Below are 55,241 nucleotides of genomic sequence, written 5' to 3'. Positions count from 1 at the left end.
TGCGGGCGCGCACGCCATTGATGTTCCAGGTGACGATTTTCATGACGGTCTCATTGTTCCTGCGACGGAAGGCGTTCGACGAGTCCGATCGTATTGCCTGCCGGGTCCTTTATAAAGGCCATCCATTCGCTTTCCCCCGCCGGACCGAACTGCCCCTCGGTGTCGCGATGGACCAGCATCGGGGGCGCGGTGAAGGGAATACCGGCTGCCCTTGCCTCGGCGTGGAAGGCTTCGAGGTCAACACTATCGAGATAGATGGTGCCGGCCGGGATGCCATCGGTGAACAACAGCCTGACATCGCCGGCCATGATGAAGGCGATGCCAGGCGGATCGTAGCGGGCATGAACGCTCATGCCGAGGACATCGCGCCAAAAGGCCAACGTCGCGTCGAGGTCGCGACCGGCGGAGAGCGCAACCTGACGAACCGCGCCGGTTGCGGGCATCTCGGTCCTAGATGGAGAAGCTGGTGCCGCAGCCGCAGGAGGCGACCGCATTCGGGTTCCTGATCTGGAACGACTGGCCCATCAAATCGTCGACGAAGTCGATGACCGAACCGCCCATATAGACCAGGGACAGATCGTCGATCAGCACCGTGGCACCGTCCTTTTCGATAGCGACGTCGTCGTCGTTGCGGGTGTCGACCAGGTCGAACTTGTAGGAAAAGCCGGAGCAGCCGCCGCCTTCGACCGAAACGCGCAGCGCTGTCTTGCCGGCTTCGGCCGAAACAATCCTGGCGATCCGCTTGGCGGCAGCCTCGGTCATCTCGACTTTCATGGCGGTCTTGGCATCCGCGCCCATAGGCGTCACCTTGCTTTCGGTTTCACATGATAGGTATGAAGCGCGACGGGGCAAGTCAACTGCGGCAGCATCAGCCATGACAAATGAGCTTGGCGACATCGGATTCGGCTATCGGCCACGCGCGGCCTATGCCACGGATCCGGCCCGCTCGCGCGGCCGGCTGTTCGATGAGGTGGAAAGTCCGACCCGCACGCCGTTCCAGCGCGACCGCGACCGGATCATCCATTCGACGGCGTTTCGGCGGCTCAAACACAAGACGCAGGTCTTCATCGCCCATGAAGGCGACCACTACCGCACAAGGCTGACCCATTCGATCGAAGTGGCGCAGATCGCGCGTGCGCTGGCGCGGGCGCTGCGCGGCGACGAGGATCTCGCCGAGGCGGTGGCGCTGGTGCATGATTTCGGCCACACGCCCTTTGGCCACACAGGCGAGGACGCGCTGAACGAAAAGATGGCGGCTTGGGGCGGCTTCGACCACAACGCACAATCGCTGCGCATCGTGACCAGGCTGGAGGCTCGCTACGCCGAATTCGATGGGCTCAATCTGAGCTGGGAAACGCTGGAAGGCCTGGTCAAGCACAATGGTCCGCTCACCGACAGCAGCGGCCAGGGCCTGAAAGGGCCGGTACCGCAGGCGATCCGCGACTACTCGCAATTGCAGGATCTCGAACTTGACCGGTTCGCCGGCATCGAAGCGCAGTGCGCGGCGATTGCCGACGACATCGCCTACAACACGCATGATATCGACGATGGGCTGCGGTCAGGGCTTTTGACGCTGGACATGCTGAAGGCCGTTTCGCTGCCCGGAACGATCCTGAAGAGTGTGCGTGAGCGCTATCCCAGGCTTGATGACGTGCGCACCGGCCACGAATTGATGCGGCGGCAGATCACGGCCATGGTCGAGGATGTGATCAAGTCGACGACCGCCAATCTGGAGCGGATCAGGCCGCCGAGTGCCGACGCGGTAAGGGCGGCGGGCGAGACGATGGTGACCTTTTCGGCCGAGATGGCGGAAGCCGAGAAGGAACTGAAGGCCTTCCTCTACAAGCACCTCTACCGGCACGAGGAGGTCATGCGGGTGCGCGCGGACGCCGAGCAGATCGTCAGGGACCTGTTCGATGTCTATTTTGCCGATCCGCGCGCCATGCCGGACGGCTGGCGCGAAGGGCTGGACCGCGCGCAGGATCGCATCAAGGCGCGCAGCGTCGCCGATTTCCTGGCCGGCATGACCGACACCTACGCGCTCAAGGAACACAGGCGTTTGTTTGACCGCACCCCGGATTTGAGCTAGGGCGGGCTCGATTTGCCGGCCAACGGGCCGGATTCGTCACAAAGCCGCCAGAGCATACACCATGAACATCTTCGCCGATTTCACCGCGCGAGTCGTAAAAGCTGTCGAAGCGCTTGACCTGAAAGACAAGGACGGCGTTTCGCCTGATCTGTCGCGTATCGCCGTCGAGCCGCCGCGCGACGCCACACACGGCGATCTCGCGACCAACGCGGCAATGGTGCTGGCCAAGCCGACCGGACAAAACCCGCGCGCGCTGGCCGAGAAACTGGCGGAAGCGCTACGGGCCGACAGGGACGTCGCCGCCGCCGAGGTCGCCGGTCCGGGTTTCGTTAATCTGCGGCTCAAGGACGGTTTCTGGCAGGCGCATCTGTCGGCGCTTCTGGGCGAAGGGCGCAATTATGGCCGTTCGACGATCGGCGCCGGCCACAAAACCAACGTCGAATATGTCTCGGCCAACCCGACCGGGCCGATGCATGTCGGCCATTGCCGGGGTGCCGTCGTCGGTGATGCGCTCGCCAACCTGATGGCGTTCGCCGGCTACGACGTGACCAAGGAATATGTCATCAACGACGCCGGTGGGCAGATCGACGTGCTCGGCCGCTCGGTCATACTGCGCTACCGCGAGGCGCTCGGTGACGACATCGGCGAGATGCCACCAGGGCTTTATCCGGGCGACTATCTCGTCCCTCTTGGCCAGGCGCTAGCCAAGGAATTTGGCCGGGGCCTGCTGCAGATGCCGGACGAGGAGGCGCTGGCTATCGTCAAGGATCGCGCCATCGATGCGATGATGGCGATGATCCGCGAGGACTTGGCGCTACTCAACGTCCACCACGACGTGTTTTTCTCCGAACGCACGCTGCATGCAGACAATGCCCGGAAGATCCGCTCTGCGATCAACGACCTGACGCTGAAGGGCCATATCTACAAGGGCAAGCTGCCGCCGCCCAAGGGCGAGAAGCCGGACGACTGGGAAGACCGCGAACAGACGCTGTTCCGCTCGACCGCCGTCGGCGACGACATGGACCGGGCGCTGGTCAAGTCCGATGGCTCGTTCACCTATTTCGCCGCCGATGTGGCGTATCTGAAGGACAAGGTCGATCGCGGCTTCGTCGACCTGATCTATGTTCTCGGTGCCGACCATGGCGGCTACGTCAAGCGCCTGGAAGCCTTGGCGCGGGCGATTGCCGGCGACGACGTCAAGCTCACCGTCCTCTTGTGCAACCTGGTCAAGCTGTTTCGCGATGGCGAGCCGGTGCGTATGTCGAAGCGGTCCGGCGACTTCGTGACGCTGCGCGAGGTGGTGGAGGAAGTCGGACGCGATCCGATCCGCTTCATGATGCTCTATCGCAAGAACGATGCGCCGCTCGATTTCGACTTCGCCAAGGTGACCGAGCAGTCCAAGGACAATCCGGTGTTCTACGTGCAGTATGCCTCGGCGCGCTGCCATTCGGTGTTCCGGCAAGCGAGCGAACAGTTGGGGGAGGCGAATTTCGATCGCAACGGCCTGGCGGCCGCGGTAACGTCGCTGACCGACGAAGGTGAAATCGGCCTGATCCGAAAACTCGCTGAATATCCGCGTCTGATCGAGTCCGCCTCTCTTGCGCTCGAGCCGCATCGGCTGGCATTTTATCTCTATGATCTGGCTTCCAGTTTCCATGGACACTGGAACCGTGGCACGGATAATCCGGACTTACGTTTTGTTAAGGTTAACAACCGACAATTGACGCATGCCAGACTAGGGCTGGTGCAGGCTGTTTCGGATGTTCTGACGTCCGGCCTGACGTTGATCGGAGCCGCCGCGCCCACCGAAATGCGTTAGGTTTGACTAAAAAACCTGTCACCTTTTGCCCACATTGCGCTGGTAAGGGCCAACCCTGCGCGACGTCCAAGGCGTCCGAATGAGTGCGAGTTCGGGAACAATAATGGCAGACAGAACCCAGCTGAGAGTAGCCGACAACAACGATATCGGCGAGGATGATCCGTTCGCGGAACTGACCAGGATCATGGGATTTGACCCACGCCAGCCGGTCAAGCCGGCCGAGCCGAAAGCCGCTGTCGCCGATGGGGCTGCGCGAGAGAGCGATTTCGACATCGATCTCGAGAAGGAACTGATGGGCGAGTTCGACGCTGTCGATAGCGTTGCTGCTCCAGTTGTCGAAGCTCGTGAGCCGGCATTCGAGCCGATGGCCGTCGATGTGGCGGACGACGATCTTGCGCTGTCGCTCGATGACGATTTCCACCTGGACATGGCTGAAGTCGATGACCAGACGGTCGCCGCCAGCCATGCGAACCCTGGCGCCTCGGAAGCCGTGCTGTCCGTCGAGCCTGCCTTGGACGCCGCTTTCGACAGTGCCGTCGCCAGTTCTCTCGAAGACGTTTCGTCCTTCGACGACGATCTGCCAATAGAGGACGAGCTTGCCGCCTCGCTCGACCAGGATTTCCATATCGAGGACGAGGCAGCCGAGACCCGGTATGCCGTTGAATCGCCGGTTGCCGAAGTGCCGGTGGCCGTCGAGCCGGCCTCCAATCATGAAGTCGACGATGCGGTCGCCATCTCGCTCGAAGACGAGCTGATGCTCGACGACCATCAGCGCCAAGAGGCTGCTGTCGAATATCCAGAACCTGTACTGGCCGCCGCGAGTGAGACCCAGGCGATCTCCGAAGAGGATTTCGTGGGTCACTTCGAAGACGCCATGGCAGATGTCGACGTGGATGTTCAGGCGGATGAGCCAGAGGCTTTTGACGACACGCAAGCGCACCAGTTGCTTGCCGATGCCGTCGACACGACGGACGAGATTCCAGGTGTTGAAGCCATTTCGGACCACTCTTTCGACCTGAATTTGGACGAGGCGTTTGCCCTACCTGGCGAAGAGCCCGTCGCTGAAATCGCCGCGGCTCCGGCGCAGTCGGCAGCGCCCGTGGCAACCATTGTGCCGCCAGTGCAAGCCCCCATCGCGGACGAACGAAGCCTCGAAGACGAGTTGAACGCGCTTCTTGGCGCCATGACCGCGCGCACGCCGCCATCGGCCAAGGAGCCGGTCATGGCTCAGCCTGTCGTGAACCAGCCGGCCGCGGTACCCGTTCAGCCGCCTCTCGGCGCGACAGCAAAGGTCGCGGAGGAACCCGCCGATCTTGTTGGTGATCTCGACTGGGATCTCGATGAAGCAGTATCCGAGGATGTGCATCACGCCGGATCCGCCCAGGCCGCCGGCGCCAACGTCGACGACCTGTTGCTCGATGAACTTCAGGACCAGGATTTCGGTTCGGATGGCGCTGAACTGGGCGATGTCGATCTCGACAATGATGCCTTGGATGCCGCCCTGGCCAAAAGCATCGATTCGCATGACGAAACAGCGTCCCGGCGGGATCAGGCCGATTCGCTTGATTGGCTGGCGGATCGCTCCGCACAGTCGGAGCCTGCCCGTTCTTGGAGCCGCGTGACACCGGTCCCCCAACAGCCGGCATTTGCCGCGCAGCCTGTCGCCTCGACGGCGGCCAGGACGGCAGCGCCGGAAGTGGCCACGGTGCCTTCCTACCGTTCGGCCGAGCCGGCTGCAGCTGCTCCCTATATGGCTCCGGGGTCGGCACCGCAGGCGCCGCAGTCCTCAAGCTATGAAGAGATGCCCGATGTCGAGACGGTCGATGTGCCGGAGCGTGTCGTGGCGCTGGCTGACGATCTAGACATTCCAGAGTTGCATTTCGAGGAAGATCAGCCGGCAGCGTCCGGTTATGACGATCTCGACGCCGAATTCGCCAGTCTTCTGACTGAGATGAATTCCGTGGAGGTCGCGCCTGCCGACGCCAGCGCCGCCGCTTATGCCGACGAATCCTACAATGCCGGGTACAATCCGGGATATGACGGCGTCAATCTGGGATATGACAGGGTCAATCCGGGCTATGACAGGGTCAATCCGGGCTATGACAGCGTCAATCCCAGATATGGCGCGGCCAATCCGGGATATGGCGCGGCCAATCCGGGATATGGCGCAGCCAATCCGGGATCCGAAGAGCCCAGGCAAGCCTATCAGCCGGAGGCGCGGACCTATGCGGCACGGCCGGCGGAAATGGCTGCCCGCGCGTCGGCGGCTTCGGCCTATGCCGATGCTGCCGAAGGCTTCGATCTCGACAATCTGCCCGGCAGCCAGCCGGTCTCGCAGGCGGACGATTTTACCGTCGATGAACTCGACTACGATCCCGAACTGGACGAAGCGATGTCGGTTCCGGGCCTCGGCGAGCGGGAAGCCGCCGGGTCGTCGGGCCGGCGCGGCCTGTTCATTGCCGCGATTGTCGGTGCCGTGGCGGTCGCTGGCGGTCTTGGCGCCTTCGCGCTGTCTTTTGGCGGCAAGGGCGGCAGCGAAGCTCCGGTGATCGTCAAGGCCGACAATTCGCCGATCAAGATCAAGCCGGAAAATCCGGGCGGCACCGTGGTGCCGAACCAGGACAACAAGGTCTATGACGCGGTGGTCAAGGGTGCGAAGCCCGCCGAGCCGGTCCAGCAGAAGCTTGTCACCAACGTCGAGGAACCGGTGAACGTGCAGGCGAAGGACGCGGCCCGCGCCGTCGATCTTTCCCCCGACCAGAACGCCGCCGCCGGCACGGATAGTGGTGGCGATGTTTCGACCGCCGGCGCGGCCTCGGCCGACAATGCGACGCCCTCGCCGAAGTCGGAGGATCGCATCGCCCAGGTCCTGCAGGACGCCGACAAGGGCACCAACAATAATGTCGTTGCCGTTGCGCCGCGCAAGGTCAGGACTATGGTGGTCAAATCCGACGGCTCACTGGTGGCGCGCGAAGACCCGGCACCGGCGGCACCTCAGGTGGCCGCGGCGGAGCCGACCGATCCGGCGCCACAGCATGTGGCGCCTGCCGGTCAGGCCGAGGCCGACCAGACTGGCACTGACCAGACTGGCACTAGCCAGACTGGCACCGACCAGACCGGCACCGTGGCGCCCGCCGCCGCGCGGGCCGACGACGAGCCGGCTCTGAAGCCCGCCGCCAAGCCTGCCAAGGCTGAGGCCAAGACGCAGTCGGCCAATACGCCAGCCAAGGTTGCGATCGCGCCGCAGCGTCCGTCCGACCAGCCGGTCGACGTGGTCGGCGAGGTCAAGCCCGATCAGGTCGCTTCCATCGATCCGGCCTCGACCGCGACCGGCAGCGGTTCGTGGTCGATACAGATCGCTTCGCAGCCGACGGTGGACAGCGCCCAATCGACCTACCAGGATCTGCAGCGCCGCTATGGCAGCGTGCTTTCCGGCCGCACGGCCAACATCGTCAAGGCCGAGATTGCCGGCAAGGGCACGTTCTACCGCGTCCGCGTTCCGGCCCAGTCGCGCAACGATGCCATCAATTTGTGCACCAGCTACAAGGCTGCGGGCGGCAACTGCTTCGTCTCGCGCTAGACCTCGATCCATCTCCCAAAGCCGGCGCGGCCCAAGGCCACGCCGGCTTTTTCATATGGCGACCTTCATATGCCTGACTTTTTCATGTGGAAGCATGTCTTGCAGTCCGCCGCATGCGGTCAGGCATGATTCCCTTTGATCGCGCGAAGCCCTAGACTTCTGAAATGACCGAATCAAAATCCATGATCCTCGGCTGTGCCGGGAAATCGCTCACCCGCGAAGAAATCAATTTCTATCGCAACGAATGCCCGTGGGCCTTCATCCTGTTTGCCCGCAATATCGGCGAGGCCGAGCAGATCCGCGATCTGGTCGCCGAAATGCGCGACTGTATCGGACGCCCCGACGCGCTGGTGTTCATCGACCAGGAAGGCGGCAGGGTACAACGCCTGCGGCCGCCGCTGGCGCCGAACTATCCGGCCGGTGGCGCGCTTGGGGCGCTGTGGCGCGATGACCACGACGCCGGTGCCCGCGCCGCCTGGCTGATGGCGCGACTGCATGCCTTCGACCTGCTGCGCTACGGCATATCGGCGGATTGCCTGCCGGTGCTCGACGTGCCGATCGAAGGAGCCAGCGATGTCATCGGCGCGCGCGCCTATGGCAAGGATCCGCGTCCGGTCATCGAACTCGGCCGCGCCGCGGCCGAGGGCCTGATGTCGGGTGGCGTGCTGCCCGTGATGAAGCATATTCCGGGGCACGGCCGGGCCTTTGCCGACACGCATTTCGAACTGCCTGTCGTCGACGCCTCGCTCAGCGATCTGCAGCGGCACGACTTTGCTCCGTTCCGCGAGCTCAACCATCTGCCGATGGCAATGACCGCGCATGTCGTCTACAGCGCGATCGACCCCAAGAACCCGGCGACGACTTCCGGCAAGGTCATCGACGAGATCATTCGACGCGAGATCGGCTTCGATGGACTGCTGATGAGCGACGACACATCGATGAAGGCACTTTCTGGGGATTTCCCGACAAAGGCGGCCTCGATCCTTGCGGCGGGCTGCGATCTGGTCCTTCACTGCAACGGTGTTTTTGAGGAGATGGCTGGCATCGCATCGCGCACCACGGGGCTTGAAGGCAAGTCGCTGGAGCGCGCCAAGCGGGCGATGACTTATATAAGCAAGCGCGACGCGGCCGAAGAAACCGAGATCCGTGCCGAATTCGCCACCTATTTCGACGCGGTGGCCTAGCAAGAGGACGTGACAGGCAGTGGCGGAAGCATTGGAGAGCAAGGCCGCGAAGGCTGCACCGATGGACCGTCTGTGGGCCGAGAACGATGAGTCACGGTTGACGGGCGACCCGGCGCTGGTCGTCGACGTGGCCGGCTTCGAAGGCCCGCTGGATCTTCTCTTGCATCTTGCCCGCACCCAGAAGGTCGACCTGGCGCGCATTTCGATCCTGGCGCTGGTCGAGCAATATTTGACCTTTGTCGAGACAGCGAGGGCGCTGCGGCTCGAACTTGCCGCCGATTATCTGGTGATGGCGGCGTGGCTGGCGTTTCTCAAATCGAAGCTCCTGATCCCCAAGCAGCCGGGCGAAGAGGGCGAAAGCGGCGAGGAACTGGCGGCGGTGCTGCAATTCCGGTTGAAGCGGCTCGAAGCTATGCGCGACGCGTCGGCGCGGCTGGTCAACCGCAACCGGCTCGGCCGCGACGTGTTCGCGCGCGGCATGCCGGAAATGGTCATCATCGAGAAGCGCAACACTTATTCGGCTTCGCTCTACGATCTCTTGACCGCCTATGCCCAGCAGCGGCAGAAGCAGGCGATCACCAATGTGACGATCGCCAGGCGCGGCGTCTGGTCACTCAAGGATGCTCGCGACATCCTGACCCGGCTGATCGGCTCGTTGCGCGACTGGACGACGCTCGACAGCTTCCTCATCCAATATCTGACCAGCCCGCAAGAGCGGCGCACCGCGATCGCCAGTTCGTTCGCGGCCACACTGGAACTGGTGCGCGAGCGCAAGATGGATATGCGGCAGGACGAGGTGTTCGCACCGATCTATCTGCGCGACCACCGCGCACAGACAATCAAGGCAGTCGAGGTGGCATCATGAGCGAACGCGCCAACGCTTCGGTCATTCCTTTCAAGATGGACGATGAGCCGGAAGTGGGTGAGATCGACCAGGCTTCGGTACAGAATCCGGCCGAGCGGCTGCATATGGCGGAAGCCGTGCGCATGGCCGAGGCGATCGTGTTCGCCAGCGCCGAGCCCGTCAGCGAAAAGCAGCTCGCCGCGCGGCTTCCCGATGGCATCAACGTCGCCCTCGCCATGACAGAGCTGCAGCAGATCTACGCCCGGCGCGGCGTCAATCTGGTGCGGGTCGGCGACGCCTGGGCGTTCCGCACCGCCGGTGACCTGGCCTTCCTGATGAGCCGCGATACGGTGCAGCAGCGAAAACTGTCGCGGGCGGCGCTCGAGGTGCTGGCGATCATTGCCTATCACCAGCCGGTGACGCGCGCCGAGATCGAGGACATCAGAGGCGTCGAGACCTCGAAGGGGACGCTGGATACGCTGCTCGAGACGGAATGGGTGCGCATGCGCGGCCGGCGCAAAACGCCCGGCCGTCCCGTCACCTATGGCACCACCGAAACCTTCCTCGACCATTTCGCGCTCGAGGAGATCCGTGATCTTCCGGGTATGGAGGAACTGAAGGGCGCTGGTTTGCTCTCAGGCCGCATGCCATCGAACTTCTCCATACCGCAGCCGCCCGCCGATCCCGACGTGCTGACGGAGGACGAGGATCCGTTGACCGACATCGATCTCGAGGAGCTCGGTCTGCTGACGCCGCGCGTCACGGAAGATTGACCACGAGCGCCTATCAAAAGCCGCTTTACGCCTTTACATGCGCCGTTTGGTAGCGGGCCGCTTCGCTGAAAATGCGTGACATCCGACACCCTTTCATAAACTCTGTCGCGGTTGTGTTTGAATCCCAACGCGAAAACGCATAGATCATCGCCAGGGAAACTATTCGAGAGAGATTTGCTATGGGTTCATTTTCGATTTGGCACTGGATGATCGTGCTGGTCATCGTGCTTCTGGTGTTCGGCCGCGGCAAGATCCCAGAGCTGATGGGCGACATGGCCAAGGGCATCAAGAGCTTCAAGAAGGGCATGGCCGACGACGACGTCGCCGACGACAAGCGCACCGTCGAACACCGTGCCGATGAGACCGTTTCGGCCGCGAAGGAAAAGGCCAGCAAGAGCTGAGCCAAAGAGTTCTAGTCGGAACAGATTGCCATGTTTGAAGTCGGCTGGACCGAAATGCTGGTGATCGCGATCGTCATGATCGTGGTCGTCGGGCCAAAGGATTTGCCCAACATGCTGCGCACCTTTGGCCGCACGGCGGCGAAGCTGCGCGCCATGGCGGGCGACTTCCAGAAGCAGTTCAACGAGGCGTTGAAGGAAGCCGAGCTCGACGACGTCAAGAAGTCGGTCGACGAGCTCAGGGGCCTGAGCCCGGTTGCCGAGATCAAGAAGCAGCTTAATCCGTTCGAGCAGGCTGCGGCCGATGTGCGCGCCGGCGTCGACGCCGTGATGAAGCCGAAACCAGCGGCCGATCCGTCGGCCCCCGCCGCTTCGACGCCACAGGCGGCTGAGCCGTTGAAGAACGGTGCAACGACCATGCCTGGCGTCAACGGGCCTGAAGCCACGACACCAGCCCCGATTTTGCCGGTGATGACCGATGAATCGGTGGTGGCGGCATCCACGGAATCTGCCGTTGCGCCGAAGGCAGCTAAGAAAACCGCGAAGACGGCACCGGCTGCGAAGGCGCCGTCCAAGGCCTCGATGTCCGTGAAGGCCGTGACGGCAAAAGCCGCACCCGCGCCGACGGCAAAAGCCGTACCCCCACCCAAGGCGCCGACGAAGGCCACGACAGCGGCAACGCCTGCAGCCGCGGCCGTGACGAAGCCTGCCGCCAAGTCGACCGCCGCCAAGGCTGGGACGAAAGCCGAACCGAAGCCTGCTCCGGCGAAGAAGCAGGCGACCAAAAAGACGGCTGGAGCCGCCAAGTGAGCGTTTCGGACAAGGAAAAGGACGAGATCGAAAAATCGTCGGCGCCGCTGATGGAGCACCTGATCGAGTTGCGCAGGCGGTTGATCTGGTCGCTCGGTGGCTTCTTCGTAGCCTTCCTGGTCTGCTTCTTCTTCGCCAAGAGGCTGTTCAACATTTTGGTCGTCCCCTTCAAATGGGCGACGAAATGGGCGGGGCTCGACCCGCACAAGGTCGAGTTGATCTACACCGCGCCGCAAGAGTTCTTCTTCACCCAGGTCAAGCTCGCCATGTTCGGCGGCATGGTCATCGCCTTTCCGTTGATCGCCACGCAGATCTACAAATTCATCGCGCCCGGCCTCTACAAGAACGAGCGCAATGCCTTCCTGCCGTTCCTCATCGCATCGCCCATCCTGTTCCTGATGGGCGCCTCGCTGGTCTATTTCTTCTTCACGCCGATGGTGATGTGGTTCTTCCTCGCCATGCAGCAGGTCGGCACGGACGACCAGGTACAGATTTCCCTGCTGCCGAAAGTGTCGGAATATCTCAGCCTCATCATGACGCTGATCTTCTCCTTCGGTCTGGTGTTCCAGCTGCCGGTGGTGACCAGCTTGATGACGCGTGTCGGCATGCTGTCGTCCAAAGCGCTGGCGGAAAAGCGCAAATGGGCGATCGTCATCGCCTTCATCGTGGCCGCGGTGCTGACACCTCCAGATCCGATGAGCCAGATCGGTCTGGCCATTCCGACCATCCTTCTCTACGAGGTCTCCATCTGGGCCGCGCGATGGATCGAGCGGGATCAGGAAAAACAGCGGCTTGCCCGCGAGAAGCAGGAAGCCGACGAGACCGTGGCGGACAAGGCGCCGGACGAGCCGCCAGCGCCAGCTGCTTCGTAGGACAACAGGGGCTGCGACAGCAGCGGAAAACAGCAATCAGCCCATCTTGCATCGGTCAAGGATGCGGTTTACGCCCCTCAAGCCTAGTTTGAGGACGGATAGACCATGCTTGACATAAAATGGATTCGCGACAACCCGAAGGCCCTTGTCGAGGCGCTGGTCAAGCGCTCGTGGTCGCCCGAGGAGGCGCAGTCCACGGTCGACGAGCTAATCGCCAAGGACGAGGCGCGGCGGGAGCACGTCACTGAACTGCAGACCAAGCAGGAGCGCCGCAACGCCGCCTCGAAGGAGATCGGCAACGCCATGCGTTCGGGCGATGCCGCACTTGCTGAAAAACTCAAGGCCGAAGTCGGCGAGATCAAGACCTTCATCCAGAACGGCGAGGCGCGCGAGCGCGAGCTCGACAAGGCGCTGAACGACGCGCTGGCGGTGCTGCCCAATGTGCCGTTCGACGATGTGCCGGTCGGCAAGGACGAGCATGACAATGTCGTCAGGCATGTCGTTGGCAAGGCGCCGACGCGGCCCAACTGGGTGAAGGAGCATTTCGAGATCGGCGAAGCGCTCGGCATGATGGATTTCGAGCGCGCGGCAAAGCTGTCGGGCTCGCGCTTCACCGTGCTCAAGAGCGGCCTGGCGCGGATGGAACGCGCGATCGGCCAATTCATGCTCGACCTGCACACGACCGAGCACGGCTATGAGGAGATCATCCCGCCGCTGATGGTGAAGGACGACGTTCTGTTCGGCACCAACCAGTTGCCAAAATTCGAGGAGGATCTGTTCTTCACGCCGCACGGGGAGGGCAGGCTTGGCCTGATCCCAACCGCCGAAGTGCCGCTCACCAACCTCGTGCGCGAGGAGATCACCGCGCATGAGAAACTGCCGCTGCGCTACACCGCGCTTACGCCCTGCTTCCGTTCGGAGGCAGGCTCGGCCGGCCGCGACACGCGGGGCATGCTGCGTCAGCATCAGTTCTACAAGGTCGAGCTGGTGTCGATCACCGACCAGGAATCCTCGCTGGCCGAGCACGAGCGGATGACGCAATGCGCCGAGGAGGTCTTGAAGCGGCTCGGCCTGCCGTTCCGCACCATGGTGCTGTGCACCGGCGACATGGGCTTTGGCGCGCGCAAGACCTATGACATCGAGGTCTGGCTGCCCGGCCAGAACGCCTATCGCGAAATCTCGTCCTGTTCGGTCTGCGGCGATTTCCAGGCGCGCCGCATGGACGCCCGCTACAAGGACAAGGACGGCAAGGGCAACCGCTTCGTCCATACGCTCAACGGTTCGGGCACCGCTGTCGGCCGCGCGCTTATTGCTGTCATCGAAAACTACCAGAATGAGGATGGCAGCGTAACCATTCCTGAAGTGCTGCGGCCTTACATGGGCGGTCTGGAAAAGATCGAATCGAAATAATGCGCATTCTTCTGACCAACGACGACGGCATTCATGCCGAGGGCCTGGCGTCGCTCGAGCGCGTCGCCCGCACACTGTCCGACGATGTCTGGGTGGTGGCGCCGGAGCAGGACCAGTCGGGTTATGCCCATTCGCTGTCGATCTCGGAGCCGCTGCGGTTGCGAAAAATCGGCGAGAAGCATTTTGCCGTGCGCGGCACGCCGACCGATTGCGTCATCATGGGCGTCAGGAAGATCCTGCCCGATGCCCCCGACCTGATCCTGTCCGGCATCAATTCGGGCGCCAACATCGCCGATGACGTGACCTATTCGGGCACCGTCGCCGGTGCCATGGAAGGCGCGCTGCTCGGCATCAGGTCGATCGCTCTCAGCCAGGGCTACAGCTATGTCGGCGAGGACCGTGTCGTCCCTTACGAGACGACCGAAGCGCTGGCGCCGGCGCTGCTGAAGAAGCTCGTCGCGGCGCCGCTGCCCGACGGCGTCCTGCTCAACGTCAATTTCCCCAACTGCCTTCCCGAGGAGGTGGCCGGCACTGTGGTCACCACGCAGGGCAAGCTGGTGCACAGCCTGTGGGTCGACGAGCGCCGCGACGGCCGTGGCCTGCCTTATTACTGGCTGCGCTTCGGCCGCGAGCCGGTCGAAGGCAAGCAGGGAACCGATCTCTTTGCCCTGCGCAACCGGCTGGTGTCGGTGACGCCGTTGCAGCTTGACCTTACCGCGCATGAGACCCGTGACCAATTGAGCAAGGCGCTTGCATGAACCAAGGCTTTCCAATCGACGATCGCGAAGGATTTGCCGCTTTCTTGCTGCGCCTGCGCGGCAGGGGAACGGTGCCGAAGGCGCTGGTCGCGGCTTTCGAGGCGACACCGCGGCGCGGCTTCCTGGCGGCGCAGTTCCACCCGATCGCCTGGTCGGATCGCATGCTGCCGATCGAATGCGGCGAAGCGATCGAAGGGGCTGACATGCAGGCGGCGGTGATCGCCGCACTCGCCATCGAAGCGGGAAACCGCGTGCTCGAAATCGGCACCGGCTCAGGTTACACGGCGGCTGTCATGTCGCGGCTGGCGGCGCGCGTCGTGACCGTCGATCGCTACAAGACGCTGGTCGAGCAAGCCCGGCAGCGTTTCGAGGCGCTCGGCATCGGCAATGCCATCGTGCGCCAGGCCGATGGTTCCAACGGATTGCCCAATGAGGGGCCGTTTGACCGCATCGTGGCCTGGGCGGCGTTCGACAGCCTGCCGCGCTTCCTGCTCGACCAGTTGTCGAGCGGCGGCATCGTCATCGCGCCGATCGGGCCGGAGGAGGGCGAGCAGGTGCTGGCCAAGCTCACCAAGGTCGGCAGCCGTTTCGAACGCGAGGATATCGGTATGGTGCGGCTGCAACCAATTCTGCGCAGCCTGGCAGCGGTTATCTAGTTTCAGGCCGGCTGCCAGATCCCTTTCGGGCCCGGCTATCGGCATCGCTGACCATCCTCAAATGTTTTAAGAAAATTTTCGTCGGATTCTAATGGGTTAACCGGCCAGTAACATTAACGCGCTTTAATCCTGTCCAGTTGGTGCAGCGTTTGTGCGGGTTAGTGCGATGCAACTCAGTGTTTTGAAGGCAAATAGTCGCAATCTGGCGCGGGGCTGCGCTGTTCTGATGATTGCGGGCGCGGCGGCCGGGTGCAGTTCCCAGGCTTCGCGGTTCAACAGTGTCGATGACGTCTTCACCTCCTCGACAAACAATCAGCGCGCCATCATCAACAAGCAGGATGCGGTGCAGCCCTATCCGGGCGATGTCTCGGCAGCTCCGCTCGACGGCAGCCATACGCAGTCGGTCAGTCGCTCCAGTCTCGAACCGGTTTCCAGCCGGCCATTGCCGCCGCCGGCTTCCGCGCAGGCGCAGCCGGCTCCAGCGCTCGCGCCCGCCGCCAATCCGGTGCGCGTCGCATCGGCGCCGGCCCTGGTTCGGCCCGCTCCTCATGTCGACAGGACGACGACCGGTGCTGTCGCGCCGGCCGCCAAGCCTTTCAAGAATGCCCAGCCCGACGAGCCGAGAATGGCCCAGGCAGGCACACCGCACGCGACAGAAATCGTCGTCAGGGACGGCGAGACCATTTCCGGCCTGGCTGCGCATTACAAGGTGCCGGCCGATGTCATCATGAAGGTGAACGGCCTGAGCCCAACCAAGGGGCTGAAGACCGGCCAGAAGATCGTCATCCCGGCCTATGGCTATTCAAGCAAAGGCGAGCCGAAGGTTGCCGACGCAAAGCCGGCGAAAGACGGCAAGCACGATCTGCCGGCCACCGCGCCGGACAAGGTCGCCGTGCTGCCGCAGCAGCCTAAGCTCAAGGAGGGTAAGTCCGCGGCTCAGGTCGACGCGTCGGCCGCCGCGAGCCAGCCCAAGGAGCCCAAGCCGGCGCAGCTGGCCAAGGCAACCGGCTCCGCGGGCACCTATACGGTCCAGTCGGGAGACACGATGTCCTCGATTGCCAGGAAGACCGGCGTCGGCGTCGTCGCGCTGAAGCAGGCCAATGGCATGAAGGATGGCTTGCTCAAAATCGGCCAGACCCTGAAGGTGCCGGCGGGCGGAACAGCGACAGTAGCCAGCGCCAAGCCGGCCAAGGTTGATCCGGTGACCACGGCAACCACGCAAGCTCCGGCAAAGACCACGCCGTCGGAAACGCTGGCATCCTACACGCCGCCGAAGAAGGACGCGAAGGTCATCCAGCAGGCCGAGGACGACGACGCGGTGGCGCCGGGTGCCACTGGGATCGGCAAGATGCGCTGGCCGGTTCGCGGCCGGGTGATTTCCGGTTTCGGATCCGGCAAGGACGGCGTCGACATCGCCGTGCCAGCAGGAACGCCGGTCAAGGCGGCCGAGAACGGCGTCGTCATCTATGCCGGCGACGGGCTGAAGGAATTCGGCAACACGGTGCTGGTGCGTCACGAGAATGGTCTGGTCACCGTCTATGGGCATGCCAGCTCGATCGAGGTGCAGCGCGGCCAGAAGGTCAAGCGCGGCCAGGAAATCGCACTCTCGGGTATGAGCGGCACGACGGATTCGCCGAAGCTGCACTTCGAAGTGCGCAAGAACTCGGCTCCGGTCGATCCGTCAGGCTATCTCGAATAGAATAAAAAAAGCGATTTGCGGGCCGTCTGACCTCCAGTCCGGCCCGCCGGCTCAGGCCCGCCCCGAAAGGAGCGGGCTTTTTCAGTTTTGTCGGATGCCTTCTTCTCAAGGCTCAAAGATGATCGCGTAGCGTGTCGGCGATCATAACCTCAAGGCTGCTGGCCTTGATACCGAGAAGCATCTCGGCGTCGGAAGAATCGACCAGCAAGGGGTTCTCGAAAAGATAGCTCATCTCGATGAGTTCATGCATGCCCGATGCCTCCATCTCGGCAGTGGAATAGGATCGGATTTCTGAAACCTCTCGTCGAAGCATCGCAGCGGTTTTCTGGATGAGCTGCCTGGGTGAGGCGTATTGCGAGGGGACGTGAAACGCGCGCCCCCATTCGCCCGCGTAACGGGAGGCCGCGACAAGCGTCCTGGCGACGTCCTTGGTGAAGGTCCACGCATGCGTCGCATCGAGGTCTCCGATGAAAGCGGTGGGCTTTCCCTCGATGATGGAGGGCAGAGCGACCAGCGAGAAGTAGCTGATGGCGCCATGCCCGAGATAGTCGCTCGACCGCACTTCGATCGCCGGTACGTCGGCACGGACCGCCCGCTGCCACATGATTGTCCTCGCGGTTCCTTTCTTTGAAGTCGGGTCCAGAGGAAGGTCGGAGCGAAGCGGGCTGTCGGCATTTTCCCCATAGCCATACAGGTTTCCCAGCACGATGAGCTTCGCGCCGACCGCTTCCGCCGCGCGCACGGTGCCGTCGATGATGGGGAAAAAATCGGTCGGCCACCTGTGATAGGCGGCCATGGCGCACATGAAGATGGCATCGGCGCCTTGGCAGACACGCGCGAGTTCCGACGCATCGGTGGCGTCGGCCTGTACGACCCGTACATTCCGCAATGCGTTCGAACCGACACTCCGGCTGGTGAGGACGACATCATCTCTTTCCTCGCCAAGAAGGCGAGCGGTTTCGCGACCGACCGGGCCGGCTCCGACAACAACATAGAAACTCATGGCATAACCTCTCGTCCAAGTTTGATGGAGAGGCGTGAGTACAGGTCCAAGGCATTGAAAATCGCGCGGGAATTGCCAAATCTTGAACAGGTTTTGCCATGAATCGAGAGAGCATGCGTTCGCAATACGCTCCGGCCCAAGTCGCGTCCGACGTAACAATAGCCTCCCGGCATATCGAAGCCGGCGTCCACCGCCTGTCCCGGGCGCCACACCATCGCATCATGGTGCATGCCAGCGCTGCGACGCGCTCCTACTGCAATCAGGTCGGACGATATTTCGTCAGGCGCGCCGGCGATATTGATCTGGTGCCGGCCGGTCAGGAGGGCGGCTTCGAGGCCGAAACCTCGTTCGACACGATCGAGATCGCGTTGCAGCCAGCCTTGATGGAAAGGGTGGCGGCGGAGCTTGGCGGCAAGGCGCAAGCATTGCGGCTCGACACGCGTCACCTGCTTCGTGACCAGCGCATCGAACATCTCGCTCGAGCGCTCGAGAGTGAGCTGAACGCAAATTCGCCGAGCGATCCTTTGTTTGCCGACAGTATTGGCGCCGCACTGGCGGTGAGGCTGCTTGGTCTTGGTGAACCTGATATCGATCGAACGAACCGATTGTCGAATGCCCAGCTCCAGCGCGTGCTGGAACACATCGAGGCGGCTCTCCACGAGCCGCTTTCGATCCATCAACTAAGCCGTGTTGCCGGCGCGAGCAGCTCGCATTTGCGGATATGGTTCAAGGTGGCGACGGGCGTCACCCTGCACCGCTATGTGTTGCGACGTCGCGTCGAACGCGCACGTGTTCTGCTGCAGCGAGGCGATCTCAGCACAAGCGAAGTGGCTGAAATGACGGGCTTCGCGCACCAGTCACATCTGGCGCACTGGATGCGCCGCGAGATCGGCCAAACACCGCGCGACCTGCGACGGGCGCAGCCGCCCAAATGACATTGGCGTTTGATCGCGTTGGCGACGCGATCAAACGCCTCAATCCTTCAATGGCTTGCCAAGCCGGCCGGCCAGGTCCTGCGTGAACTGCCAGGCGACGCGGCCGGAGCGGCTGCCGCGCGTCGTTGCCCATTCCAGCGCCTCTGCCCGTAGCTGCTCGGGATCGATGTCGAGGCCGTGGTGGCTGGCATAGCCATTGATCATGTCGAGATATTCGTCCTGCGAACATTTGTGGAAGCCGAGCCACAGGCCGAAACGATCGGACAGCGAGACCTTTTCCTCGACCGCTTCGGACGGGTTGATGGCGGTCGAGCGCTCATTGTCGATCATGTCGCGCGGCAACAGGTGGCGGCGGTTCGAGGTGGCGTAGAAGATGACGTTGGCCGGGCGGCCCTCGACGCCGCCTTCGAGCGCTGCCTTCAGCGACTTGTAGGACGTGTCGTCATGATCGAAGGAGAGGTCGTCGCAAAACAGGATGACACGGAAGGGAGCCGTCTTCAGAAGGCTCATCAGCTTGGGCAGCGTATCGATATCCTCGCGGTGGATTTCGATCAGCTTCAGCGGCAGGCCGGAGTGGGTCTTGGCATTGATTTGCGCATGCACGGCCTTGACCAGCGACGATTTGCCCATGCCGCGCGCGCCCCACAACAGGACGTTGTTGGCAGCGAAGCCTGCGGCGAAGCGCTCGGTATTGTCGACGAGGATGTCGCGGACGCGGTCGACGCCGCGGATCAGGCCAATGTCGACGCGGTTTACCTTGCCCACCGGCTCCAGATAACCGGGATCCGCCTGCCAGACGAAGCAATCGGCTACGTTGAGGTCGGTTTCAGGCACCGGCGGCGGAGCGAGGCGGCTGACGGCCTCGATCAGGCGGTCCAGTTTCTGGTTCAGGGCGTCGATGCTGGTATCGGTCATATCAGGTCTTTTTGCTTTGGTTCTTGGGATGGCAGGCGGACCCGGTTCGATTCCGGCGGTTTCGAAACCGGTTGCAACCATTTGTTCGAACGTGATCTTTTCCGAAAACCGGGTGTCGGTTTTCGTGATCCTCCTCTAACACGGCTAAACAGGCCGGAAAAGCAGCGGATTTGCCCGGCCGCGCAGTTGCATTGGCAACTTTACCGACTATATTCCGGCCAAATTTCGCGGGGCCGCCAAATCTCGCTTAACTGTTTGGCGGCTGCTTTTCAAAATTCAGGAGTACCTCGATGTTCGTGACACCGGCATACGCCCAAGGCATCGGCGGCGCCTCTCCCGATATGTTCATCAGCATTTTGCCGTTTGTCCTGATTTTCGTGATCATGTATTTTCTGATCATCCGCCCGCAGCGCACGCAGCTGAAGAAGCGCGGCGAGATGCTGGCGGCGGTTCGTCGCGGCGACACCGTCGTCACCGGCGGCGGTTTCGTCGGCAAGGTAACGAAGGTGATCGACGACAACGAGCTCGAGATCGATCTTGGCGGCGGCACCAAGGTGACGGCGCTGCGCTCGACGATCGCCGACGTGCGCGTCAAGGGCGAACCGGTCGCTAACCAGAACGCCAAGAAATAACCAAATTCCAGGCGGAGCGATCCGCGGACACGCTCTGACGGACGACGCCATATGCTTTATTTTTCGCGCTTCAAGATGATCCTGATCTGGCTGGCCGTGGCCGCCACAGTGATCCTCGCCGCGCCCAATCTGTTCCCCGCCAGCACGCTGGCCCAGCTCCCCAGTTGGGTGCCGAAGCGGCAGATGACGCTTGGCCTCGATCTGCAGGGCGGTTCGCACATCCTGCTGGAGATGAATCAGAACGATCTGATCAAGGATCGGCTCGAGACGACGCGCGATGAAATCCGTACACTGCTACGCGATGCCAAGATCGGCTATACCGGCTTGGGCGGCACGGGACGCACCTTGCAGGTCCGCATCTCCGATCCTGCTCAGCTCGATGCCGCCAAGAAGGCGTTGAAGACCCTGACCGATCCTGTGGCTGCCGGCCTGTTCACCGGCGGTTCCATCCAAGAAATGTCGCTCGACGATTCCGAGCCGGGCCTGCTCAAGTTCACCGTCACCGATGCCGGCATTAAATACCGCACTTCGACCGCATTGGCGCAGTCGATCGAAGTGGTCGAGCGCCGCGTCAACGAACTCGGCACGACCGAGCCTATCGTGCAGCGGCAAGGCGACGACCGCATCCTCGTCCAGGTGCCTGGCTTGCAGGATCCGCAGCGGCTGAAGGAAATCCTCGGCCAGACCGCGAAGCTGACCTTCCAGATGGTCGACCAGTCGATGCCGGTGCAGGACGCGCTCAAGGGGCGCCCGCCGGCCGGCTCTTCGGTGCTCTATTCGCAGGACGATCCGCCGGTTCCCTACCTGATCGAGAACCGCGTCATCGTATCGGGTGAAAACCTCGTCGACGCACAGGCGACATACAATTCGCAGAACAACGAGCCGGTGGTTTCGTTCCGCTTCGATTCGAAGGGCGCCGCACGCTTCGGCCAGGCCACCGCGCAGAACGTCGGCAAGCTGTTTGCCATCATCCTCGACAACCAGGTGATCTCGGCGCCCCAGATCCGCGAGCCGATCCTCGGCGGCACGGGTCAGATCTCCGGCAATTTCACCGCCCAGAGCGCCAATGATCTGGCCGTGCTTTTGCGCGCCGGTGCGCTGCCGGCGACGCTGACCGTCATCGAGGAACGCACCGTGGGTCCGGGCCTTGGCCAGGATTCGATCCATGCAGGCAAGGTCGCCGGCATCATCGGTTCGATCCTCGTCGTGGCGTTCATGTTCGTCGCCTACGGTTTCCTCGGCTTCCTCGCCAACATCGCCCTGGCGGTGCACGTGGCGATGATCGTCGGGCTGCTGTCGCTGCTTGGCGCGACACTGACCTTGCCGGGTATTGCCGGTATCGTGCTGACCATCGGTATGGCGGTCGATTCCAACGTGCTGATCTACGAGCGTATCCGCGAGGAGCGACGCGCCGGTCGCTCGGTAATCCAGGCGATCGATACCGGCTTCTCGAAGGCGCTGGCGACCATCGTCGATTCCAACGTCACGTCGCTGATTGCGACCGTGGTGCTGTTCTATCTCGGAACCGGACCGGTGAAGGGCTTTGCCATCACCTATGCCATCGGCATCCTGACCACGGTCTTCACCGCTTTCACCTTCACCCGCCTGCTGGTCTCGATCTGGCTGCGGCGTGCCCGTCCGAAGGAATTGCCGAAAGCACCGGTGACCTTCGTTCCACCGGGCACGAAAATTCCGTTCATGGGTATCCGCCGGTGGACGTTCGGGCTGTCGAGCACATTGTCGATACTGTCCGTGGTGCTGTTCATGAGTGTCGGCATCAATTACGGCATCGATTTCAAGGGCGGCTCGCTGATCGAGGTACAATCCAAGTCGGGCACTGCCGATCTCGCCGACATCCGCGGCAGATTGACGGAACTGAACATCGGCGAAGTGCAGGTGCAGCAGTTCGGTGCACCCAACGACGTGTTGATCCGCGTCGGCACGCAAGACGCGGGTGAAAATGCCGAGCAGACCGTGATCGACAAGGTGCGCGGCGAGTTGCAGGACCAGTATAATTTCCGCCGCGTCGAAGTGGTTGGCCCGACGGTTTCGGGCGAACTGGCCAAGCAAGGAACGATAGCCATGATCGTCGCGCTGGTCGGCATCCTGGTCTATGTCTGGTTCCGGTTCGAATGGCAGTTCGCGGTCGGCGCCATTGTCGCGACGGTGCACGATGTGGTCATGACGCTCGGGTTCTTCGTCATCAGCGGGCTCGAATTCAACCAGTCGTCCCTTGCGGCGATCCTGACCATCATCGGGTATTCGCTGAACGACACGATCGTCGTCTATGACCGCGTCCGCGAGGATCTGCGAAAATACAAGCGAATGCCGTTGCCGCAACTGTTGAACAACGCCATCAACGAGACGTTGTCGAGAACGACGCTGACGTCCGTGACGACCAGCTTGGCGCTGCTGGCGCTGGTGCTGTTCGGCGGCGAAGTGATCCGCTCCTTCACGCTTGCGATGCTGTTCGGCGTCGTGTTCGGCACGTATTCGTCGATCTTCATCGCGGCGCCGCTGCTGATCCTGTTCAAGCTGCGGCCGCAGGCTTCAGCCGATGAGGAAAAGCCGGTCAACGGTGGCAAGGCGGTCGCGACCTGACGCGCGGGCCCGAAGGGGTGACAGAGTGGTGACCGGCAAAGGCATCGTCATCCGCGAGGCGCATTTCCCTGGCCGCGCCCCAATCGAGGCTTATGGGAATGGCGGCTTCCGCTTTGCCGACATGTCGCATCGCGGCTCGCTCATGTGCCTGCCGTCCGGCATCCACGGCTGGGAGCCGGCAAACCCCCTGGCGCTGACGGTTGCGGATTTCGACCGGCTTCTGGCCGAGGCCGGCAAGGTCGAGATCCTGCTGGTGGGCATGGGCAGGGATCTGCGGCCGTTGCCGGCGGCACTGCGGGGGGCATTGAAGGATGCAGGCATAGCCTTCGACCCGATGTCGACCGGGGCAGCAGTGCGGACCTACAACGTCCTTCTGGCGGAAAACCGCGCCGTGGCTGCCGCGCTCATCGCCGTCGACTGATATGTCGCAGAATGCCAAAATCGTCATGGAGGCGGTGCGCGCCGCCGACCATGACCGGTATCTCACCGGCCTCTACGCGCCTGCCGACAAGCGCGACGCGCTGTTTTCGCTTTACGCTTTCAATGCCGAGATCGCCGGCATCCGTGACCGCATCCATGAGGCGTTGCCCGGCGAGGTGCGGCTGCAGTGGTGGCGCGATGTCATTGACGCCGGCGGCGAGGCGGGCGCTGGTCATCCGGTTGCCGAAGCCTTGAACGCCACCATTGCAGCATTCAAGCTGCCGAAACTGGCCTTCGAGAACATGCTCGAGGCACGTATCTTCGATCTCTATGATGACCCGATGCCATCGCGCACCGATCTGGAGGGCTATTGCGGCGAGACGGCGGCCGCGCTCATTCAACTCGCGGCGATGGTGCTCGATTCCGCCGAGGCGCCAGGATTTGCCGAACTGGCGGGCAGGGCGGGCTGCGCCCAGACAATGACGGGGCTGTTGCTTCTGCTGCCGCTGCACCGCAGGCGCGGGCAGTGTTTTATCCCGGCTGACATCCTGGCGGCGGCGGGCTCGTCGCCGGAAGAATTTGTTGCCGGTGACGGCGGGTCTGGCGCCCAGCGTGCGGTGGCCGCGATGATCGCGCTGGCGCGCGAACATCTTTCGGCCTTCGAGCGGGGTGCCGCCGCGCTGCCGGGGTCATTGCGTCCGGCATTCCTGCCGCTGGCGCTGTCACGCGCTTATCTCGACAAGATGGAAGGCCCGCGCCACGCACCGCTCGGCGGCGTGGCACGGCTGTCGGCATTGCGCCGGCATTGGTTGCTGCTGCGTCGTGCAGGCAAGGGCTGGCCGAAACTTTGACGTAAATCGTGTTAAGGAGTCGGCCTGCCGAGAACTGTTGCCGAAGACGACAGGCTGGCCAGGAGGAAATCCATGAGCTTGCCGTGCTGGTCGCGATCGTCGTGCTAGGCATTGCGCTGTCGGTTGCCGCCGTGCATTTCACCGGCGGCAGCAAGGAAGCAACGCTGGCTGGCGCGGACCAGGTGTTGGGCCGTTTCGCGGAAGATTTTCCGGACGAGATGGCCGTCACAGTCTGCCTAACGACAGATGCCAAGACGGCGTTTCTGGATATGGGGCGAGGGCGCATCGGTATCGTTCATGGCATCGGCGACTGTTTCTTGACGCGTATCGTCACTGCTGCGGACGCCGCGGTGTCCGAACCTGACGAGACGAACACAATTCTGATGCGGCTGACGGACTTCACCTGGAAGGGCGGCCGCTTCCGCTTCGCCAATACCGCCGACGCGCGGGCCTTGCTGAACGCCCTCGATCCGCGAGACACGAGTTCCGCCAGGGAGGCCGCGTGATCGACAGCTACGATTTTCCGCAGGTCACCCAACTGGCTATTCCGTTTTTCGTCGCCGCGATCCTGATCGAGCTATGGCTGGTGCGCACAGGTCGCGCGAAGGGCTCGTTCGAGACGCGCGACACGTTGACCAGCCTGATGATGGGCACCGGCAATGTCGTTGCCGGGCTGCTGCTTGGCGTCGTCTCCTACTGGGCGCTGCTCTGGCTCTGGCAGTTCCGTATCTTCAATCTCGGCCTATCGGTCTGGGTATTCTTGGCCTCCTTCCTGCTCGATGACCTGCGCTACTACGTCTATCACCGTATTGCGCACCGGGTGCGCTGGGTGTGGGCGGAGCACGTCAATCACCATTCCAGCCAGCACTACAATTTGTCGACGGCGCTCAGGCAGAGTTGGACCGGGCTGTTCACCTTCATGTTCGTGCTGCAGGCGCCGCTGGTGCTGCTCGGCTTTCACCCGGCGGTGATTGCCTTCACCTTCGGCTTCAACCTGGTCTGGCAGTTCTGGATCCACACCGAGACGATCGACAAGATGTGGGGCTGGTTTGAATTCGTCTTCAACACGCCCTCGCACCACCGCGTCCATCACGCCACCAATCCGCGCTATCTCGACGCCAACTATGCCGGCACGCTGATCATCTGGGACCGCATGTTCGGCACCTTCGTCGAGGAATTGGAGAAAGACCGGCCGCGCTACGGGATCGTCAAGAACCTGGGCACTTTCAATCCGCTGAAAGTTGCATTTCACGAATGGATCGGCATGTTCAGGGACGCCTTCGCACCGGATCTGACGCCGGGCGAGCGCCTGAACTACCTTATCAAGCCGCCAGGCTGGAGCCATGACGGCTCGCGCGATACGTCGGAAATGCTGAAGGCGGCATATGTCAGGAGAAATCCGGGCGAGGCGGGCAAGCCGGGACTGCCGCCGGCGGGTGTCGAGCCGGCGGAATAGTCTTGCTACGATGGCTCACTCCACCCGCCCTCACGCATCAGCGTTTCATAGTCGCGGCCGCCGTAGAAAATGTTGACGATGCGCACGAGATCATTGTCGACGACGTAAGCGATAATGGCGGAGTGTTCGAATGCAACGGTTCGCAAGCCCGGCACGATATCATCACGGGACCGACCACCGCGAGCCGCATCGCCGATGCTCCGGCATCGGGCTTCGATCCGAAGAACGAATTTCAGTGCGACGTCAGGATTTCCACTGGCCTCGGCGATGTGCTTGAAAATGTCAGCAAGGTCATTCCTTGCGTCCTCGCGATAGTCGACCTCAAGTGGCCGAATCATCGGTACGGCTCGAATATTGGGCGAAAAGCCGATTCAGGTGAGTGCGGACGTCGTCTCCTGAATGGCTTGGCCTCGTGTCTTCGATCGAAGCTTTTACGCGCGCCCGGATCGAGGCCACACGTTCGGCATGTTCTTCTTCTTCGCGCTGAAAGGCGCGAAGAGCGGCGCGAATGACCTCGCTCGCTGAGCCGAAAGAGCCATCCTCGACTTTTTCCCGGATCATACGCGCCATGGCTGGCGTGACGGTGATGGATAATTTCTCGGCGGATTCCATGGAGCGGTTCCTGAGACGCAAAGTAGGATACTATACTACTTTGCACCCCGATCCAAACAGATCCGGCAATCCGTTATTCCGCGGCCTCAGCCGTTTAGTCCAGGCAATCCCAGCCATTGCCGGCAATCGGCCCGCGCACGCGACGTGATGGCATGCCTCTTGGCTACGGTCTTGTCCTTGCCGCGTAGGCGCTTGCCTTCGACTTTCTGCGCTTCAACTGGCGAGAACAGGCCGAAATTGACGTTCATCGGCTGGAACGAGCGTTTGCCGGGCTCGTCGTCGGAGACGATATGGCCGCCGGTGATGTGGTTGAGCAGCGCACCGAAGGCGGTGGTGAGCGGCGGCAGCGATGGCGCATGGCCAAGTCGCTCGGCGGCGGCGAAGCGGCCGGCGAGCAGGCCGATCGCGGCACTTTCGACATAACCTTCGCAGCCGGTGATCTGGCCGGCAAAGCGCAGGCCGGGACGCGATTTCAGCTGCAGCGAGCCGTCGAGCAAGATCGGAGAATTGATGTAGGTGTTGCGGTGCAGGCCGCCCAGGCGGGCGAAGTCGGCGTTTTCCAGGCCCGGAATGGTGCGGAACACGCGCACCTGCTCGGCGTGCTTCAATTTGGTCTGGAAACCGACCATGTTGTAGAGCGTGCCCAGCGCGTTGTCCTGGCGCAGCTGGACGACCGCATAGGCCTTCACCGTCGGGTTGTGCGCGTTGGTCAGGCCCATCGGCTTCATCGGTCCGTAGCGCAGCGTCTCCACGCCGCGTTCGGCCATGATCTCGATCGGCAGGCAACCGTCGAAATAGGGCGTGCCTTCCCATTGCTTGAATTCGGTCTTCTGGCCGTCGACCAGCGCCTGGACGAAGGCGAGATACTGCTCCTTGTCCATCGGACAGTTGATGTAGTCCTTGCCGGTGCCGCCCGGGCCGACCTTGTCGTAGCGCGACTGGAACCAGCAGGTATCCATGTCGATCGTGTCGAAATGGACGATCGGCGCGATGGCGTCGAAGAAGGCGAGCGCATCGGCGCCGGTCGCCTCCGCGATCGACTGGGCCAGCGATGGGGCGGTGAGCGGTCCCGTGGCGATGATCGCCTGATCCCAGTCCGCCGGCGGCAGGCCGGGAACTTCCTCGCGCTGGATGGTGATTAGCGGGTGCGCCTCGAGTTTTTTCGTCACGGCCTCGGAGAAGCCGTCGCGATCGACGGCCAGTGCGCCGCCGGCCGGCACCTGGTTGGCGTCGCCGGCGCTCATGATCAGCGAGCCGGCCAGTCGCATCTCGGCGTGCAGCAGGCCGACCGCGTTGTTCTCGGCGTCGTCGGAGCGGAAGGAATTGGAACAGACGAGTTCGGCCAGGCCATCGGTCTTGTGCGCGTCCGTGCCGCGAACCGGGCGCATCTCATGCAGCACGACGGGAACACCGGCCTGCGCGGCCTGCCATGCGGCTTCGGAACCGGCGAGACCGCCGCCGATTATGTGTATGGGATTTTTGCTCATGAGCGCCGGAATAATCGCTTGGGGCGGCGATTGCAATTGCCGTGCTTGGTGCGGGCAAACCGCAGATGGTGAACCGGGCGCCGAAAACAACAACACCCGCCGGGGGAGGAGGTCCGGCGGGTGTCGTTTTGGGGGTCGATCCTCGGGAGGAGGTGAAGATCGACCGTATTCGTCATCGCCGGGGAGGAGGTCGGCTCTGACGAAATCTCTTTCGCGTTTTGAAAAGGGGCGAAACCCTTTGGAGCAGAATTCATTTTGCCCCGGGGAAACAACGCCCGCCGCGGGAGGAGGTGCGGCGGGCGCCGTTTGGTTGGCCAACCCTCGGGAGGAGGTGAAGGTTGGACCTATTCGTCATTGCCGGGGAGGAGGTCGGCTTTGACGAAATCTCTTTTGCCATCTTTTAAAAGGGGCAAAACCCTTTGGAGCAAAATTCATTTGCCCCGGGAACAGCGCCCGCCGCGGGAGGAGGTGCGGCGGGCGCCGTTTTGGTGGTCAACCCTCGGGAGGAGGATAAGGGCTGACCGTTCGCTGAAGGTCGGGGAGGAGGTCGACCCCAGCGAAATTCCGTTAGATCGCCCGGCGGGCGATGATCTTGATTTCGTCGCGGACGATACCGAGATCATGCAGCTGGCGGTTCGAAAGGCGACCCAGCTCGGTAACTGTCTCGCGATATACGCGCCAGTTACGATAGTTGCGGATCAGGTTCATTGTCGTTCTCTTTTCAGAAACTTGTTCGGACCATTCGCGGTCCGAAGAATTAGACCGCCTTGCGAGCGACGTAAGGAATGTCGCTGCGGCTGATGCCGAGGTCGGTCAGTTCGCGGTTGCTCAGGCGGCTCAGCTCGGACACGGTGTCCCTGTAGCGGCGCCAGTTGCGATAGTTGCGGATCAGGTTCATGGTAGTTCTCGTTTCGTCTTTCTTGCGGATCATTCCGTTTGTGTACGAACCATAAATAGGCGGGCTCATATCGATTTAAAAGCGCTATGGCTGCATGGCAGCAATGCAAATTGTGCAATGCAACATTAATGCGCCTTCACGGACCTGACACAAAGAAGCCAGAATCGGAAAGTGCCGTGACGTCAACGGTTTGGCTGGTTCGGCTAAAAAAACGATCTAACGGGGGATGCAGGACATGGCGGGCTATTCGACACGGGTCAGATCCGACATTGCCCGGTGGCTCCAGGCAGGCCTGATCGACGCCGCGACGGCCGACGCCCTGACGCGTGACGTCGAGGCGAATACGCGCAAGTCGCTGAGCTTCGGTTCGATCCTGGCCATGATGGCAGCCCTGCTCTTTGGAGCGGCCGTCCTTATCTTCGTCGCCGCCAATTGGGAAACGATCCCGCGGCTGGCGCGGGTGGCCGCGCTTTTTGCCATCATCATCGGCGGCTATGTCGGCGGCGCGGTGCTGAAGACGCGCGACCACGCGGCGATCGCCGAAGCCCTGTGGATCGTGGCGGCGGCTGCCTTTGGCGGTTCGATCGCGCTGATCGGCCAGATGTACCATCTGTCCGGCGACGAGGCTTCCGCGCTGGTCACCTGGGGCGCCGGAACGGCGCTGGCGGCGGTCGCGCTGCGGTCGAACCCGCTGACCGTCGCTTCGGTCGGCATCGCCGACGCCTGGCTATTCCTGAAGGGGTTCGACTATTACAGCCGCGGTGGGTTTCCGCATGCCTTCGTCGTCATGGCCATCGTGCTGTTTGCCGTCTCGTTCTGGACCCGCAGCCAGCCGGCGCGGCACCTGATCATCCTGTCGCTGCTCTTCTATCTCGTATTGCTGGCGATGGACCATGCGACCCTGCCAGTGGCGATCCCGCTGGTCATTGTCTCTGTGGTGCTTTTCGCTGTTGCCGTCTTTGCACCGGAACCGGTCGACAGGATCGTGCGGCTTGGCGGCCGCTTGCCGCTGCACGCGTTGCTTGGCTTCCTCGCCGGCCTGGCCATCATCCAGTTCGAATTGGCCGACGAAAGTACCTACAACAGCGGTTTCGCCATCGCTTCGGTCGTCGCACTGGCGGGCATCGTCGCGGCAATCGTGCTGGCAGGGCGCGAGAGCCGGGGACTGCGCTGGCTCGCCTATCTCGGCTTCGCCTTCGAACTCACCATTATCTATGTCGTGACCTTGCAGTCGATGCTCGATACGGCCGGCTTCTTCCTTGCCGCCGCGGTGCTGCTCGGCATCCTGGCGATCATCATCATCCGCGTCGAAAAACGCATGAAGGGTCCGGCAACGGGGGGAGCCACCGCATGATGACCGGAAAGAGGCTTGTCATCTCGGCGCTGGTGCTGGCGCTCGTCCAGATCGGGTTCCTGAGCTGGATCATCGCCGGACGGGCGGCGATCCTGCGCAATGGCAAGGAGGTGCTGCTGAAGATCGAGCCCGTCGATCCGCGCGATCTCTTGCGCGGCGACTATATCATCGTCGGCTATGACATTTCGCGCATACCGGTGAAAATGATCGCCAACCTCCCCGAGGGCAAATTCTCGAGCGACGACACGCCGATCGTTGTCCGGCTGAAGAAGGGCGCCGATGGGTACTGGACACCGACCACAGCCTGGTTCGGCAAGGCGCCAGGCCCGGCCGCTGTCGACGAAGCCGACATTTCGGGCCATGTCACCGCGGGTTGGGATCTGCGCGGCGAAGGCATGACGATCGCGCCGGATTACGGCATCGAACGGTTCTACCTGCCCGAAGGCGAGGGGCTGGCGATTCAGGGCGACATGCGGGTGCGCCCGTTCGGGATAAGGCTTGCGCTCGCCAGCGACGGCACCGCGCAGATCAAGGCACTGGTCGACGGCGACAAGACGCTGTTCGAGGAGCCGCTTTATTGATGTCCATCGCGCCCATAATGTGATTTCAGAGAAGCTTTCGGCGAAGCAGTCGAAAGTCGACAATGCGGAGGAGTCTGATTTTGTCGGTCACGAATCTGTCGAATGCCGCGTCGAAATCATTCCCGATCGCTCGCCATTCGTCTCTCAACGCGCGAACGCGCCGTGCGCGCAGCCAGTTCTTTACCTTGGCGACGGCCCCCTTGGGTTTCAGGATGACGCCACAGCCGTAGTCGGCATCCACAGTGAAATAGTCGAGATCCGGATTGCCCAGAACGAAATCAATAAATGCCTTGTAGGTCACGCCGCACCACTCACCGCGGAAAAAGGAGGGATTGGCCGCGGTCCGGTTTGGGGGCAGGCAGTCATGCACCACCACGGCACCCCCGGGCGAGACCATGCGGAAGGCTTCCCGGATATCGCGCGCCGAGCATTCGTATGTGTGGTGCGGATCAACGAACACAATGTCGAATGTCTGCCCCTTTAGGCGCACGTCATTGAGACATGCCGCAATATCCTCGTCTGTGGAGGTGAAATCTACGGGGAGGCCATCGACTGGCGGCTCAGTTGCCCGATACACCAGGCGCATGCAGGGCTGAAAACCCAATTGTGCCGCTTCTATATACCTGAAGCCAGTAGTGCTCGTGTTGATCTCCAGGTAACTCGTGAGCCCGAAGCGCACCGAGAGCAGCCCACAGATGTGGGCCTTGTTCCAGTATTCAAGCATCATCATTGTCCCGCCATTCCCGACAATGAGTTGACCTCATTATCGGCAATCTCTCAAGCGATCGATCGGTAGGACTTTTCACAGGGTTTCGGCCGCGGAACGATGGCAACAGATCCGGGATGAGGCGGAGCCAAACGGTCATGTGGGGTTGGTGCGGATGAAGGGACTCGAACCCCCACGCCTTTCGGCACTGGAACCTAAATCCAGGGCGTCTACCAGTTCCGCCACATCCGCATGACCCGGCAATCCCATGTAGCCATCATTCTGTCAATGTCGGAGACAAGATATCGGGTCAGGGCCGAAATGTTGGTTATTCGCCTAAACGCGAAGACTGTTGAAAATTAGGCTCGCCTGTGACAAAAGGCGTGTCAAATGTGACGGGACGCGACGATCCGCTTCTGCAAGATGTGATAAGAAGTAGGAAAAACAAGAACTTATTCACATTTTGGAACGCAGTTTGGGAGAGTTTGAGCCGTATTTCCGGTCAAATCGCCAGGTTCCGTACCAAAAGCCATTCCCGGCAAGAATTACCGGCAGGCTGTGAACGGCAGGGAGCCGTTTGGCAGCCTCATTGGTGAAAACAAAGGTTTTACGATGCAGGTCACCGAAACACTCAATTCCGGTCTCAAGCGCGAGATCAAGATCACCGTGCCGGCCGGTGATATGGAAGCCAAGCTGATGGCGCGGCTGTCGGACGCCCGCGACAAGGTTCGCATCAACGGCTTCCGTCCGGGCAAGGTGCCGGTGCAGCACCTGCGCAAGGTTTATGGCAAGTCGTTCATGGCCGAGGTGGTCAACGAGATCCTCAACGACTCGACCCGTTCGATCATCACCGGGCGCGGCGAAAAGGCCGCCATGCAGCCCGAGGTCATCATGACCGAGGACGAGAAGGAAGCCGAGAAGATCCTGGCCGGCGGCGCCGACTTCGAATTCCGCCTCAACTATGAGGTCATTCCGGCGATCGAGATCAAGGATTTCTCCGACATCAAGGTAACGCGCCAGGTGTTCGACGTTCCGGATTCGGAGATCGACGACCAGGTCAAGCGCGTCGCTGAATCGGCGCGCAGCTACGAGCCGAAGACCGGCAAGGCCGCCGAGGGTGACCGCGTCTCGATCGACTATGTCGGCAAGATCGCCGGCGAGGCTTTCGCAGGCGGCGCCGGCAATGATCAGCCGCTGGTGCTGGGCTCCAAGGAGTTCATTCCGGGCTTCGAGGAACAGCTGATCGGCACCAAGGCCGGCGACGAGAAGCAGGTCACCGTGACCTTCCCGGACAACTACCAGGCAGCGCATCTGGCTGGCAAGGAAGCGACCTTCGACGTCACTGTCAAGGAAGTGTCGAAGCCCGGCGAACTGGAAATAAACGACGAGACCGCCAAGAACCTTGGCCTGGAGTCGCTCGAGCGCCTGCGTGACATCGTGCGCGGCCAGATCGAGAACCAGTTCGGCTCGATGACGCGCCAGAAGGTGAAGCGCCAGCTGCTGGATCAACTCGATGCAGCCTATTCGTTCGAAGCGCCGTCGAAGCTCGTCGAGGCGGAATTCAACAACATCTGGGCACAGGTCAACCGCGACCTGGAAGCCGCCGGTCGCACCTTCGCCGACGAAGAGACGACCGAGGAAGAGGCACGCGCCGAATACATGCGCCTTGCCGAGCGCCGCGTGCGCCTTGGCCTGGTGCTGGCCGAGATCGGCGAGAAGGCCGGTGTCACCGTGTCGGACGAGGAACTGCAGCGCGGCCTGTTCGAGCAGGTTCGCCGCTTCCCGGCCAACCAGCAGCAGGAAGCCTTCGAGTTCTACCGCAGCAACCCCGAGGCGCTGAACGCGCTCAGGGCGCCGATGTTCGAGGAGAAGGTTGTCGACCACCTGCTCGAACAGATCTCGGTCACCGACGTCAAGGTCAGCAAGGAAGAGCTGATGGCCGACGACGAGGAGGCCGAAACCGCGACCAAGGCGAAGCCGGCGAAGAAGGCCGCCGCGAAGAAGGCTGACGACAAGAAAGCCGACGACGCGGAAGAGCCGAAGAAGAAGGCCGCACCGAAGAAAAAAGCGGCCAAGGACGCCGAGTAGAGCGCACGTTCCGACGAATTCCGAAAGGCCGCCTCCGGGCGGCCTTTTTCGTTGCGAAACTGCAACATCGAATTGGCTCGTGATGGGCGCCAGTGGCGATACGAAGCCTTGATCATTATCTGATTGGTTGGAAGACCAGAGGTAATTGGTGATGTCGCTGGGGGTGAAAATGAGGCGCGCTGCCGCCACGGTGTTTTTCCTGGCCTTGGCCTGCGGCGCTGCCGGGGCCGGCACGGACAATTGGCGTTTCGACACCGGCAATGACGGCCTCGTCACCGCATCGGTCTATGCCACCAACAAGCTAATCACCGGGGGCGGCGCGTTGAGCTACAGCCCGGTGCTGACCATTGCCTGCCGGGCAGACGGCGAGCCGGTCTGGACCGAATGGCTGCAATTGAACGACGCGGTCTCCGCCAGCCGGAAAATCACCATGTCGGTCACCATCGACGGCGACAGCAAATTCGATGAGAGCTGGTCCGTCGGCACGCGCGGCAGGCTGCTGATGCGCGACGGGGCCGATGGCATCAAGCGCCTCGTTCCGGCAAATCGCCTGCTGCTGTCGTGGCGCTTCGGGCTGCTGTCCGGGCGCGGTCAGGCCGATTTCGACCTGGCCGGCTTCGGTGAGGCGGTCAGCCAGATTGCCGGCAACTGCAAGACCGATCCGCCTTGAGGCGCAGGCAGCACCGCAGATTGAGATTGCGGCAATAGCCCGCCGGAAAGTGCACTCCCGGATGCCGAACTGCCCTATCGTGCCAGATCGACATGATGGACGCCGTGGGGCAAAGGGATGCGCCCGATGTGCTTTAGTGTCGGCAGGTCGCCCTTGATGACGCGAAAAACCGCAAGACCGGCGCCGGCTTCGGAATCCGCACCCTCATGACCCTGAAAAACAGTTGCCAAGAAGTGATCGCCAGTCAGATCAAAGGCGCCGCCCTCAGGTAGCACGCCCTCGAAAGGGTAGTCGCCGATCTTCACGAGCGCGCCGGTGTCCGGATCGAAAGTCAGCAGTGTCACGCTGGCTTCGCGCTGAAGCCGGCCGGTTTCCGGCAGTAGCGAAGTGCCTCGCATATTTGACCGTGGCGACAAGATGACCATCGGGACTAATGGCGATCCCTTCGGCGTTGAGACCGGATTCTGTCCCACCGATGGTCTCGTGGCGCGCCGTATCGCCGGCCGTCGCCAAATCCGCCAGCCTCACGACACTGATCGTGGATGGCGCTGTCGGAATCCGCCCAGCGAGGTCAGTCGCCGCGAAATTCCGGCCCCAGTTGGATGTCAGGTAGTAACGTCCGTCCGGCGTGAAACGCCCGACGAAGGGATCGGCGCCTACTCGGCAATGTTGCCCCAGAGGCGCAAAACAGGCGTGCCGGCGTCTTGGGCAACCTCGAAGAAGGCGACCCTATTCTGGGTGTTGATATTGACCGAGAGGAAACGACCGCTCGGATGCCAGTTGACATTGGTCGCTGTCACGCCGCCCCTCGGGGTGGATGCCGAGCCGGAGACGCCGAGCTCGGCCAGGTTGAAGCGGGCGACAGTTCCAAAGCAGCCATCTGTATAATCGACGATCTGGACGAAGCTCCCCTTGGGGGTGTTTGACACGACAGCGACACGACGGCCGTCTGGGCTTGCGGACAGGCTTTCGGGAAAAGCCGCGCGCTTCCTGCGTGACGCGCGGCAGGAAGCCGGCGCGTCGGCAAGCCTGTGTGATCCGCGCGTGGAGAGAGGGCCCCTGGCGATGCGGAAACAGGATGAGAGGTCTTGAGGCGAGGTCGGCCAGACGACATAGGTCACCGAGGCGAGCACGACTCCCCAGCCACCGCTCAGATCAGCAACAACCCCTTCATGCTGGAATAGCCATTTCGTCCGATGATGATGTGGTCGTGCACGGAAATGGCCAGCCGCTTGGCCGCTTCGATGATCTCCTTCGTCATCTCGATATCGGCGCGCGACGGTGTTGGGTCGCCCGAGGGATGATTGTGCACCAGGATGATCGCGGTGGCCGACAGTTCGAGCGCGCGCTTGACCACTTCCCTGGGATAGACCGGCGTGTGGTCGACCGTTCCGGTCTGCTGCACTTCGTCGGCGATCAGCGCGTTCTTCTTGTCGAGGAACAGGATGCGGAACTGCTCGCGTGCTTCGAACGCCATTGCTGAGCGGCAATAGTCGAGAAGCTGTTGCCATGAGGCCAGGACTTCGCGGCCATGGACCTCGCCGCGCGCCATGCGCTGCGCGGTCGCCGCGACGACCTTCAGCTCGAGCGCCACGGCCGGGCCGATGCCCTTGACCTCCTGCAACAGGCCGATGGGCGCGCCGAGCACTTCGGCCAAGGTGCCGAAGCGGGCCAGCAGCGCCTTGGCGGCCGGCTTGGTGTCGGCGCGCGGGATCAGGCGGAAGAGCAGGAGTTCCAGAAGTTCATAGTCGGGCAAGGCATCCGGACCGGCCGAGGCAAAGCGCTCGCGCAGACGATCGCGATGGCCGAGATAATGCGGCTTTTCATCGACTGCCGCCTTGGCTCTCGCCGCCGGCCGCACCGGCACCTCGGAGAAGAAGCTCCGTTCGTCGTCGTCGCCTTGTGTCGCCATGTGCCGCCCATATCCAGTCGCAGCTGAGCAATGATCGCTGATCCCCGCGAAATACTAGGACGGCGGGCAGGGGCGGTCGAGGTTTTTTCGGCGGCAAGGAATGAGTAAGCCTCCGACTTCTACGCAATGTTGCGGCAATGGCAGTCGCGCAGGCTCTCGGTGTCATCATCGATGACGCCCCATTCGGAGACAACCAAGATGCCCAGGCCCATTCGTATCCTGCTGCCCGCCGGGCTGCTTCTGAGCTTCAGTCCTGCAATGGCTGCCCCGGTGATCGATGCCGTACCCGGCCGGTGGCCGCGCTGATCGGAACCCGATCCATTTCATCCAATATGATGATCCTTGCACGGACGGCCGTTACAGCGACCGGAGGCCGCACAATTGCCGCGAGATCCTGCGCATGCTGGATCGCCGGGGGCGGGAAAGGCACGACTATTACCCGTACCCGCGCGAACGCTACGATCCATGCACCAATGGCAGGGTCAGCGATGGCCGTCCGCGCAGTTGCCGGGAAATAATGCGCTGGTTACGAGACCAGGACGAGGACGAAGACTGGCGGCCACGCAAACACTGGAAATAGGCCGCCATCCAAGACCTCGCCACGGCCTCCTAAACCGGCAAGCCAGGGCGGTCGAGCTTTTTGGGCGACAGCGTGAAAATCTCGCAGCCGGTGTCGGTCACGCCGATCGTGTGCTCGTATTGCGCCGACAGCGAGCGGTCGCGTGTTACCGCCGTCCAGCCATCCGACAGCACCTTCACATGCGGCCGGCCGAGATTGATCATCGGCTCGATGGTGAAGATCATGCCGGGGCGCATTTCCACGCCTTCATTGGCATTGCCGTAGTGCAGGATGTTGGGGGCGTCGTGGAAAAGCTGGCCGACGCCGTGGCCGCAGAAATCGCGCACCACCGAGCAGCGCTCGGCTTCGGCGTAGGTCTGGATGGCGGCGCCGATGACACCGGTGCGCGCGCCCGGCCTGACGGCGGCGATGCCGCGCATCAGGCATTCGTGGGTGACCTCGAGCAGGCGTTCGGCTGCCCGCTTGATCGTGCCGACCGGATACATGCGCGAGGAATCGCCGTGCCAGCCGTCGAGGATGTAGGTCACATCGATGTTGACGATATCGCCATCCTTCAGCGGCTTGTTGTCGGGAATGCCGTGACAGACGACATGGTTGATCGAGGTGCAGGACGATTTCGTGTAGCCGCGATAGTTGAGCGTGGCCGGCAGTGCGCCGTGGTCCATGCCGAACTCGAAGACGAAACGGTCGATGGTGTCGGTGGTGACGCCGGGACCGACCATCGGCACCAGCTCGTCCAGGCAGCGCGCGGTGAGGTCGCATGCCTTGCGCATGCCGGCAAAGCCTTCCTCGCCATAAAGGCGGATTTGGCCGGTGTTTCTGAGCGGTGCCGTGGCGGCGTCGAGATAGGTGACCATTTTGCCCATATAGAAGGTGGCGCGCCGCAGGAGCGCGGGCGCGGAGATGTCACCAGATTTGGCACCTGAGGGCGAAAGGTTCAAGGACGAACTGCCTGATGCGGCCCCTACGGCCCGGATATTCGCTTGCCCCGCCGGTCAGGCGCACGGCCTTCGACGCGGAGACCGACCCGGCCAACCAGTAATCGCCGCCGCCGGCAAGGTCTGCCGGCCGCTCGAAGCCGGCAGACCTTCCCTTGCCAGATGCAGCAAAGGAGACAGTTTTCCGCAGTGACGACACATTTCCATGGCACACCGCACAAAGCAACTTTTGACGATGAGCGGCGTTGCTTGGGCGATGCCGGTCGGGAGGTGTCGGATGGACAGATTGCAATTCGAGGTGCCGGTGCGCATCGCACCAGGCCCCGGCTTGCCCGTCGAGGAAATCTACAGCGTCGAGCAGGCGCTCGATTTTCTGCAGGACTGGCCGGCGCGCCGGCAGGGACCGGTGTATCAGAAAGCCTTCAATGCCTGTTTCGGTGCCACGGTCGATGTGGTCGAGACCGAAGACGCCTGCCGGGCGTTCATGGCGTTCTGCCGCGTCGCCGGACTGATGGCCGGCGACATGATGGCGCCGCGCAAGCGCGGCGGCGAGGCGAGAGCGCTGCAGGCCTGAGGGCGTCATCGAGTGGGGGGAACCAGTTCAGCTTGAGTGTGCATGACGATTCGCCTGCGGCGATGCATTGGCCGGCGCTGTTAAGCTTCCGTTTCCACCTTCGCGGTTAGCCATTGATTGTTCGGCAATGGTTGATTCGTTGCGTCAGTTTCATGGGTCGGAAGATGTCCTCAGAAAAAGTCCGTGCGTTCCCGATCGATCGTCAGCTGTTCTTGGTCAGGGAAGTTGCCGCCAAGCTCGGCAATCTGCATGGCGAGACCGCCACCTCGTTCTGGAAGACAAAGGCGGCGGAATTGCTCGATCTCATTGTCGGGACGGGCAGAGACAGAACGGCAGCCGGTGACGAAGTGCGCAGGTTCTTCCTTGCCGTTCAAAGAGAGTTATTGGCTGGTGCGACCGTGGAAGAGGTCCCGATCCTTACCGCCTGAAGTAAATCCTGCCCGCAAGCAGGCTGCACGCTTGGCGACGCCGGAAATGCGTCATTTGCCCTCCATGGCATGCCGAGAAGGTGCGCGTACCGAGGCCGGCTGTTGGAGCCAATGGCTGCTGGCCAATGGTTGTCTCGTAGAAAGTGAATCGAACTTTTTAGCCGTTCATTCATACATGCGTGCTTTCTAATTGATCATGCTGTTCAACTGCTTCACCCGGATTCGGCTCGTGGCGGCCGGTATGCGCCGCAGCAGAGCTGCGAACGTCGCCACCATCTTTGCCCTTACCCTGCCGATCGTTGTCGGTGCGGCGGGTTTTGGCGTTGAAACCTCCTATTGGTACTACAACAGCTTGAGATTGCAGGCCACGGCGGATGCCGCGGCCTATGCCGGCGCGCTGGAGAAGATCGCGGGTTCCGACACGCCGACGATCGTCGCGGCCGCGACCCAGTCGGCGACCGACAACGGCCTCGGGAACGGCACCATCGTCGTCAATACGCCGCCGACGTCAGGGCCGAACATTGCCAAAAAGGCCGTCGAGGTGGTCCTCGGCCAGAATCTCGACCGGATGTTCACCTTGATCTTCACTCAGAGCCAGGTTCCAGAAAAGGCGAGGGCGGTGGCGCTCATCACCGACGCCTCCAAGGCTTGCCTCCGGGCGCTCAATCCGTCGGCACCGCAGTCGGTGCTCTTCTCCGGCAGCACCAGCATGACGCTCAACGGCTGCGTCATCATGACGAATTCGATCGCCAGCGACGCCATCAAGGTGCAGGGATCGGCGGCTCTCACGGCCGACTGCCTGATCTCGGCGGGCGGCGTCGTGCTGAACAATCCGGTGACCACGATCTGCAAGGCGCCGATCACCCAGGCCTTGCCCGTACCCGATCCTTTCGCCAGCGTGCCGGCGCCCGCCGCCAGCAACCCATGCCAGAATGTCAACGGAGGCAAGTCGACCCAAACGATCCAGCCCGGGACCTATTGCAGTGGCATGAGCCTCAACGGCAATGTCACGCTTTCTCCCGGCGTCTATGTTGTCCAGGGCAATTTGAAAATCAACGCGGGCGCGGTCATCCAGGGCGACGGCGTGACCATCTTCATGGCGGGCAGCAGCACCGTCAGCATGAACGGGAACGCGACCGTGACGCTCAGCGCGCCGCAGTCGGGCACCTATTCCGGCATGCTGTTCTACGGTGACAGGACAGGCACGGCGGCGCAGAGTACCTTCAACGGTACGGCAACATCCTTGCTGACCGGCGCCATCTATTTCTCCAAGCAGCAAGTGAACTACCTGGGCAACTTCTCAGGCAACAATGGCTGCACGCAGATTGTGGCCGACACTATCCAGTGGTCCGGCAATTCCACGATCAACCAGGACTGCTCGAGCCTGGGAATGAAGGACATCCCCGCGGCGGCGTCGGTCGCGATTGTCGAATGAAGCGCGTGGCCTATCGATTGATCCCAGCCATTCGCGAAGACGCGGGTGCAGCCGCGGTTGAGTTCGCGATGGTCCTGCCCATCCTTTGCCTGGTACTGCTCGGCATCGCCGACGGCTGGTCATACGTCACGAGTTCGCTGTCTATGCGCGCCGGCGTGAAGACGGCGGCGAACATGGTCTTGGCGGGCTCCGCCGACGACAGCGCGACACGGGCCGCGGCAATGGCGAACTGGGAGAGGATGCCGGACGACGGTCAGGTCACGCTGAGCCGGATCTACAAATGCGGGACGACCGTGGTCGACGCTTCGACCTTGTGCAGCGGGCCGAAGGCACCGTCGGTCTTTGTCCAGATCGACGCATCGGCGACGTGGACTCCGCCCTTTACGTTCGGCGTGTTTTCCGCCCCCAGCGCGATCGGCCAGCAGGAGCTGATCCGTGTTCGGTAATACGGGAGGCTTCAGGGACAATCGATCGGGCGGAGCCGCGCTCGAATTCGCGCTGATCGCACCGTTCCTTATCATGCTGCTATTCGGAATCTTCGCCTTCGGCTGGTCGATGAATACGGCCTCCAGCGTTCGCTACACGCTGGAGGCGTCCGCACGGTCCCTGCAGCTTAACAACACGCTGACCCAGGCCGACATCCAGGCGATCGCGACGCAGAAACTGCTTGCGCTGGGTCTGAAGAATGTGAACGTCACGATCGCCACCGACCCGGCGACCGGCGGCTTTCGCATGGCGCACCTGACCGCTGCCTATGCGTTCGTCATAGATTTCCCATATTTCAACGCCTACCCGATCAATTACGCGACGACCGTTGCCGTGCCGCTGGTCGGCGGTTAGCCACGTAGTCCGCCAGACCGCGAATCTGCTGGCCTCGAGCCCTGCGGCCGGGCTGTATGAGTTCCCCTCGTTGACGAGCATGCAATTCAAGTCTGGCAAAGGAGTCATGGGTCGCGCTTTCTGGCGTGACGGGCTCTTTTTCACAGTGGGGCGTAGCCGAATTTTATCCAAGACATCAAGGATCTTTAAACTTCTGCCCGTTACCAGAGCACGTATGGCCTCGTGGCGGAGCGGCTACGCTAGAGACTGCAAATCTCGGAAGCCTCGGTTCGATTCCGAGGCGAGGCCTCCAAAATTCCGAAGCTGATGGACTGGTGGATCGGGCGGGAGTGGATCCATCCCTGCTCCATTTCCGCATTACGCCAAGCGTTTCCGCTTGAGCGCAAAAAAAGTTCTAACGGAACAGATATTTCGACACTTCGGGGTTGCCGCGGCGCCACATCACATTGTCGAGGAAGTAATGGTGCACGTTGATGAAGATCAACACGATGAAGAAGAACAGCGACGATCCCAGGACTTCCCGGTCATAGGGGACAAGGGCCGTCAGCACGGTCGGCACCAGCCAGAAACCCAGACCGCCGAGGAGAAGGCCAGCACTGATGAACTCCAGAAGCCGCACCCTGTAAGCCGGACCAAGGACGGACAGGATTCTGGATGGCGGAACTTTCTCGGCATCGCGCCCGTCACGCTCGACATTGCTCTGGTAACGCCAGACCACCGCCAGGTACTGCAAGGAATGGAGCGCCGGCACCACAAGCAGCCAGAGCGGATTTGTCCTTACGATCAGAATCCAGAGATATAGGGATGCGATGTAGGCGATGACGCCGTTATACGGCAGGCTGCCGCCATTCCTGCTCCAACGATTGATCAGCATCACGGCAGTGGCGGCCGTGGAAGCGGCCGCGGCCGCCACCGCAATCGCGTTGAGCCATGCAGGGGTGGCAAACGTATAATATTCCAGCCCCAGGTATTTTCCCTGGCTGACCGCCGTGTTCGTCTGAAGCCATGCGAACAGCCAAACGGCATAGCTGTTGATCAGCAGGATTTTCTTGTCCGGATCGGTGAAGAACCTGCGCTTCAGGACGGCATCCACCATCAACATACCGTAGCCTTGCTTGACATAGTGCCAGCCCACGAAAAAGAACATCGCGTTGGTTGCGTTGCCCAGCAGCCGGGCGTTCGCCGTTATCGAGCCGTAGGCAAAAAATGCACCCATGAGTAGGGGAACGATGATGCCGGCGACGATGTAGCGGATCTGGAGGTTCCTGTCGTAGCCGTCGCCGCGCAGCTTCCGCCCAAAATTGCGGTAGAAGAGTTGGTATGAGTGGGCGAAGTGCGGATAGTTGATCAGATAAGCCAGGAAAAGCATCGTCGCCGCCACGAGACCTTCGTATCTCAGTGGCACGAAGTACAGCGCCGGCAAGATCAGGAATGCGCCGCCGCCGAGCATCAGAAAGTCCGCGAGCGGACCAAAGAGATATCTTGGCGGCGTTGCCGCGGGAGCGCGTATATCCGCCGAAAGGTGAACTGTCATATGAGCGCTCCCTTCGTATTCCATTTAACCACTGGCCCGTCTGATCGACAAGACAGAGGAGCTGGGCGCTAGACTAGCGCGAAAGGCATGGGGTATCGGCTGCAACGGATGCCGTAACCCGCAATGTTGTCGACGCGATGCGCCCCTGCCAAATTGCATCGGCCAGGCGTTCGCTGCGTAGAATCGGAAGAGGGACTGGAGGTCCGGAAGATCTGGTACGCCCAAGGGGAATCGAACCCCTGTTACCGCCGTGAAAGGGCGGTGTCCTAACCGCTAGACGATGGGCGCGCTCAGACGAAGCGGCTTATACTGGCGTTGCGCGTAACCGGCAACCCGTTAGGTGCCGCCTTGGACAACTTTTTTCCAGCCTGCCAAATCAGCGATTTCGCGAGGGGTCGGCAGGGCTTGGCGATCAGCGGTGACATTAGTCGCTTCGCCATCCACGGGCGGAGCAAGGAGCGTAGCGAAGCGGCGCAGACCCGAGAATCATGCCGCGACTTCAACGCGTTGCCGTGGTGCAGAATTCTGCTCCCGTTGCGATCTTTGCCAGGGTCACGGCATGGATTTCGGGTCTTCGCGACGGAGCTTCGCTCCTGCTTAGCCAAGGGTGACGACATGGGAACGACTCGGGCCTGCTGAGGTTCCGGTCCGTCAAATCGCTGCTAGCCGTCGTCACCGCCGCTGCGCCGGCGGCAGCGCCAGTTCCAGTCGCGCTCGGGGCCGACATCGACATGGACCGATTCGGTGTGGCAGTAGGTGCCGACGCCGCCGCGGCCGGGCATGGTCCTGATGTAGCTCGCAAGCTCCCATTTGGAGACGCCGGGCACCTGGATGTCGGCGGCGGCGCAATACATGTGCAACGAATTCTTGGCGCCGTTGGCACGGCGGTTGCGGGCCGGGTCGCGATAGCCCGAGGTCACCATCATCTTGCGGCCGTAGTGGCCTTCGATCGTCTTCAGCACGCGCACCAGCGATGGCTTCAGGCAGGCGACGTCCACGCTCTCATTCTGCTTCAGCAGTCCGTTGGGCGCCAGGCGCGCCATGCCGGCCGCAGACGCAACCTGATAGCTGCCGCCCGAGCCTTCGTCCTCATTGAGGTCGACGTCGCTTTCGTCGTCGAGGCCGGATTTGCGTTTGATCTCGAACAGGGCTGTCTGGCGCACGCCAGGCAGGGCATCGCTACCCGTAATGTGACCGGCATCGTCCCCGGTCGAAGCCAACTGTATCGGCTTTGCCGTGGAATCGGCCGAGGCCAGTGTGATGATCGGCTTTGCTGCCGCCGGGGCAGGCTTGGCCTGCGCGGCAGGCTGTTCGCCCGATCGTGTGTTGACCAGCGGAGCGGGTGTTGCCGAAGCGGGGGTGGCGCCAAACATCGAGGCCAGGAAGCCTTTTTTCTTCGGCGCCTCGGCTTGCGGCGCGTCGCCAGCGGTCACATAAACCGGATTGTTCATTACCGGTGCCGCGGCCGGCTTCGGCGCCGTCGCGGCAGCATCGGCGGCGGCGATCTTCTGGGCGACCGCGTCGGTCTGCTGCGCCGTCTGTACCTGCTGCTGCAAGGACTGCGGCGTCTGACCCGCGATCGTTTCCGCGCTGGCTGGTATGGTGAGCGGGAAAGTGGCCCCAGGCTTGGCCATCGGTAGGTAGGCAACCTTTTCGGGGAGTGCCGTGTCGCTTTCGCTCATCACCGTCGTCTGCTCCGTCGCTACCTGCGACGACGAATCGGCGGCGAGGGGCTTGCCCGTGGAGGCGGCGTGGATGTCGGATGCGGAAGCATTGTAGCCGGGCATTCCGACCGACATTGTCGGATCGCCGGCCGATGTGCAGGAGGCCAGAAGCATCGAGCAGAACGCTGCCACGATGACGCGGCGTTCTCCCTTTGCGAGGCTCCATCCTGCTGATTTCAAAGTCAAATTCCCCCTCGATGTCCGGTCGGTGTATCCTTGGCGCTGACTGGTATGTCTGCGTCAGGGTGACCCTTGTCTCCGATCCGGAAACGAGACCTGTGTCAAATCAGCAAGCCTGTAAGTATTTTTGCAGCGAATGCCGAATTGCGGCTGCTTAATGGTTGACGACACCATTTCGCCCGCTTTTGCGGGGGCGTCAACTCACCAGACATTACAGTCCGTTACACACGTACCTTGACATAGGTGCCGGGAGCATCGCCCAAGGTTTTCATATGCTTGCCGGGTTTGCGGGCAGGTACGCGGGTGTTGTCCTTGGCCTCTATCCAACTTTGCCAGTGTGGCCACCAGGACCCGGGATGGTCCGTGGCGCTTTCTATCCACTGGTCGAAGTCGCCTTTCGGCGGGCCGCCAGTCCAGTACTGATATTTGTTGGATGCGGGCGGATTGACGACGCCCGCGATATGCCCCGATCCCGCCATCACGTACTCGATCTTGCCGCCGAAATATTTCGAGCCGAGGAAGACGGACAGCGCCGGCGCGATGTGATCTTCCCGCGAGGCGAGGTTGTAGACCGGGATGGTGACATCGCCGAGCGAGACCGTGTGGCCCGCAAGTTCCATCGTGCCGCGCGAGAGGTTGTTCTCGAGATAGCAGTTGCGCAGGTAGAACGAGTGGTTGGCCGCCGCCATGCGGGTCGAATCAGCGTTCCAGTAGAGCAGGTCGAAGGGCAGAGGATCCTTGCCGCGCATGTAGTTGTTGACGACATAGGGCCAGATCAGGTCGCCCGAGCGCAGCATGTTGAAGGCGGTGGCCATCTTTGTGCCGTCGAGGTAGCCCTTTTCGTTCATCGCCTTTTCCACCGCCGCGACCTGTTCCTCGTCGACGAACACTTTCAGGTCGCCGGCATGGGTGAAGTCGACCTGTGTGGTGAAGAAGGTCGCCGACTTGATGCGGTCGTCGCCTTCTCCAGCCATCAGCGCCAGTGCCGCCGCTAGCAACGTGCCTCCGACGCAGTAACCTATGGCGTTGACGTCGCGCTCGCCGGTCGCCTTCTCGATCGTGTCGAGGCCGTATTGCAGGCCTTCCCGGATGTAGGCTTCCCAGTTCTTGGCGCCATGACGTTCGTCCGGATTGATCCAGGAGATGACGAAAACGGTGTGGCCTTGCTCGATGGCCCAGCGGATGAAGGATTTCTGCGGGTTGAGGTCGAGGATGTAGAACTTGTTGATCCAGGGCGGGCAGATCAGCAGCGGGCGTTTCAACACTGTCTCGGTTGCCGGATCATACTGGATAATCTCGGCGACGTCGCTGCGGCCGACCACCTTGCCGGGCGTCGTGGCGATGTTCTTGCCGATCTCGAAGGGCGAATAATCGGCCTGGCGCAATTTCAGGTCGCCCTTGCCGGCGGCGATGTCCTCGGCCAGCATCTTCATGCCGCGCACCAGGTTTTCGCCGTTGGAGGCGACGGTTTCGCGAAACAATTCCGGATTGGTCAGGATGAAATTGGATGGCGAGATGGCGTTGGATACCTGCTTGACGTAGAAGCTCGCCTTATGGCGGGTATGCTCGTCCAGGCCTTCGGCGTGCTCGACCAGTTCGGACGCCCAGCGCGAGGTGACGAGATAGGCCTGCTTGAGGAAATCGAAGAAGGCGTTGCGGCCCCATTCCGGATCCTGGAAGCGCTTGTCGCCGCGCTCCGGCTTGACGGCATCGTCGGCACCCTCGGCGTTCGGGCTGACGCGCTGGATGGCGTTCGCCCAAACCGTCATATAGCCGGCGAACAGCCGCGTCTGCGCTTCGAGCGCACGCTGCGGATCGGCAAGCCAGTATTCGCTGAGCTTCGAGAAGGTCTTGACCATGTCGACGACCGGCTCGGCGACGTGGTCGCGCACCTCACCCTTTTCGCGCGGTTCGGCCCAGGCGGACGCCGCCTTGCCGGCCTGCTCGATCATCCGCGCCATGTTCAGCGCAAAGCGTTCCGGGTCCTTCACCAGATATTGCTCGACCGTCGAAGGTCCGCCATCTTCCGCTTTGCCCGAATCGGGTGTTTTGGACATGGTTCGCGGGGTTCCTCCGGAAGCGTTTTCTTGACATATTAACATGGGACATCCGACAGGGTCCAATCTCGCTCTACCCCGGCTGCCAAGGAAACAATATGACGATTAAGTTTGGCGAGACTGTTTTTTTCGGTGCCGGCCACTTTTGCCGCATCGGCGCGACAATCATGCTCCTGGGCGTTGCCGGATGCTCGAGCACAAATACCGGCGGTCCGGTGCCGATGGCCACCGACGCGGGTCCGAAGGACACCGGTACCTTTCCGAACCTGAACATCCCGCCGCAAGTGGCGGCGAAACAATTCACCGAGACCGAGAAGAACGCCAAGCTCGCCCAACTGAAGGCCGACGAGAACGGGCAAGGCGCCAAGAGCGGCGGCGCGGCCGTCACCAACCAGGCGGCGCTGACCGATCTCGCCAAGAAACATGGCCCGCAGACGCTGAAGCAGATCGAAGGCAAATGCGACCCCGCCCTCGACCCTACCTGCAAATGAGTATATAGCGCGCGCCCAACGCTCCCTTGCTGTCTGGAACTGCCATGGAAGAATTTCACAAGGTCCGCCGGCTTCCGCCTTACGTGTTCGAGCAGGTCAACCGGCTCAAGGCCAGCGCCCGTTCGCGCGGTGCCGATATCGTCGACCTCGGCATGGGCAATCCGGACCTGCCGACGCCCAAGGCCATCGTCGACAAATTGTGCGAGGTGGTGCGCGATCCGCGGACGCACCGCTATTCCTCATCGCGCGGCATTCCCGGCCTGCGCCGCGCCCAGGCAAACTACTATGCCCGCCGCTTCGGCGTGAAGCTCAACCCCGACACCCAAGTGGTCGCCACGCTTGGCTCGAAGGAAGGTTTCGCCAACATGGCGCAGGCGATCACCGCGCCGGGCGACGTGATCCTGTGCCCCAACCCGACCTATCCGATCCACGCTTTCGGCTTCATCATGTCGGGCGGCGTCATCCGCTCGCTGCAGGTCGAGCCAGATGATGGCTTCATTCCCGCGCTCGAGCGCGGCGTCCGCCATTCGATCCCGAAGCCGCTGGCGCTGATCCTCAACTACCCGTCGAACCCGACGGCGCTGGTCGCCTCGCTCGATTTCTACAAGGACGTGGTGGCCTTCGCCAAGAAGAACGACATCATCATCCTGTCCGACCTTGCCTATTCCGAAATCTACTTCGACGGCAATCCGCCACCCTCGGTACTGCAGGTGCCGGGCGCCATCGATGTCTGCGTCGAGTTCACCTCGATGTCGAAAACCTTTTCCATGCCCGGCTGGCGCATGGGCTTCGCCGTGGGCAATGAACGGCTGATCTCGGCGCTGACCCGGGTCAAATCCTATCTCGATTACGGTGCCTTCACGCCGATCCAGGTGGCGGCCGCGCACGCGCTCAATGGCGACGGCGCCGACATCGCCGAAGTGCGTGACATCTATCACAAGCGCCGCGACGTGATGGTCGATGCGTTCGGCCGCGCCGGATGGACCATTCCGGCACCGGCGGCCTCGATGTTCGCCTGGGCGCCGATCCCGGAGCCGTTCCGGCATCTGGGATCCCTCGAATTCTCCAAGCTGCTCATCGAGCATGCCGACGTTGCGGTGGCGCCCGGTGTCGGCTTCGGCGAGCATGGCGACGATTTCGTGCGCGTGGCGCTGGTCGAGAACGAGCACCGGATCCGCCAGGCGGCGCGCAACATCAAGCGCTTCCTGTCTGCCAGCGCCAAGCAGCCCAACAATGTGGTGCCGCTTTCCGCCCACCGGTAAATACAAATTCGATCTGATTTGAGGGGCGCCGCCTTCCATGGCTGAAGCACTGCGTGTTGGAATTGCCGGACTTGGCACGGTCGGTGCATCGGTGGCGCGCGTGTTGCGCGACAAGGCGGCGGAGTTGACCCGCCAATGCGGGCGCGACATCATCGTGTCGGCGGTTTCGGCACGCGACCGGAAACGCGACCGTGGCACCGATCTGAGCTCCGCGAACTGGTTCGACGATCCGGTGAAGATGGCACAGACCGCTGAGATCGACGTTTTCGTCGAGCTGATCGGCGGCGATGAGGGGCCGGCGCGTGCCTCTGTGAAGGCGGCGCTCGAAGCCGGCCGCCATGTCGTCACCGCCAATAAGGCGCTGCTTGCCAAGCATGGCGTGGCGCTTGCCGAAATCGCCGAGAAGAAGGGCGTGCTGCTCAACTACGAGGCCGCGGTGGCAGGTGGCATTCCCGTCATCAAGACGATGCGCGAAGCGATGGCCGGCAACTCGGTCAGCCGTGTGTTCGGCATTCTCAACGGCACCTGCAACTATATCCTGACGCGCATGGAGGCCGAGGGCGTTTCCTTCGACGTCGTGCTGAAGGACGCGCAACGGCTGGGTTATGCCGAAGCCGATCCGACCTTCGACATCGAGGGCCATGACACCGCGCACAAGCTGTCGATCCTGACCAGCCTTGCTTTCGGCACCAGGATTGCCGCCAACGACATCTACATGGAAGGCATTTCCAACATCACCCAGGCCGACATCCGTGCGGCAGGCGATCTTGGCTACCGGATCAAACTGCTCGGCGTCGCCCAGCGTACCGAAAGCGGCATCGAGCAGCGCGTGCATCCGACCATGGTGCCGACGGCTTCCGTCATCGCGCAGGTGCATGGCGTCACCAATGCGGTGGCGATCGAGACCGACATTTTGGGCGAATTGCTGCTCTCCGGTCCCGGCGCCGGCGGCAACGCCACCGCCTCGGCGGTCATCGGCGACGTCGCCGACATCGCCAAGAGCCGGCCAGGCTTTCAGCATGGTCCTGTCTTCGGCCTGCCGGCGAAGGAGCTGAAACCGTATAAGAAGGCGCAGATGCGCAGCCACGCCGGCGGCTACTTCATCCGGCTGACCGTGCATGACCGCATCGGCGTGTTCGCAGCAATCGCCAAGCGCATGGCCGACAATGATATTTCGCTGGAATCGATCGTCCAGCACGCGGTCAGCGGTGAGGCGGCGGCGCAGAAGACGGTGATCCTCGTCACCCACGAGACCACCGAGGCCGCCGTGCGCAAGGCCGTCGACGGCATCACCAAAGACGGCCATCTGACCGACAAGCCGCAGGTCATCCGCATCGAGCGAGCAGGGTAGCAGCGGCCTCGTCGTCGCGGGCATAACCACCGGCGGCGCATTTCCGTTCTGTGAGGATCCCACTGCCGCCCGGAACGAATTGGCGTCGGCACCGTTCTCTTGGTCAGCAACCAAGGGAGCCGCTTCATGGCTGATACCAACAAATCCGGCCCTCCTGACATTGAGGACATCCAGAAGACGCTGGAAAAGCAGATCGCCGACCTGCGCAAGGAGATCACCAAGATCAACAAGAGCATTTCGGCGCGCAGCGCGGAAATGCTCGATGACGCCAGCGAACAGGCATCGGATTTCTACGATACAGCCGCTTCCCGCGCCTCGCGGACAGCGCAGCAGTTGCGCAGCCAGGCTCAGTCCGTTTCAGAAGCCGCGCGCGAAAATCCGGGCACGACGACCGCAGTGGTTGGGGTGATCGGCTTACTTGGCTTCTTGGCCGGCCTCGCGATCGGCCAGTCGATGAACGACACGCCGCGCCGCTGGTACCATTAGCCGCAAGGGCGGCCAGCTTGGCCACCGCACCATCTCGCTACGTTTTTCAACACGGCCGTCTCGGGGAGGGTATCATGGCGTCGTCCATGCTGATCGGCATTCTCATTACATTCCTGGTCATTATCCTGGTTCTGTATCTCGTCCAGCGACTGCCGCTCGACGCCAGAATGAGACAGATCGTGCAGATCATCGTCATCATCATCGGCATTGTTTCGCTGCTCAAATACCTCGCGGTTTTCTAGGCTGCGAGGAACGGGAATTTCCCGTTTCGTGTTGGCCCGGGTCGTCTCGAACCGGTGGGCATTGTTTCAGGAATGCGGTTCAATCGATTGATATTGCTGTCCTTTCGATAAAGCTGCCGGTAGGTCTTGCCGTTGTCATGCTCGTTTGACAAAACAGGCGCGCCTCCGGCGGGAGGCGGCATCAAACGAGGATTTGCCGAAATGAATGTGGCCCAGAACATCGTCGCCGGCCTTGACCGGATACTCACCATGGAACTGGTGCGCGTCACCGAACGGGCCGCCGTCGCGGCCGCCCGGCTGCGCGGCCGCGGCGACGAAAAAGCTGCCGACCAGGTCGCCGTCGACGCCATGCGCGAGGAACTCAACCGCCTCGCCATCAAGGGCACGGTGGTGATCGGCGAGGGCGAGCGAGACGAGGCGCCGATGCTCTATATCGGCGAGGAGGTCGGGACCGGCAAAGGCCCGGCGGTCGATATCGCGCTCGATCCGCTCGAAGGCACGACAATCTGCGCCAAGAACCTGCCGAACGCGCTTGCCGTGATCGCGATCGCCGAGAAGGGCAGCCTGCTGTTCGCGCCCGACGTCTACATGGACAAGATCGCGGTCGGTCCGGGTTACGCCGAAGACGTCATCGACATCGATGCCACGCCGGCCGAGAACATCGCCAGCCTTGCCCGGGCGAAGGGCGTCGCTGTGTCCGATATCACGGCCTGCATCCTCGACCGGCCGCGCCACGCCAAGCTGATCGACGCCGTGCGTGCCACCGGCGCCGCGATCCGGCTGATCGGCGACGGCGACGTCGCCGGCGTCATCCACACCACCGACCCGGAAGAAACCGGAATCGACATCTATCTCGGCACCGGAGGCGCACCGGAAGGCGTTCTGGCCGCGGCCGCCCTGCGCTGCACCGGCGGCCAGATGCTGGGCCGGCTGATCCTCGATACGCCCGAGAAGGTCGCCCGCGCGGCCAATATGGGGATTGCCGATCCGAAGCGGGTTTATCGGGCCGAGGACATGGCGCGCGGCGATGTGCTGTTCGCGGCCACCGGCGTCACCGACGGCAACATGCTGGCCGGCGTCAAGTTCGGCCGAACCTACATCACCACGCATACAATCGTGCTGCGCTCCTCGTCGCGTACCGTGCGGGAGATCAAGGCCCGGCACCAGGATCTGGATAAGTTCTAGACCTGCTTGCGAAGCCGGGCCGCAGTTGTTAGCCATTGGCTGCATCTGAACCTGGCCGCGCAAGGACTAACGATGACGGTGTTCGACTGGCACGCGGATCCGATTTCGCGTGCCACTCCTGTGACGAAATCCTACCGCAACACCCAGAACGTGCGCCGCTTTCTTACCCGCGAATGCGGCGACACGTTCAGGTTCGATCGACCCTTCATGGCATGGCTCAAGGACGGTCGGGAAAAGACGATGGGAGATGCAGCCGACGAGTGGGTCCGGCGCCAGGCTGAAAAGCGGAAAGCGTAGTTTTTCTTGAATTCTTCTGCGACGCCTGCATGTCGTTATCCCAAAACCGCTGCACACTTTTGGGCGACATGCATTATCCTGCCGCCAACCATGAGTTGGCAAAGCGCATGATGGGCGACAGGCGCCTCTTCCTCGATGTCAGGCAGTCGGCGACCGGTCTCTCCTGGGAGCACCGGCTGACCGAACGGCAGGACATGATCGCGCTTGCCATCGCGCAGGGGCATGGCGTGCCCGACATCGTCGCGCGCGTTCTTGCCGGACGCGGCGTTGCCGTCGATGAGACCGAGCGGTTTCTCGACCCGACGATCCGTGACCTGTTGCCGAATCCGGCCTCGCTGACCGACATGGACAAGGCTGCTATCCGCATCGCCGCCGCCGTCGTTGCCCGGGAGAAAATAGCGATCTTCGGCGATTACGACGTCGATGGCGCGGCCTCGTCGGCCTTGCTGAAGCGGTTTCTCATGCATTTCTCGGTGCCGTCGGAAATCTATATCCCGGATCGTATTTTCGAGGGCTACGGTCCCAATCCCGACGCCATGCGCGAACTGGTCTCGCGCGGCGCGACGCTGATCGTCACCGTCGATTGCGGCACCAACAGCGCCGCCTCCGTCGAGGCCGCCAAGGAGGCGGGCGCCGATGTGGTGGTGCTGGACCACCACCAGGTTGGCTGCGCGCTGCCGGCGGCGCATGCCGTCGTCAATCCAAACCGCGACGACGACCTTTCCGGACAGGGTCATCTCTGTGCCGCCGGCGTGGTCTTTCTCGCCCTGGTGCAAACCGCGAAGGTGCTGCGCGCGATGACCGACGCGACGCCGCCGGATCTGCTTTCGCTGCTCGATCTCGTCGCGCTTGCCACCGTCTGCGACGTGGTGCCGCTCACGGGCGTCAATCGCGCCTTCGTCGTCAAGGGCCTGCAAGTGGCGCGGCAGCAGAAGAATGAGGGGATAGCTGCCCTTGCGCGGGTGTCACGCATTGGCGAGCCGATCAGCACCTTCCATCTCGCCTATCTGATCGGCCCGCGCATCAATGCGGGCGGGCGCATCGGCGATGCGGCTCTCGGCAGCCGACTGCTTGCAACGGACGATCCGGTCGAGGCGCAGACCATCGCCGAGACGCTCGACCGGCTGAACCAGGAACGGCAGCTGATGGAGCAGGAGATGCTCGCCGCCGCGCGCGCCGAGGCCGATGCCGAGCTCGCGGGCGGCAGCGGTCCGGCAATCGTCGTCACCGCCAGCAACAACTGGCACCCCGGCATTGTCGGCCTGCTTGCCTCACGACTGAAGGATCACGCTCGGCGGCCGGCCTTCGCCATCGCCTTCAACGCCAACGGCACCGGCACCGGCTCGGGCCGTTCGGTATCGGGTTTCGATCTTGGCCGGCTGGTGCGCGAAGCCGCCAATGCCGGGCTCATCGTCAAGGGCGGCGGCCATGGTATGGCTGCTGGCATCACAGTCGAGCGCGCAAGGCTGGGCGAGCTCAGGGCCTTCTTCGAGGAGCGGGCGGCGGCCGACGTCTTCCGGTTGCAGGATGAGGAAACCCTGGCCATCGATGGCGCGCTTGCCGCGGAAGGCGCGACGCTAGGCCTGCTCGACGCCCTGGAGAAGGCGGGCCCTTTCGGCGCCGGGCATATCGCGCCGGTTTTCGCTTTGCCGCGCCATCGGCTCGTCGATATCAGGCCGGTCGGCACCAATCATATTCGCGCCGACTTACAGTCGGAGAGCGGCGGCCGCATCCAGGCGATCGCCTTTCGCGCCGTCGACACGGTGCTTGGCGAATTCCTGTTCAAGAACCGGGGCAAGACGATGCATGTCGCCGGCTCGCTGTCGGGCAATCACTGGAACGGCAACCGTACGATGCAATTTCGCATTATCGATGCCGCACGGGCGTAGGCGCGCGGCGGAAACCGGGCAATTCAGCCGGCCGGCGCATAACGCAGCAACGTCACGCCCTGGGTAAGACTTTCCGTATCGAGCGGTTTCAGCGCCAGCGACAGGCCGGATTGGAAATAAGGCTTGCCGCCACCCAGCACCACAGGATGCATATAGAGCCGGTATTCGTCGATGAGACCGGCTCGCATCAGAGAGGCCGCAAGGTCGGCACCGCCGAGGATGACGAGGCCATCGGCATGCGCCTTGAGGGTTCGTACCGTGTTCTCGGCATCGTCATCCACCAAGCGGGCATTGAACCCGACTTGCCGAAGCGTGGTCGAGAAAACGATCTTCGGCGTTTCGCGCCATGCCTGGGCAAAATCCTGCTCGACCTCGTCGGTACCGGTCTCGCGCTCAGGACTGTCCCAGAAGCGCATCGTTTCGTACATGCGCCGTCCCGCGAGTACGGCGGAGGCCTGTCTCATCATGTCGTTGAAATGCTGGTGCAGCTCCGCTTCGGGCACCGGCAAGCCGATGTCCTCGTCCGATCGGGCGATATAGCCGTCCAACGACGTCAGCATGGAATAGACAATCCTGGCCATCGGCACCTCCGCTTCGATCGGCCCAGATCACCATAACTAATTGCATTTGCAATCAGTTTATGCCGAAGCGAATAGAGCTTGATGAGATGATCTAGGCGAGAACCGTCTGCAGTCGGGTCAGTTCACCGATCTGCGCCATCGTGGCCTGATAGCCGATCTGGATCGCCTCGTCGGCCCTGTGGAACTCGGTGAGGCCGATATGGCTGAGCTTGGGCTGCAGCGACATGTCGGGCGGATCGCCGGCAAGCCTCGCCCGTGAAATGCGGTCCTGGATGATGTTGAAGGCTTCCACCATCACGCCGGTGATGCCCAGACGCGTCTGGTGCGATTGGTGCTGGGAGTTGACCTGACCGGGCCTTGGCGCATCCTTTTCGATAACCAGCTCGCCGGCACTGTGTTTGATCACGGCGGCGCGGCCGAACAGGTCGTAGTGGAGGTTGACCGCCACGACGAGCGGCTGCTCGTAGGCGCGGCAGACCGAAACGGGCACCGGATTGACCAGCGCTCCGTCGACCAGCACGCGGCCGTTGCAATCGACCGGCTCGAACACGCCCGGCAGCGCGTAGGATGCGCGCATGGCCGTGATCAGCGAGCCGCTCGACAGCCAGATCTCGTGGCCGGTGCGGATTTCCGACGCGACGCAGACAAATGGCTTGGGCAGATCGTCGAAGCGGATACCAGCCACGTGCTCGCGCAGGCGCGCGTCCAGCTTCATGCCGCCGAAGAGGCCGCTGCCGCGCAGGTTGAGATCGAGCAGGCCGAAGATGCGCCGCCTTGTGAGGCTCCGGGCGAACTCTTCCAGCTCATTCAGTTTGCCGGCGAGATAACAGCCGCCGACCAGGGCACCGATCGAGGTGCCGGCGATCATGGAAACTTCGATGCCGGCTTCATCGAGCGCCCGCAGCACGCCGATATGAGCCCAGCCTCTGGCGCAACCGCCGCCGAGCGCGAGCGAAATGCCGGTTTTCTTTGGAGATTTTGTCGCGGATGCGCCGCCGGCCGAGGACAGGCCGTTGGCCTCCCTGACATCTGGTCTGTTAGGCAATGACGCCCATTCGAGCATCATGATCTCCCTTGTCCCAGGCTACTATACGGATGGGCCGTATCGAAATGATGAATCTATGTGATCGGTGTGAGGCAGAAGGTTCAAGCTG

At 62.4% G+C, this 55,241-nt stretch carries 58 protein-coding genes and 3 tRNA genes (2 of these 61 running past the window's edge); 38 read left to right on the top strand and 23 right to left on the bottom strand.

The features are described 5' to 3' along the window. The 3 genes in view from xth to erpA are tightly spaced (at most 7 nt apart) and all read right to left on the bottom strand, a layout consistent with a single transcriptional unit that may run on beyond the window. On the bottom strand, positions 1 to 43 hold the start of the coding sequence (gene xth, locus FJ434_RS22240) for an exodeoxyribonuclease III (RefSeq protein WP_140508721.1). The gene continues 752 nt to the left of window position 1, outside the view; the window shows 43 of its 795 coding nt (coding positions 1–43); the start codon lies at positions 41 to 43; its stop codon lies beyond the left edge, outside the window. Positions 44 to 50: 7 nt separating this feature from the next. Further along, complete coding sequence (locus FJ434_RS22235) at positions 51 to 443, bottom strand: VOC family protein (protein WP_140751269.1); 393 nt, start codon at positions 441 to 443, stop codon at positions 51 to 53. A gap of 7 nt (positions 444 to 450) precedes the next feature. Then, positions 451 to 798 carry an iron-sulfur cluster insertion protein ErpA gene (erpA, locus tag FJ434_RS22230; RefSeq protein WP_140508725.1) on the bottom strand — a complete coding sequence of 116 codons (348 nt, stop codon included), beginning with the start codon at positions 796 to 798 and terminating at the stop codon, positions 451 to 453. 76 nt (positions 799 to 874) lie between these two features. Between erpA and FJ434_RS22225 the strand changes: the two genes are divergently transcribed. The 13 genes from FJ434_RS22225 to FJ434_RS22165 all read left to right on the top strand — a co-directional run bounded on the left by FJ434_RS22225 (position 875) and on the right by FJ434_RS22165 (position 16,892). Continuing rightward, complete coding sequence (locus tag FJ434_RS22225) at positions 875 to 2,089, top strand: deoxyguanosinetriphosphate triphosphohydrolase (RefSeq protein WP_140508727.1); 1,215 nt, start codon at positions 875 to 877, stop codon at positions 2,087 to 2,089. Positions 2,090 to 2,150: 61 nt separating this feature from the next. After that, positions 2,151 to 3,908, top strand: a complete 1,758-nt coding sequence (gene argS / locus FJ434_RS22220) for an arginine--tRNA ligase (protein ID WP_140751267.1) — start codon at positions 2,151 to 2,153, stop codon at positions 3,906 to 3,908. 103 nt (positions 3,909 to 4,011) lie between these two features. Beyond that, on the top strand, positions 4,012 to 7,488 hold the full coding sequence (locus tag FJ434_RS22215) for an SPOR domain-containing protein (RefSeq protein ID WP_140751265.1): 3,477 nt from the start codon (positions 4,012 to 4,014) through the stop codon (positions 7,486 to 7,488). A 164-nt stretch (positions 7,489 to 7,652) separates the two neighbouring features. Further along, positions 7,653 to 8,672, top strand: a complete 1,020-nt coding sequence (nagZ, locus tag FJ434_RS22210) for a beta-N-acetylhexosaminidase (RefSeq protein ID WP_027146796.1) — start codon at positions 7,653 to 7,655, stop codon at positions 8,670 to 8,672. A 61-nt stretch (positions 8,673 to 8,733) separates the two neighbouring features. After that, positions 8,734 to 9,537 (top strand): ScpA family protein, encoded by an 804-nt coding sequence (locus FJ434_RS22205; protein WP_140508733.1) that lies wholly within the window; start codon positions 8,734 to 8,736, stop codon positions 9,535 to 9,537. Beyond that, entirely contained in the window at positions 9,534 to 10,289 is a 756-nt protein-coding gene (scpB, locus tag FJ434_RS22200) for an SMC-Scp complex subunit ScpB (protein ID WP_140751263.1), read from the top strand. The genes FJ434_RS22205 and scpB overlap by 4 nt, the downstream gene beginning before the upstream one ends. 179 nt (positions 10,290 to 10,468) lie before the next feature. After that, positions 10,469 to 10,690 (top strand): twin-arginine translocase TatA/TatE family subunit, encoded by a 222-nt coding sequence (locus FJ434_RS22195; RefSeq protein ID WP_015317533.1) that lies wholly within the window; start codon positions 10,469 to 10,471, stop codon positions 10,688 to 10,690. Between the two features lie 30 nt (positions 10,691 to 10,720). Then, positions 10,721 to 11,497, top strand: a complete 777-nt coding sequence (gene tatB / locus FJ434_RS22190) for a Sec-independent protein translocase protein TatB (RefSeq protein ID WP_140751261.1) — start codon at positions 10,721 to 10,723, stop codon at positions 11,495 to 11,497. Next, entirely contained in the window at positions 11,494 to 12,369 is an 876-nt protein-coding gene (gene tatC, locus FJ434_RS22185; protein WP_140711447.1) for a twin-arginine translocase subunit TatC, read from the top strand. Before tatB ends, tatC begins: the two co-directional genes overlap by 4 nt. Before the next feature lie 105 nt (positions 12,370 to 12,474). Next, a complete protein-coding gene (gene serS, locus FJ434_RS22180; protein WP_140508740.1) occupies positions 12,475 to 13,779 on the top strand; it encodes a serine--tRNA ligase in 1,305 nt (434 codons plus the stop codon). Further along, entirely contained in the window at positions 13,779 to 14,537 is a 759-nt protein-coding gene (gene surE, locus FJ434_RS22175; protein ID WP_140508741.1) for a 5'/3'-nucleotidase SurE, read from the top strand. Before serS ends, surE begins: the two co-directional genes overlap by 1 nt. Beyond that, positions 14,534 to 15,193: a protein-L-isoaspartate(D-aspartate) O-methyltransferase gene (locus tag FJ434_RS22170; protein ID WP_140508743.1), complete on the top strand. Its 660-nt coding sequence runs from the start codon at positions 14,534 to 14,536 to the stop codon at positions 15,191 to 15,193. The genes surE and FJ434_RS22170 overlap by 4 nt, the downstream gene beginning before the upstream one ends. A gap of 166 nt (positions 15,194 to 15,359) precedes the next feature. Next, positions 15,360 to 16,892 (top strand): peptidoglycan DD-metalloendopeptidase family protein, encoded by a 1,533-nt coding sequence (locus FJ434_RS22165; RefSeq protein WP_140751259.1) that lies wholly within the window; start codon positions 15,360 to 15,362, stop codon positions 16,890 to 16,892. Between the two features lie 112 nt (positions 16,893 to 17,004). On the opposite strand, the gene FJ434_RS22160 is transcribed toward FJ434_RS22165, so the two are convergent. Continuing rightward, positions 17,005 to 17,895 carry an NAD-dependent epimerase/dehydratase family protein gene (locus tag FJ434_RS22160; protein WP_140508747.1) on the bottom strand — a complete coding sequence of 297 codons (891 nt, stop codon included), beginning with the start codon at positions 17,893 to 17,895 and terminating at the stop codon, positions 17,005 to 17,007. Between the two features lie 113 nt (positions 17,896 to 18,008). On the opposite strand from FJ434_RS22160, the gene FJ434_RS22155 reads away from it, so the two are divergent. Next, positions 18,009 to 18,830, top strand: coding sequence for an AraC family transcriptional regulator (locus FJ434_RS22155; protein WP_140508748.1), 822 nt, complete (start codon positions 18,009 to 18,011; stop codon positions 18,828 to 18,830). Between the two features lie 39 nt (positions 18,831 to 18,869). Here the strand turns inward: FJ434_RS22155 and FJ434_RS22150 are convergent, their stop codons facing one another. After that, positions 18,870 to 19,745 (bottom strand): ATP-binding protein, encoded by an 876-nt coding sequence (locus tag FJ434_RS22150; RefSeq protein WP_140508750.1) that lies wholly within the window; start codon positions 19,743 to 19,745, stop codon positions 18,870 to 18,872. Positions 19,746 to 20,035: 290 nt separating this feature from the next. Between FJ434_RS22150 and yajC the strand changes: the two genes are divergently transcribed. From yajC to FJ434_RS22120, 6 genes are all read left to right on the top strand, one after another. After that, on the top strand, positions 20,036 to 20,377 hold the full coding sequence (gene yajC, locus FJ434_RS22145; protein ID WP_010909882.1) for a preprotein translocase subunit YajC: 342 nt from the start codon (positions 20,036 to 20,038) through the stop codon (positions 20,375 to 20,377). 51 nt (positions 20,378 to 20,428) lie between these two features. Continuing rightward, positions 20,429 to 22,978 carry a protein translocase subunit SecDF gene (gene secDF / locus FJ434_RS22140; RefSeq protein WP_140751257.1) on the top strand — a complete coding sequence of 850 codons (2,550 nt, stop codon included), beginning with the start codon at positions 20,429 to 20,431 and terminating at the stop codon, positions 22,976 to 22,978. Positions 22,979 to 23,003: 25 nt separating this feature from the next. After that, positions 23,004 to 23,399: an Mth938-like domain-containing protein gene (locus FJ434_RS22135; protein ID WP_181166058.1), complete on the top strand. Its 396-nt coding sequence runs from the start codon at positions 23,004 to 23,006 to the stop codon at positions 23,397 to 23,399. Position 23,400: 1 nt separating this feature from the next. Beyond that, positions 23,401 to 24,249 carry a phytoene/squalene synthase family protein gene (locus tag FJ434_RS22130; protein ID WP_181166057.1) on the top strand — a complete coding sequence of 283 codons (849 nt, stop codon included), beginning with the start codon at positions 23,401 to 23,403 and terminating at the stop codon, positions 24,247 to 24,249. An 83-nt stretch (positions 24,250 to 24,332) separates the two neighbouring features. Next, a complete protein-coding gene (locus FJ434_RS22125) occupies positions 24,333 to 24,755 on the top strand; it encodes a hypothetical protein (protein ID WP_246673923.1) in 423 nt (140 codons plus the stop codon). Continuing rightward, on the top strand, positions 24,755 to 25,705 hold the full coding sequence (locus FJ434_RS22120; RefSeq protein ID WP_181166062.1) for a sterol desaturase family protein: 951 nt from the start codon (positions 24,755 to 24,757) through the stop codon (positions 25,703 to 25,705). The genes FJ434_RS22125 and FJ434_RS22120 overlap by 1 nt, the downstream gene beginning before the upstream one ends. Positions 25,706 to 25,710: 5 nt before the next feature. Here the strand turns inward: FJ434_RS22120 and FJ434_RS22115 are convergent, their stop codons facing one another. From FJ434_RS22115 to FJ434_RS22095, 5 genes are all read right to left on the bottom strand, one after another. Further along, positions 25,711 to 26,043 (bottom strand): type II toxin-antitoxin system RelE/ParE family toxin, encoded by a 333-nt coding sequence (locus FJ434_RS22115; RefSeq protein ID WP_181166056.1) that lies wholly within the window; start codon positions 26,041 to 26,043, stop codon positions 25,711 to 25,713. Further along, entirely contained in the window at positions 26,027 to 26,317 is a 291-nt protein-coding gene (locus FJ434_RS22110) for a type II toxin-antitoxin system ParD family antitoxin (RefSeq protein WP_140751253.1), read from the bottom strand. The genes FJ434_RS22115 and FJ434_RS22110 overlap by 17 nt, the downstream gene beginning before the upstream one ends. Before the next feature lie 86 nt (positions 26,318 to 26,403). Continuing rightward, positions 26,404 to 27,804 (bottom strand): methylenetetrahydrofolate--tRNA-(uracil(54)-C(5))-methyltransferase (FADH(2)-oxidizing) TrmFO, encoded by a 1,401-nt coding sequence (gene trmFO / locus FJ434_RS22105; protein WP_140751251.1) that lies wholly within the window; start codon positions 27,802 to 27,804, stop codon positions 26,404 to 26,406. A gap of 567 nt (positions 27,805 to 28,371) precedes the next feature. Next, positions 28,372 to 28,512 carry a DUF1127 domain-containing protein gene (locus tag FJ434_RS22100; protein ID WP_019858543.1) on the bottom strand — a complete coding sequence of 47 codons (141 nt, stop codon included), beginning with the start codon at positions 28,510 to 28,512 and terminating at the stop codon, positions 28,372 to 28,374. A 49-nt stretch (positions 28,513 to 28,561) separates the two neighbouring features. After that, complete coding sequence (locus tag FJ434_RS22095) at positions 28,562 to 28,702, bottom strand: DUF1127 domain-containing protein (protein ID WP_013531315.1); 141 nt, start codon at positions 28,700 to 28,702, stop codon at positions 28,562 to 28,564. Between the two features lie 235 nt (positions 28,703 to 28,937). On the opposite strand from FJ434_RS22095, the gene FJ434_RS22090 reads away from it, so the two are divergent. After that, positions 28,938 to 30,056, top strand: a complete 1,119-nt coding sequence (locus FJ434_RS22090; RefSeq protein ID WP_140751249.1) for a DUF2157 domain-containing protein — start codon at positions 28,938 to 28,940, stop codon at positions 30,054 to 30,056. Further along, complete coding sequence (locus tag FJ434_RS22085; RefSeq protein WP_140751247.1) at positions 30,053 to 30,637, top strand: GDYXXLXY domain-containing protein; 585 nt, start codon at positions 30,053 to 30,055, stop codon at positions 30,635 to 30,637. Before FJ434_RS22090 ends, FJ434_RS22085 begins: the two co-directional genes overlap by 4 nt. Before the next feature lie 25 nt (positions 30,638 to 30,662). Here FJ434_RS22085 and FJ434_RS22080 read toward each other — a convergent pair whose 3' ends face one another. Beyond that, complete coding sequence (locus tag FJ434_RS22080; protein WP_140508764.1) at positions 30,663 to 31,367, bottom strand: class I SAM-dependent methyltransferase; 705 nt, start codon at positions 31,365 to 31,367, stop codon at positions 30,663 to 30,665. Between the two features lie 143 nt (positions 31,368 to 31,510). Then, positions 31,511 to 31,595: transfer RNA gene (locus FJ434_RS22075), tRNA-Leu, on the bottom strand. Between the two features lie 360 nt (positions 31,596 to 31,955). Here FJ434_RS22075 and tig point away from each other — a divergent pair. Continuing rightward, entirely contained in the window at positions 31,956 to 33,431 is a 1,476-nt protein-coding gene (gene tig / locus FJ434_RS22070; protein WP_027146817.1) for a trigger factor, read from the top strand. Between the two features lie 169 nt (positions 33,432 to 33,600). After that, positions 33,601 to 34,101, top strand: a complete 501-nt coding sequence (locus FJ434_RS22065) for a hypothetical protein (protein ID WP_246672574.1) — start codon at positions 33,601 to 33,603, stop codon at positions 34,099 to 34,101. Between the two features lie 74 nt (positions 34,102 to 34,175). Here the strand turns inward: FJ434_RS22065 and FJ434_RS30330 are convergent, their stop codons facing one another. The 4 genes from FJ434_RS30330 to map form a co-directional block, all read right to left on the bottom strand. Further along, positions 34,176 to 34,445: a hypothetical protein gene (locus tag FJ434_RS30330; protein ID WP_246678364.1), complete on the bottom strand. Its 270-nt coding sequence runs from the start codon at positions 34,443 to 34,445 to the stop codon at positions 34,176 to 34,178. Between the two features lie 312 nt (positions 34,446 to 34,757). After that, positions 34,758 to 35,030 (bottom strand): hypothetical protein, encoded by a 273-nt coding sequence (locus FJ434_RS30325; protein WP_246678363.1) that lies wholly within the window; start codon positions 35,028 to 35,030, stop codon positions 34,758 to 34,760. A gap of 221 nt (positions 35,031 to 35,251) precedes the next feature. Beyond that, positions 35,252 to 36,013, bottom strand: a complete 762-nt coding sequence (gene radC, locus FJ434_RS22055) for a DNA repair protein RadC (protein ID WP_140751242.1) — start codon at positions 36,011 to 36,013, stop codon at positions 35,252 to 35,254. A gap of 609 nt (positions 36,014 to 36,622) precedes the next feature. Continuing rightward, positions 36,623 to 37,450: a type I methionyl aminopeptidase gene (map, locus tag FJ434_RS22050; RefSeq protein ID WP_027146820.1), complete on the bottom strand. Its 828-nt coding sequence runs from the start codon at positions 37,448 to 37,450 to the stop codon at positions 36,623 to 36,625. A gap of 358 nt (positions 37,451 to 37,808) precedes the next feature. Between map and FJ434_RS22045 the strand changes: the two genes are divergently transcribed. The 6 genes from FJ434_RS22045 to FJ434_RS22020 all read left to right on the top strand — a co-directional run bounded on the left by FJ434_RS22045 (position 37,809) and on the right by FJ434_RS22020 (position 41,100). Next, positions 37,809 to 38,105: a DUF982 domain-containing protein gene (locus FJ434_RS22045; protein WP_140508771.1), complete on the top strand. Its 297-nt coding sequence runs from the start codon at positions 37,809 to 37,811 to the stop codon at positions 38,103 to 38,105. Positions 38,106 to 38,269: 164 nt separating this feature from the next. Next, positions 38,270 to 38,533: a DUF6074 family protein gene (locus FJ434_RS22040; RefSeq protein ID WP_140508886.1), complete on the top strand. Its 264-nt coding sequence runs from the start codon at positions 38,270 to 38,272 to the stop codon at positions 38,531 to 38,533. Between the two features lie 196 nt (positions 38,534 to 38,729). Next, positions 38,730 to 39,968, top strand: coding sequence for a pilus assembly protein TadG-related protein (locus FJ434_RS22035; RefSeq protein ID WP_181166061.1), 1,239 nt, complete (start codon positions 38,730 to 38,732; stop codon positions 39,966 to 39,968). Then, positions 39,965 to 40,414: a TadE/TadG family type IV pilus assembly protein gene (locus FJ434_RS22030; RefSeq protein ID WP_140508775.1), complete on the top strand. Its 450-nt coding sequence runs from the start codon at positions 39,965 to 39,967 to the stop codon at positions 40,412 to 40,414. Before FJ434_RS22035 ends, FJ434_RS22030 begins: the two co-directional genes overlap by 4 nt. Beyond that, positions 40,404 to 40,808, top strand: a complete 405-nt coding sequence (locus FJ434_RS22025; protein WP_140508776.1) for a TadE/TadG family type IV pilus assembly protein — start codon at positions 40,404 to 40,406, stop codon at positions 40,806 to 40,808. The genes FJ434_RS22030 and FJ434_RS22025 overlap by 11 nt, the downstream gene beginning before the upstream one ends. Positions 40,809 to 41,024: 216 nt before the next feature. Continuing rightward, a tRNA-Cys gene (locus FJ434_RS22020) sits at positions 41,025 to 41,100 on the top strand. A gap of 102 nt (positions 41,101 to 41,202) precedes the next feature. On the opposite strand, the gene FJ434_RS22015 is transcribed toward FJ434_RS22020, so the two are convergent. The 4 genes from FJ434_RS22015 to phaC form a co-directional block, all read right to left on the bottom strand. Beyond that, positions 41,203 to 42,342, bottom strand: a complete 1,140-nt coding sequence (locus FJ434_RS22015) for a hypothetical protein (RefSeq protein ID WP_140751240.1) — start codon at positions 42,340 to 42,342, stop codon at positions 41,203 to 41,205. A 213-nt stretch (positions 42,343 to 42,555) separates the two neighbouring features. Beyond that, positions 42,556 to 42,630 (bottom strand) — tRNA-Glu (locus FJ434_RS22010). Between the two features lie 374 nt (positions 42,631 to 43,004). Beyond that, a complete protein-coding gene (locus FJ434_RS22005) occupies positions 43,005 to 44,252 on the bottom strand; it encodes a YcbK family protein (RefSeq protein ID WP_140711463.1) in 1,248 nt (415 codons plus the stop codon). A gap of 215 nt (positions 44,253 to 44,467) precedes the next feature. Next, positions 44,468 to 46,303 carry a class I poly(R)-hydroxyalkanoic acid synthase gene (gene phaC / locus FJ434_RS22000; protein WP_140751238.1) on the bottom strand — a complete coding sequence of 612 codons (1,836 nt, stop codon included), beginning with the start codon at positions 46,301 to 46,303 and terminating at the stop codon, positions 44,468 to 44,470. A gap of 98 nt (positions 46,304 to 46,401) precedes the next feature. Here phaC and FJ434_RS21995 point away from each other — a divergent pair, with 98 nt between their 5' ends. From FJ434_RS21995 to recJ, 8 genes are all read left to right on the top strand, one after another. Further along, positions 46,402 to 46,794 (top strand): hypothetical protein, encoded by a 393-nt coding sequence (locus FJ434_RS21995; RefSeq protein WP_140508781.1) that lies wholly within the window; start codon positions 46,402 to 46,404, stop codon positions 46,792 to 46,794. Positions 46,795 to 46,838: 44 nt separating this feature from the next. Beyond that, positions 46,839 to 48,056 carry an LL-diaminopimelate aminotransferase gene (locus FJ434_RS21990; protein ID WP_015317568.1) on the top strand — a complete coding sequence of 406 codons (1,218 nt, stop codon included), beginning with the start codon at positions 46,839 to 46,841 and terminating at the stop codon, positions 48,054 to 48,056. Between the two features lie 37 nt (positions 48,057 to 48,093). Continuing rightward, positions 48,094 to 49,407: a homoserine dehydrogenase gene (locus FJ434_RS21985; protein ID WP_140508785.1), complete on the top strand. Its 1,314-nt coding sequence runs from the start codon at positions 48,094 to 48,096 to the stop codon at positions 49,405 to 49,407. A gap of 126 nt (positions 49,408 to 49,533) precedes the next feature. Then, positions 49,534 to 49,893 carry a hypothetical protein gene (locus tag FJ434_RS21980; protein ID WP_140508787.1) on the top strand — a complete coding sequence of 120 codons (360 nt, stop codon included), beginning with the start codon at positions 49,534 to 49,536 and terminating at the stop codon, positions 49,891 to 49,893. Between the two features lie 74 nt (positions 49,894 to 49,967). Continuing rightward, positions 49,968 to 50,135 carry a Thivi_2564 family membrane protein gene (locus FJ434_RS21975; RefSeq protein ID WP_084637105.1) on the top strand — a complete coding sequence of 56 codons (168 nt, stop codon included), beginning with the start codon at positions 49,968 to 49,970 and terminating at the stop codon, positions 50,133 to 50,135. Between the two features lie 201 nt (positions 50,136 to 50,336). Next, complete coding sequence (gene glpX / locus FJ434_RS21970) at positions 50,337 to 51,320, top strand: class II fructose-bisphosphatase (RefSeq protein ID WP_140508788.1); 984 nt, start codon at positions 50,337 to 50,339, stop codon at positions 51,318 to 51,320. 72 nt (positions 51,321 to 51,392) lie between these two features. Next, positions 51,393 to 51,617: a DUF6434 domain-containing protein gene (locus FJ434_RS21965; RefSeq protein ID WP_140508790.1), complete on the top strand. Its 225-nt coding sequence runs from the start codon at positions 51,393 to 51,395 to the stop codon at positions 51,615 to 51,617. A 107-nt stretch (positions 51,618 to 51,724) separates the two neighbouring features. Next, on the top strand, positions 51,725 to 53,506 hold the full coding sequence (recJ, locus tag FJ434_RS21960; RefSeq protein WP_140751285.1) for a single-stranded-DNA-specific exonuclease RecJ: 1,782 nt from the start codon (positions 51,725 to 51,727) through the stop codon (positions 53,504 to 53,506). A gap of 23 nt (positions 53,507 to 53,529) precedes the next feature. Here recJ and FJ434_RS21955 read toward each other — a convergent pair whose 3' ends face one another. The 3 genes from FJ434_RS21955 to hisI form a co-directional block, all read right to left on the bottom strand. Next, positions 53,530 to 54,087, bottom strand: a complete 558-nt coding sequence (locus FJ434_RS21955) for a dihydrofolate reductase family protein (protein WP_140751236.1) — start codon at positions 54,085 to 54,087, stop codon at positions 53,530 to 53,532. A gap of 91 nt (positions 54,088 to 54,178) precedes the next feature. Next, positions 54,179 to 55,150 (bottom strand): patatin family protein, encoded by a 972-nt coding sequence (locus tag FJ434_RS21950; protein ID WP_140751234.1) that lies wholly within the window; start codon positions 55,148 to 55,150, stop codon positions 54,179 to 54,181. 83 nt (positions 55,151 to 55,233) lie between these two features. Next, on the bottom strand, positions 55,234 to 55,241 hold the 3' end of the coding sequence (hisI, locus tag FJ434_RS21945) for a phosphoribosyl-AMP cyclohydrolase (RefSeq protein ID WP_140751232.1). 454 nt of this gene lie beyond the right edge of the window; the window shows 8 of its 462 coding nt (coding positions 455–462); its start codon lies off the right edge, out of view; it ends in the stop codon at positions 55,234 to 55,236.

It is taken from the genome of Mesorhizobium sp. B2-5-13 (assembly GCF_006440535.1).
Taxonomy (GTDB): Bacteria; Pseudomonadota; Alphaproteobacteria; order Rhizobiales; family Rhizobiaceae; genus Mesorhizobium; species Mesorhizobium salmacidum.
The sequence above is the reverse complement of the archived record's forward strand: the minus strand, read 5'-3'. Positions and strand labels throughout refer to the sequence as shown.

Excerpts from the sequence above, each read along its gene's own strand:
- FJ434_RS22115 (WP_181166056.1), bottom strand. The coding sequence starts at position 26,043 with ATGATTCGGCCACTTGAGGTCGACTATCGCGAGGACGCAAGGAATGAC.
- FJ434_RS22065 (WP_246672574.1), top strand. The coding sequence starts at position 33,601 with ATGAGGCGCGCTGCCGCCACGGTGTTTTTCCTGGCCTTGGCCTGCGGC.
- FJ434_RS22110 (WP_140751253.1), bottom strand. The coding sequence starts at position 26,317 with ATGGAATCCGCCGAGAAATTATCCATCACCGTCACGCCAGCCATGGCG.
- tig (WP_027146817.1), top strand. The coding sequence starts at position 31,956 with ATGCAGGTCACCGAAACACTCAATTCCGGTCTCAAGCGCGAGATCAAG.
- trmFO (WP_140751251.1), bottom strand. The coding sequence starts at position 27,804 with ATGAGCAAAAATCCCATACACATAATCGGCGGCGGTCTCGCCGGTTCC.
- FJ434_RS22235 (WP_140751269.1), bottom strand. The coding sequence starts at position 443 with ATGCCCGCAACCGGCGCGGTTCGTCAGGTTGCGCTCTCCGCCGGTCGC.
- FJ434_RS22150 (WP_140508750.1), bottom strand. The coding sequence starts at position 19,745 with ATGACCGATACCAGCATCGACGCCCTGAACCAGAAACTGGACCGCCTG.
- FJ434_RS22035 (WP_181166061.1), top strand. The coding sequence starts at position 38,730 with ATGCTGTTCAACTGCTTCACCCGGATTCGGCTCGTGGCGGCCGGTATG.
- FJ434_RS22085 (WP_140751247.1), top strand. The coding sequence starts at position 30,053 with ATGATGACCGGAAAGAGGCTTGTCATCTCGGCGCTGGTGCTGGCGCTC.
- FJ434_RS22090 (WP_140751249.1), top strand. The coding sequence starts at position 28,938 with ATGGCGGGCTATTCGACACGGGTCAGATCCGACATTGCCCGGTGGCTC.
- scpB (WP_140751263.1), top strand. The coding sequence starts at position 9,534 with ATGAGCGAACGCGCCAACGCTTCGGTCATTCCTTTCAAGATGGACGAT.
- FJ434_RS21965 (WP_140508790.1), top strand. The coding sequence starts at position 51,393 with ATGACGGTGTTCGACTGGCACGCGGATCCGATTTCGCGTGCCACTCCT.
- FJ434_RS22080 (WP_140508764.1), bottom strand. The coding sequence starts at position 31,367 with ATGATGATGCTTGAATACTGGAACAAGGCCCACATCTGTGGGCTGCTC.
- nagZ (WP_027146796.1), top strand. The coding sequence starts at position 7,653 with ATGACCGAATCAAAATCCATGATCCTCGGCTGTGCCGGGAAATCGCTC.
- FJ434_RS22100 (WP_019858543.1), bottom strand. The coding sequence starts at position 28,512 with ATGAACCTGATCCGCAACTATCGTAACTGGCGCGTATATCGCGAGACA.
- yajC (WP_010909882.1), top strand. The coding sequence starts at position 20,036 with ATGTTCGTGACACCGGCATACGCCCAAGGCATCGGCGGCGCCTCTCCC.
- FJ434_RS22040 (WP_140508886.1), top strand. The coding sequence starts at position 38,270 with ATGTCCTCAGAAAAAGTCCGTGCGTTCCCGATCGATCGTCAGCTGTTC.
- serS (WP_140508740.1), top strand. The coding sequence starts at position 12,475 with ATGCTTGACATAAAATGGATTCGCGACAACCCGAAGGCCCTTGTCGAG.
- FJ434_RS21985 (WP_140508785.1), top strand. The coding sequence starts at position 48,094 with ATGGCTGAAGCACTGCGTGTTGGAATTGCCGGACTTGGCACGGTCGGT.
- argS (WP_140751267.1), top strand. The coding sequence starts at position 2,151 with ATGAACATCTTCGCCGATTTCACCGCGCGAGTCGTAAAAGCTGTCGAA.
- glpX (WP_140508788.1), top strand. The coding sequence starts at position 50,337 with ATGAATGTGGCCCAGAACATCGTCGCCGGCCTTGACCGGATACTCACC.
- FJ434_RS22165 (WP_140751259.1), top strand. The coding sequence starts at position 15,360 with ATGCAACTCAGTGTTTTGAAGGCAAATAGTCGCAATCTGGCGCGGGGC.
- map (WP_027146820.1), bottom strand. The coding sequence starts at position 37,450 with ATGGTCACCTATCTCGACGCCGCCACGGCACCGCTCAGAAACACCGGC.
- FJ434_RS22195 (WP_015317533.1), top strand. The coding sequence starts at position 10,469 with ATGGGTTCATTTTCGATTTGGCACTGGATGATCGTGCTGGTCATCGTG.
- radC (WP_140751242.1), bottom strand. The coding sequence starts at position 36,013 with ATGGCGACACAAGGCGACGACGACGAACGGAGCTTCTTCTCCGAGGTG.
- FJ434_RS22170 (WP_140508743.1), top strand. The coding sequence starts at position 14,534 with ATGAACCAAGGCTTTCCAATCGACGATCGCGAAGGATTTGCCGCTTTC.
- FJ434_RS21950 (WP_140751234.1), bottom strand. The coding sequence starts at position 55,150 with ATGCTCGAATGGGCGTCATTGCCTAACAGACCAGATGTCAGGGAGGCC.
- FJ434_RS22045 (WP_140508771.1), top strand. The coding sequence starts at position 37,809 with ATGGACAGATTGCAATTCGAGGTGCCGGTGCGCATCGCACCAGGCCCC.
- FJ434_RS22015 (WP_140751240.1), bottom strand. The coding sequence starts at position 42,342 with ATGACAGTTCACCTTTCGGCGGATATACGCGCTCCCGCGGCAACGCCG.
- FJ434_RS21955 (WP_140751236.1), bottom strand. The coding sequence starts at position 54,087 with ATGGCCAGGATTGTCTATTCCATGCTGACGTCGTTGGACGGCTATATC.
- FJ434_RS21995 (WP_140508781.1), top strand. The coding sequence starts at position 46,402 with ATGACGATTAAGTTTGGCGAGACTGTTTTTTTCGGTGCCGGCCACTTT.
- surE (WP_140508741.1), top strand. The coding sequence starts at position 13,779 with ATGCGCATTCTTCTGACCAACGACGACGGCATTCATGCCGAGGGCCTG.
- FJ434_RS22030 (WP_140508775.1), top strand. The coding sequence starts at position 39,965 with ATGAAGCGCGTGGCCTATCGATTGATCCCAGCCATTCGCGAAGACGCG.
- erpA (WP_140508725.1), bottom strand. The coding sequence starts at position 798 with ATGGGCGCGGATGCCAAGACCGCCATGAAAGTCGAGATGACCGAGGCT.
- recJ (WP_140751285.1), top strand. The coding sequence starts at position 51,725 with ATGATGGGCGACAGGCGCCTCTTCCTCGATGTCAGGCAGTCGGCGACC.
- FJ434_RS21980 (WP_140508787.1), top strand. The coding sequence starts at position 49,534 with ATGGCTGATACCAACAAATCCGGCCCTCCTGACATTGAGGACATCCAG.
- FJ434_RS22205 (WP_140508733.1), top strand. The coding sequence starts at position 8,734 with ATGGACCGTCTGTGGGCCGAGAACGATGAGTCACGGTTGACGGGCGAC.
- tatB (WP_140751261.1), top strand. The coding sequence starts at position 10,721 with ATGTTTGAAGTCGGCTGGACCGAAATGCTGGTGATCGCGATCGTCATG.
- secDF (WP_140751257.1), top strand. The coding sequence starts at position 20,429 with ATGCTTTATTTTTCGCGCTTCAAGATGATCCTGATCTGGCTGGCCGTG.
- phaC (WP_140751238.1), bottom strand. The coding sequence starts at position 46,303 with ATGTCCAAAACACCCGATTCGGGCAAAGCGGAAGATGGCGGACCTTCG.
- FJ434_RS21990 (WP_015317568.1), top strand. The coding sequence starts at position 46,839 with ATGGAAGAATTTCACAAGGTCCGCCGGCTTCCGCCTTACGTGTTCGAG.
- FJ434_RS22225 (WP_140508727.1), top strand. The coding sequence starts at position 875 with ATGACAAATGAGCTTGGCGACATCGGATTCGGCTATCGGCCACGCGCG.
- FJ434_RS22130 (WP_181166057.1), top strand. The coding sequence starts at position 23,401 with ATGTCGCAGAATGCCAAAATCGTCATGGAGGCGGTGCGCGCCGCCGAC.
- FJ434_RS22095 (WP_013531315.1), bottom strand. The coding sequence starts at position 28,702 with ATGAACCTGATCCGCAACTATCGCAACTGGCGCCGCTACAGGGACACC.
- FJ434_RS22215 (WP_140751265.1), top strand. The coding sequence starts at position 4,012 with ATGGCAGACAGAACCCAGCTGAGAGTAGCCGACAACAACGATATCGGC.
- FJ434_RS22160 (WP_140508747.1), bottom strand. The coding sequence starts at position 17,895 with ATGAGTTTCTATGTTGTTGTCGGAGCCGGCCCGGTCGGTCGCGAAACC.
- FJ434_RS22155 (WP_140508748.1), top strand. The coding sequence starts at position 18,009 with ATGCGTTCGCAATACGCTCCGGCCCAAGTCGCGTCCGACGTAACAATA.
- FJ434_RS21975 (WP_084637105.1), top strand. The coding sequence starts at position 49,968 with ATGGCGTCGTCCATGCTGATCGGCATTCTCATTACATTCCTGGTCATT.